Source organism: Mycolicibacillus trivialis (assembly GCF_002102395.1).
Taxonomy (GTDB): domain Bacteria; phylum Actinomycetota; class Actinomycetes; order Mycobacteriales; family Mycobacteriaceae; genus Mycobacterium; species Mycobacterium triviale.
In genome coordinates this window covers 1-46135 of the sequence record NZ_LQPZ01000011.1, presented here as the reverse complement: position 1 = coordinate 46135, position 46135 = coordinate 1, and the positions used below count along the sequence as shown (strand labels likewise).

At 70.5% G+C, this 46135-nt stretch carries 42 protein-coding genes and 1 pseudogene; 26 read left to right on the top strand and 17 right to left on the bottom strand.

The annotated features are described in order from the left end of the window. Positions 1-256: 256 nt before the first annotated feature. From AWC30_RS03325 to AWC30_RS03310, 4 genes and pseudogenes are all read left to right on the top strand, one after another. Complete coding sequence (locus tag AWC30_RS03325; protein WP_372507184.1) at positions 257-2146, top strand: ABC transporter family substrate-binding protein; 1890 nt, start codon at positions 257-259, stop codon at positions 2144-2146. Between the two features lie 141 nt (positions 2147-2287). After that, positions 2288-3352, top strand: coding sequence for a hypothetical protein (locus AWC30_RS03320; protein WP_133053645.1), 1065 nt, complete (start codon positions 2288-2290; stop codon positions 3350-3352). A 63-nt stretch (positions 3353-3415) separates the two neighbouring features. Beyond that, the gene (gene mshB, locus AWC30_RS03315) at positions 3416-4318 is read left to right on the top strand and encodes an N-acetyl-1-D-myo-inositol-2-amino-2-deoxy-alpha-D-glucopyranoside deacetylase (RefSeq protein WP_085108751.1); all 903 of its coding nucleotides are present in this window, start codon (positions 3416-3418) and stop codon (positions 4316-4318) included. Positions 4319-4438: 120 nt separating this feature from the next. After that, positions 4439-4885 (top strand): annotated as a pseudogene (locus AWC30_RS03310) (hypothetical protein); the annotation flags it as partial. 69 nt (positions 4886-4954) lie between these two features. Here AWC30_RS03310 and AWC30_RS03305 read toward each other — a convergent pair. After that, positions 4955-5581, bottom strand: a complete 627-nt coding sequence (locus AWC30_RS03305; protein ID WP_085108749.1) for a hypothetical protein — start codon at positions 5579-5581, stop codon at positions 4955-4957. A 289-nt stretch (positions 5582-5870) separates the two neighbouring features. Here AWC30_RS03305 and AWC30_RS03300 point away from each other — a divergent pair, with 289 nt between their 5' ends. Continuing rightward, a complete protein-coding gene (locus AWC30_RS03300) occupies positions 5871-8456 on the top strand; it encodes a bifunctional FO biosynthesis protein CofGH (RefSeq protein WP_085108747.1) in 2586 nt (861 codons plus the stop codon). Here AWC30_RS03300 and AWC30_RS03295 read toward each other — a convergent pair whose 3' ends face one another. Together AWC30_RS03295 and AWC30_RS03290 are read right to left on the bottom strand one after the other, a co-directional pair. Next, positions 8457-10481 (bottom strand): NADPH-dependent 2,4-dienoyl-CoA reductase, encoded by a 2025-nt coding sequence (locus AWC30_RS03295; protein WP_085108745.1) that lies wholly within the window; start codon positions 10479-10481, stop codon positions 8457-8459. It lies immediately after the preceding gene. Further along, positions 10478-11035, bottom strand: coding sequence for a PadR family transcriptional regulator (locus AWC30_RS03290; RefSeq protein WP_085108744.1), 558 nt, complete (start codon positions 11033-11035; stop codon positions 10478-10480). Before AWC30_RS03290 ends, AWC30_RS03295 begins: the two co-directional genes overlap by 4 nt. A 167-nt stretch (positions 11036-11202) precedes the next feature. Between AWC30_RS03290 and fdxA the strand changes: the two genes are divergently transcribed. The 3 genes from fdxA to AWC30_RS03275 are packed head-to-tail and all read left to right on the top strand — an operon-like array spanning position 11203 to position 14432. After that, complete coding sequence (gene fdxA / locus AWC30_RS03285; protein ID WP_109561907.1) at positions 11203-11529, top strand: ferredoxin; 327 nt, start codon at positions 11203-11205, stop codon at positions 11527-11529. 23 nt (positions 11530-11552) lie between these two features. Beyond that, positions 11553-12668: a succinyldiaminopimelate transaminase gene (gene dapC / locus AWC30_RS03280; RefSeq protein WP_109561903.1), complete on the top strand. Its 1116-nt coding sequence runs from the start codon at positions 11553-11555 to the stop codon at positions 12666-12668. Between the two features lie 42 nt (positions 12669-12710). After that, on the top strand, positions 12711-14432 hold the full coding sequence (locus tag AWC30_RS03275) for a serine/threonine-protein kinase PknH/PknJ (RefSeq protein ID WP_133053644.1): 1722 nt from the start codon (positions 12711-12713) through the stop codon (positions 14430-14432). 13 nt (positions 14433-14445) lie between these two features. Here the strand turns inward: AWC30_RS03275 and AWC30_RS03270 are convergent, their stop codons facing one another. Then, positions 14446-15345: a GmrSD restriction endonuclease domain-containing protein gene (locus AWC30_RS03270; RefSeq protein WP_234807919.1), complete on the bottom strand. Its 900-nt coding sequence runs from the start codon at positions 15343-15345 to the stop codon at positions 14446-14448. Between the two features lie 72 nt (positions 15346-15417). Then, a complete protein-coding gene (locus AWC30_RS03265; RefSeq protein ID WP_234807918.1) occupies positions 15418-15726 on the bottom strand; it encodes a helix-turn-helix transcriptional regulator in 309 nt (102 codons plus the stop codon). A 118-nt stretch (positions 15727-15844) separates the two neighbouring features. Between AWC30_RS03265 and ctaD the strand changes: the two genes are divergently transcribed. Continuing rightward, entirely contained in the window at positions 15845-17575 is a 1731-nt protein-coding gene (ctaD, locus tag AWC30_RS03260; RefSeq protein ID WP_085108736.1) for an aa3-type cytochrome oxidase subunit I, read from the top strand. 1 nt (position 17576) lies between these two features. On the opposite strand, the gene AWC30_RS03255 is transcribed toward ctaD, so the two are convergent. Together AWC30_RS03255 and AWC30_RS03250 are read right to left on the bottom strand one after the other, a co-directional pair. Further along, a complete protein-coding gene (locus AWC30_RS03255) occupies positions 17577-18026 on the bottom strand; it encodes a group III truncated hemoglobin (protein ID WP_085108734.1) in 450 nt (149 codons plus the stop codon). Further along, positions 18019-18726: a helix-turn-helix transcriptional regulator gene (locus AWC30_RS03250; RefSeq protein ID WP_085108759.1), complete on the bottom strand. Its 708-nt coding sequence runs from the start codon at positions 18724-18726 to the stop codon at positions 18019-18021. The genes AWC30_RS03255 and AWC30_RS03250 overlap by 8 nt, the downstream gene beginning before the upstream one ends. Positions 18727-18853: 127 nt before the next feature. On the opposite strand from AWC30_RS03250, the gene AWC30_RS03245 reads away from it, so the two are divergent. Then, positions 18854-20260, top strand: coding sequence for an acyl-CoA synthetase (locus AWC30_RS03245; RefSeq protein ID WP_085108732.1), 1407 nt, complete (start codon positions 18854-18856; stop codon positions 20258-20260). A gap of 125 nt (positions 20261-20385) precedes the next feature. Further along, positions 20386-20670 (top strand): hypothetical protein, encoded by a 285-nt coding sequence (locus AWC30_RS03240; RefSeq protein WP_085108730.1) that lies wholly within the window; start codon positions 20386-20388, stop codon positions 20668-20670. Between the two features lie 52 nt (positions 20671-20722). Here the strand turns inward: AWC30_RS03240 and dapD are convergent, their stop codons facing one another. Continuing rightward, positions 20723-21676 carry a 2,3,4,5-tetrahydropyridine-2,6-dicarboxylate N-succinyltransferase gene (gene dapD, locus AWC30_RS03235; RefSeq protein WP_109561905.1) on the bottom strand — a complete coding sequence of 318 codons (954 nt, stop codon included), beginning with the start codon at positions 21674-21676 and terminating at the stop codon, positions 20723-20725. 81 nt (positions 21677-21757) lie between these two features. Here dapD and AWC30_RS03230 point away from each other — a divergent pair, with 81 nt between their 5' ends. Beyond that, positions 21758-22795: a carbon-nitrogen hydrolase family protein gene (locus tag AWC30_RS03230; RefSeq protein ID WP_085108726.1), complete on the top strand. Its 1038-nt coding sequence runs from the start codon at positions 21758-21760 to the stop codon at positions 22793-22795. A gap of 3 nt (positions 22796-22798) precedes the next feature. Here AWC30_RS03230 and AWC30_RS03225 read toward each other — a convergent pair whose 3' ends face one another. Further along, positions 22799-23617 carry a hypothetical protein gene (locus AWC30_RS03225; RefSeq protein WP_133053643.1) on the bottom strand — a complete coding sequence of 273 codons (819 nt, stop codon included), beginning with the start codon at positions 23615-23617 and terminating at the stop codon, positions 22799-22801. Positions 23618-23701: 84 nt separating this feature from the next. On the opposite strand from AWC30_RS03225, the gene dapE reads away from it, so the two are divergent. Next, entirely contained in the window at positions 23702-24763 is a 1062-nt protein-coding gene (gene dapE / locus AWC30_RS03220; protein WP_085108722.1) for a succinyl-diaminopimelate desuccinylase, read from the top strand. On the opposite strand, the gene AWC30_RS03215 is transcribed toward dapE, so the two are convergent. Continuing rightward, positions 24748-26784 (bottom strand): AAA family ATPase, encoded by a 2037-nt coding sequence (locus AWC30_RS03215; RefSeq protein WP_085108720.1) that lies wholly within the window; start codon positions 26782-26784, stop codon positions 24748-24750. The genes dapE and AWC30_RS03215 overlap by 16 nt on opposite strands. Positions 26785-26832: 48 nt before the next feature. Between AWC30_RS03215 and AWC30_RS03210 the strand changes: the two genes are divergently transcribed. The 7 genes from AWC30_RS03210 (at position 26833) to AWC30_RS03180 (ending at position 32432) form a co-directional block, all read left to right on the top strand. After that, on the top strand, positions 26833-27384 hold the full coding sequence (locus AWC30_RS03210) for a cytokinin riboside 5'-monophosphate phosphoribohydrolase (protein WP_085108718.1): 552 nt from the start codon (positions 26833-26835) through the stop codon (positions 27382-27384). Positions 27385-27453: 69 nt separating this feature from the next. After that, positions 27454-29250, top strand: a complete 1797-nt coding sequence (fadD6, locus tag AWC30_RS03205) for a long-chain-acyl-CoA synthetase FadD6 (protein ID WP_165756419.1) — start codon at positions 27454-27456, stop codon at positions 29248-29250. 116 nt (positions 29251-29366) lie between these two features. Further along, positions 29367-30191, top strand: coding sequence for a dihydropteroate synthase (folP, locus tag AWC30_RS03200; RefSeq protein WP_109561904.1), 825 nt, complete (start codon positions 29367-29369; stop codon positions 30189-30191). Continuing rightward, complete coding sequence (locus AWC30_RS03195; RefSeq protein ID WP_085108712.1) at positions 30188-31147, top strand: glucosyl-3-phosphoglycerate synthase; 960 nt, start codon at positions 30188-30190, stop codon at positions 31145-31147. The genes folP and AWC30_RS03195 overlap by 4 nt, the downstream gene beginning before the upstream one ends. 30 nt (positions 31148-31177) lie before the next feature. After that, on the top strand, positions 31178-31522 hold the full coding sequence (locus AWC30_RS03190) for a DivIVA domain-containing protein (RefSeq protein ID WP_085108710.1): 345 nt from the start codon (positions 31178-31180) through the stop codon (positions 31520-31522). After that, the gene (locus tag AWC30_RS03185; RefSeq protein WP_085108708.1) at positions 31519-32109 is read left to right on the top strand and encodes a DNA-3-methyladenine glycosylase I; all 591 of its coding nucleotides are present in this window, start codon (positions 31519-31521) and stop codon (positions 32107-32109) included. The genes AWC30_RS03190 and AWC30_RS03185 overlap by 4 nt, the downstream gene beginning before the upstream one ends. 155 nt (positions 32110-32264) lie before the next feature. Next, positions 32265-32432 (top strand): DUF3117 domain-containing protein, encoded by a 168-nt coding sequence (locus AWC30_RS03180; protein WP_066857137.1) that lies wholly within the window; start codon positions 32265-32267, stop codon positions 32430-32432. 14 nt (positions 32433-32446) lie between these two features. On the opposite strand, the gene glgA is transcribed toward AWC30_RS03180, so the two are convergent. Continuing rightward, positions 32447-33619: a glycogen synthase gene (gene glgA / locus AWC30_RS03175; RefSeq protein ID WP_085108707.1), complete on the bottom strand. Its 1173-nt coding sequence runs from the start codon at positions 33617-33619 to the stop codon at positions 32447-32449. 122 nt (positions 33620-33741) lie between these two features. On the opposite strand from glgA, the gene glgC reads away from it, so the two are divergent. Then, the gene (gene glgC / locus AWC30_RS03170) at positions 33742-34956 is read left to right on the top strand and encodes a glucose-1-phosphate adenylyltransferase (RefSeq protein WP_085108705.1); all 1215 of its coding nucleotides are present in this window, start codon (positions 33742-33744) and stop codon (positions 34954-34956) included. Between the two features lie 139 nt (positions 34957-35095). Next, positions 35096-36742, top strand: coding sequence for a DUF7159 family protein (locus tag AWC30_RS03165; RefSeq protein ID WP_085108703.1), 1647 nt, complete (start codon positions 35096-35098; stop codon positions 36740-36742). A 4-nt stretch (positions 36743-36746) separates the two neighbouring features. On the opposite strand, the gene AWC30_RS03160 is transcribed toward AWC30_RS03165, so the two are convergent. The 5 genes from AWC30_RS03160 to AWC30_RS03140 all read right to left on the bottom strand — a co-directional run bounded on the left by AWC30_RS03160 (position 36747) and on the right by AWC30_RS03140 (position 41433). After that, positions 36747-37421 carry a methyltransferase family protein gene (locus tag AWC30_RS03160; RefSeq protein ID WP_085108701.1) on the bottom strand — a complete coding sequence of 225 codons (675 nt, stop codon included), beginning with the start codon at positions 37419-37421 and terminating at the stop codon, positions 36747-36749. Positions 37422-37437: 16 nt separating this feature from the next. Next, positions 37438-39066, bottom strand: coding sequence for an ABC transporter permease (locus AWC30_RS03155; protein WP_109561902.1), 1629 nt, complete (start codon positions 39064-39066; stop codon positions 37438-37440). Beyond that, positions 39066-39983: an ABC transporter ATP-binding protein gene (locus tag AWC30_RS03150; protein ID WP_085108699.1), complete on the bottom strand. Its 918-nt coding sequence runs from the start codon at positions 39981-39983 to the stop codon at positions 39066-39068. Before AWC30_RS03150 ends, AWC30_RS03155 begins: the two co-directional genes overlap by 1 nt. Beyond that, positions 39973-40668 (bottom strand): TetR/AcrR family transcriptional regulator, encoded by a 696-nt coding sequence (locus AWC30_RS03145; protein ID WP_085108697.1) that lies wholly within the window; start codon positions 40666-40668, stop codon positions 39973-39975. Before AWC30_RS03145 ends, AWC30_RS03150 begins: the two co-directional genes overlap by 11 nt. 96 nt (positions 40669-40764) lie before the next feature. Further along, the gene (locus AWC30_RS03140; protein WP_085108695.1) at positions 40765-41433 is read right to left on the bottom strand and encodes an O-methyltransferase; all 669 of its coding nucleotides are present in this window, start codon (positions 41431-41433) and stop codon (positions 40765-40767) included. Positions 41434-41768: 335 nt separating this feature from the next. On the opposite strand from AWC30_RS03140, the gene sigE reads away from it, so the two are divergent. The 4 genes from sigE to tatB all read left to right on the top strand — a co-directional run bounded on the left by sigE (position 41769) and on the right by tatB (position 44876). Next, positions 41769-42413: an RNA polymerase sigma factor SigE gene (gene sigE / locus AWC30_RS03135; RefSeq protein WP_207568389.1), complete on the top strand. Its 645-nt coding sequence runs from the start codon at positions 41769-41771 to the stop codon at positions 42411-42413. Positions 42414-42510: 97 nt separating this feature from the next. Further along, positions 42511-42906: an anti-sigma E factor RseA gene (gene rseA, locus AWC30_RS03130; protein ID WP_085108693.1), complete on the top strand. Its 396-nt coding sequence runs from the start codon at positions 42511-42513 to the stop codon at positions 42904-42906. An 83-nt stretch (positions 42907-42989) separates the two neighbouring features. Next, on the top strand, positions 42990-44480 hold the full coding sequence (gene htrA / locus AWC30_RS03125; protein WP_085108691.1) for a serine protease HtrA: 1491 nt from the start codon (positions 42990-42992) through the stop codon (positions 44478-44480). Continuing rightward, on the top strand, positions 44481-44876 hold the full coding sequence (tatB, locus tag AWC30_RS03120) for a Sec-independent protein translocase protein TatB (protein ID WP_085108689.1): 396 nt from the start codon (positions 44481-44483) through the stop codon (positions 44874-44876). A 15-nt stretch (positions 44877-44891) separates the two neighbouring features. Here tatB and AWC30_RS03115 read toward each other — a convergent pair whose 3' ends face one another. Continuing rightward, positions 44892-46043, bottom strand: coding sequence for an Mrp/NBP35 family ATP-binding protein (locus AWC30_RS03115; RefSeq protein ID WP_085108687.1), 1152 nt, complete (start codon positions 46041-46043; stop codon positions 44892-44894). Positions 46044-46135: the final 92 nt, after the last annotated feature.

Genomic DNA, 46135 nt, shown 5'->3' with positions numbered 1-46135 from the left:
AACTACGCTCACCACCAGACCCCGGCAGCCGCCGGAGTCTCAACCTAGAAAGTCTCCGGACACGCCGGGGGGATTCACAACCGACCACCATGCGGGCCTTGACGACCAATGTAAGCCGCGACCTTGGCAAGGCCCATCCAGCCGGATTGGAAGCGCGCGATGGAAGTCTGTGCCAACGAGCAATGTGTCGCCGTTATTCCGCGGAGCGGCTCTGCTCGAGCCGCCCAGGTCCGCGGATAAGCGAAGTCCCGATAGCCTGTGGAGCGTGTCAGAGCCAGGCCACCGGACCGCCCTGCTGCTGGGGGCAGTGTTTTCCGCGCTGTTGCTCACGGTGACCGGCTGCATGGTCAACCCGCCGCCGGCGCCGCAGAGCACCGAGACCACCCAGAACCTGCCGCCGCCGTCGTCGCGGATCACCCAGATCATCATGGCCATCGACTGGATCGGGCCCGGCTTCAACCCGCACCTGCTCTCCGACCTCTCCCCGGTCAGTGCGGCGGTCAGCTCGCTGGTGCTGCCCAGCGCGTTCCGGCCGATCGCGGACTCGAGTACACCGACCGGGTCGCGGTGGGAGATGGACCCGACGCTGCTGGTGTCGGCCGAGGTGACCAACGACAGCCCGTTCACGGTGCGGTACCGGATCCGGCCGGAGGCCTCCTGGACCGACAACGCGCCGATCGCCGCCGATGACTTCTGGTACCTGTGGCGCCAGATGGTCAGCCAGCCCGGCGTGGTCGACCCGGCCGGCTATGACCTGATCACCGGGGTGCAGTCGCTGGAGGGCGGCAAGACCGCCGTGGTGACCTTCACCAAGCCCTATCCGGCCTGGCGGGAGCTGTTCAACAACATCCTGCCCGCGCACATCGTCAAGGACGTGCCCGGCGGGTTCGCCGCCGGGCTGGCCCGCGCGCTGCCGGTCACCGGCGGGCAGTTCCGGGTGGAGAACATCGACCCGCAGCGCGACATCATCCTGCTGGCCCGCAACGACCGCTACTGGGGCCCACCGGCGGTGCCGGACCTGATCCTGTTCCGCCGGGCCGGCGCACCGGCCGCGCTGGCCGACTCGATCCGCAACAGCGACACCCAGGTCGCCCAGGTGCACGGCGGGTCGGCGGCCTTCGCGCAGCTCTCCGCGATCCCGGAGGTGCGCACCGACCGGATCGTCACCCCGCGGGTGCTGGAGCTGGCGCTGCGGGCGAGCACCCCGACACTGCGCGACACCCAGGTGCGTCGCGCGGTGCTGGGCCTGCTCGACGTCAACCTGCTGGCCGCCGTCGGCGCCGGCAGCGACAACACCATCACCCTGGACCGGGCGCAGGTGCGCACACCCAGCGACCCGAGCTACGTGCCGACCGCGCCTCCGGCGCTGTCGCGCGCCGAGGCGCTGGACCTGCTGGCCGGAGCCGGCTATCTCGTCGAGAGTGACCCGACCGCCACCCCGGCTCCCACGACGAGCCCGACGCCGTCGACGTCGCCGGTGATCACCCGCGGGCGGGTCAGCAAGAACGGTGAACAGATGGCGCTGGCCATCGGGGCGGCGGTCAACGACCCGACCGCGGTCGCGGTGGCCAACACCGTCGCCGACCAACTGCGCGACGTCGGCATCGCCGCCACCGTGCAGGCGCTGGACCCGGTGGCGCTCTACGGCGACGCCCTGGTCAACAACCGGGTCGACGCCGTCGTCGGGTGGCGCCGCGCCGGCGGTGACCTGGCGACGCGGCTGGCGTCGCGGTTCGGGTGCAGCGCCCTGCAGGCCACCCCGGTGCCGACCACCGCGGCCGACGGCACCGCCCCGACCAGCACGACGGCCGCGCCGAGCACTACCGTGCAGACCCCGACGACCACGCCGAGCGCTCCCGCCGACACCGACTCGGGCACGCTGATTCAGGCGCCGTCGAACGTCACCGGGATCTGTGACGGCAGCCTGCAGGCCAACATCGATGCCGCGCTGGACGGCAGCAAGCCGATCGCCGAGGTGATCAAGACGGTCGAGCCGCAGCTGTGGAGCATGGCCACGGTGCTGCCGATCCTGCAGGACACCACCATCGTGGCGGCCGGACCCAGCGTGGAGAACGTGGAGCTCTCCGGGGCGGTGCCGGTGGGCATCGTCGGCAACGCGGGGAAGTGGCTCAAGACCGCGCCCTAGCGGCCGGACCCGCGCACCTAGTTTCCTTCCGAATCCACACATTTTGCGGGCTACAGCTGATTGTGTCTCAGCATTTTTTAAGCTAATCTCGATCGGTGTGGGGCGCATGGCGCCGCCGCCGGGGTACGGAGGGAAGCAACCATGGAGATCGCTGTTCGACCCGTTGTTACCGCTGGTGTTGCGTTGGCCGCCGCCGGGATGATTGCCGTCACGCCGGTGGCGTCGGTGGTGCCGGATGTTCAGGTGCCGGAGATTCAGTTGGTGGCGGCGGACGGGTTCGCTGCGGACTTGCATGGTTGGCTGACCGATTACGGCACGGATTCCATCTCGCGGTTACTGTCCGCAAATAAAGGGCTTCTCGACACTGAGATGGGCTTCCAAGAAGCTGTTTTCAAGTTGATGGCTACATTGGGCTACGAAGACCCGCTGGGGTCAGACAGCATATTCGCGGGAAGTTTGAACCGTGGCTTTAATTCCTTCAATATGTTGCTCGACTCCGGTGAGCAGGGCTTGCGGGGTGTGCTTGGTGTAGGTGGTGCCGAAGCGGGGCCGCTGGCCATTACGCAAAGCCTCCTTCATGGCACTGACCCAACTTGGCCGTTGAACACGGGCGAAGTGGGTGGGTTAATAGGCTCCTTCAACCAAGGATTTAAGGTGATAGATAACCTTACCGGTATCCCTGGAGAAGGCCTCTTGGAAAACCTTTTTGAGCTCGAAAAATCTCTGATCAACGAAGGTCTTGTTAATGGAATCAAGGACTTTAACGAATTACTGACCGTCGGCGAACGGGGGCTTGAGGAATTCGTTTCGCCGTTGTTCAAGTTGGTCTCGGGACTACTTGGAGATTCGGAACTGATTTACAAGGCGCCCGACAGCATTCTGAATGGGGTCGTCAACCGTGCGTTCAACACTTTCAATATGTTCCTGGATGCGGGACAGCAGGGGTTCCTCGGAATGCTTGGTGCTGATTTCGATCCGACAAAAATGACCGAGTCACTCTTGATCGGTGTTGGTGCGCTCGATTCTGGCGTCTTCAACTCCGGTGACATCGGGGGCCTCGCCGGCGTACTTGGGCAGGGATACATGACCTTGGCCGACCTGGGCGGCCTCGTGGCCGGATTGAACCCACTGAACTTCCTCGGCGATGTTTTCGGCGACTTCAACCCGTTGGATTACTTGCTGGCCGTCCTCGGATCAATGTTCTAAATCCACGCTGCGGCGGAGTTGGCGTCCTCGACCCGCAGGAAGCCAGTTGTGGATCATCAAGTCATGCCCGCAACGCCCCGCCTGCTGTTCGTCCACGCCCACCCTGACGACGAGACGCTGACCACCGGGGCGACCATCGCCCACTACGTGGCCCGTGGCGCACAGGTGCACGTGGTGACCTGCACGCTCGGCGAGGAGGGCGAGGTCATCGGGGAGCGCTACGCCCGGCTCGCCGTCGACCAGGCCGACCAGCTCGGCGGCTACCGCATCGGCGAGCTGACCGCGGCGCTGGCCGCTCTGGGCGCCGGCGCGCCGACGTTTCTGGGCGGGCCGGGTCGCTGGCGCGACTCCGGCATGCCCGACACCCCGCCGCGACGCTGGGGCCGATTCATCGACGCCGCCGAACGCGACACCGTCGGCGCGCTGGTGGCGATCATCCGCGAGCTACGGCCCCACGTCGTGGTCACCTACGACCCCGCCGGCGGCTACGGCCACCCGGACCACGTCCACACCCACACCGTCACCACCGCAGCCGTCGCCGCGGCGGGGGAGGCCACCGACTACCCGGGCCGGCTGTGGCGGGTGCCGAAGCTCTATTGGACGGTGACCTCGGCGAGTGCCACCACGGCCGGTCTGGAGGCACTGAAAAGCGAGGACCTGGCGCCCGGTTGGCAGCGCGTGCCCGGCAACGACATCGGCTTCGGAGTCTCCGATGACCAGATCACCGCGGTGATCGACGACGCCGCCGTGTTGCCGGCCAAGATCGCCGCGATGCGAGCCCACGCCACCCAGGTCAGCGTCGGCCCGACCGAGCGGGCGTTCGCCCTGTCCAACGAACTGGCGCTACCGATCCTGGCCGCCGAGCACTACATCCTGGCCGCCGGTACGGCGGGCGAGGCTGACGCGCGCGGATGGGAGACGGATCTCCTCGCCGGAGTTGATCTCACCGAGGGCTCGGCGCGTTAGGATAAGCCCAGCAGTGAGCCGCCGAAGGCACCAGTGCACGGCACCAACGGAAGGCATGGGTATGGACCCGGACATGGATGACAACCTGGAGCGCTGGCAGTTGCGCGCCGACCAGTACCAGTGGGTGGTGGGGTCGCTGGTCGGTTTGCTCGACAGCATCCCGACTTGAGCCCATCTGTCACCCCGACAGAATCGAATAGCAACACGGCGGGCCCCGTCGCCCGCTTCGTCGTCCTAACCCTGCTGGCCGTCGACGGCGTCCTCTCCGCCGTGGCGGCCGCCTTTTTGTTGCCGTCCTATCTCGGCCCGGTCCCGTTCCCCGTGAGCGCGCTCATCAGCGGGCTGGTCAACGCGGCTCTGGTCTGGGCCGCGCGCTACTGGACCGACTCACCGCGCATCGTCGCGCTGCCGCTGTGGACCTGGCTGCTGGCGGTGGCCGCAATGACCTTCGGCGGCCCCGCCGACGACACCATCTTCGGTGGCCGGGGCCTGATGGGCTACGGCGTCCTGCTGCTCATCGTCTTCGGCGCCGGCCCGCCGGGCTGGGTGCTGTGGCACCGCAAACGGGTGCTTGAGGAACGCGAGCAGGAGGTCCAGGCCGCGCTGGCCGCGGAGTCCGACAACGCCCCTGAGAAGTCAGGGGATCAGGTTCAGCAGCAGGTCGCCGAGGGTCCCGCCGAGGTTGCCGAGCAGGTCTCCGCCAAGGGCGGGTAGGGCGTCCGCGCTCAGCCCCAGCGACGTCAGCAGTTGAGGCAGTCCGGCCGCGGCGAGATCGAGCCCGAGCGGTCCCGGCAGCGGTGGCAGCCAACTGAAGAGCCAGTCGATCTGGTCCTGGAAGAATGTGCCGATCGCGGCGGCGATGTCGGTGCCGATGTCGGCCAGTCCGGTACCGAAGCCGATGCTGCCGTCCAGCCAGGCGATGGTGGTGAACAGCAGGCTCCGCACTACTGATTCGCCCAGGTCGTAGAAGATCGGAATCTGCCCGGCGGCCAGCCCGATCAGCGGCACCCAACCCACCGCCCACTCTGCCAACTCGACTCCGTAACGGACCCAGCCTTCCAGGGTGTTGTAGAGCCCCTCGATCGCGGCCCCGATCGTCCCGGCTGCCGCCGGTGGCGCGGTCACCGCCAGCTCCACCGGATCGAGGAGCTGCGGTCCCCAGCTCCCCGCCAGGCTCAGCAGGTCGTCGAGCGGGTCGAAGGCCTGCACGCTCGCGCTGAGCCGCATGCCCAGCGGCGAGCCGCTCCAGCTGGTCTCGGGCACCGTACTAGGCGCCAAGACAACCGCCGCGGCGCTGATCAGCGCTGTTCCCGGCAACAAAAGAGGTCTGTCACCAGCGTGCATTCAGTCCCCTCCGCAGCCCGTTCGATGCCCTTGAACCTAGCGGTGCAAGCACAGCCGCGGTGGCTCTTCGTGGCAAAACGTGCGGAGCGACCGCGCTGACCGGCCCCATCGCGAGCGGGGATAGGGTGAACAGGTATGTCGGCGCACGAACTGGCGAGGAATGTGAGGTGCGCGCAGTGACACTTGATCGGATGCGGACACTGCCGCCGTGGCTGTGACCCCCGACCACGGCACCGGCGTGCCCGCGGCCCATCCCACCCCCAGCCGGTCTGCGCTGCGGCGGGTGCTGCGCCGCGCCCGCGACGGAGTGACCCTCAACATCGACGAGGCGGCGATCGCGCTGACCGCCCGCGGCGATGACCTGGCCGACCTGTGTGCCAGCGCGGCCCGGGTGCGCGACGCCGGGCTGGAATCGGCCGGCCGCCGCGGCGCGACCGGTCGGCTGCCCATCAGCTATTCCCGCAAGGTGTTCATCCCGGTCACCCACCTTTGCCGCGACACTTGCCACTACTGCACGTTCGTCACCGTGCCTGGCAAGCTGCGCGCCCAGGGCAAGGGCATGTACATGGAGCCCGACGAGATCCTCGACGTCGCCCGCCGCGGCGCCGAAGTCGGCTGCAAGGAAGCGCTTTTCACCCTCGGCGACCGGCCCGAAGCGCGCTGGCCCGAAGCGCGTCAGTGGCTCGAGGAACGCGGCTACGACTCCACCCTGTCCTACGTGCGCGCGATGGCCATCCGGGTGCTGGAGGAGACCGGCCTGCTGCCGCACCTGAACCCCGGCGTGATGAGCTGGTCGGAGATGTCGCTGCTCAAGCCCGTCGCACCGTCGATGGGCATGATGCTGGAGACCACCTCGCGGCGGCTGTTCGAGACCAAGGGCCTGGCCCACTACGGCAGCCCCGACAAGGACCCGGCGGTGCGGTTGCGCACACTGACCGATGCCGGCCGGCTGTCGATCCCGTTCACCACCGGCCTGCTGGTCGGTATCGGCGAGAACCTGACCGAGCGCGCCGACACCCTGCACGCCATCCGCAAGATCGGCAAGGAGTTCGGCCACATCCAGGAAGTGATCGTGCAGAACTTCCGCGCCAAGGCCCACACCGCGATGGCAGCCGCCCCCGACGCGGTGATCGACGACTTCTTGGCGACGGTCGCGGTGGCCCGGCTGGTGCTGGGCCCCAAGATGCGGATTCAGGCGCCGCCGAACCTGGTGTCGCGCACCGAATGTCTGGGACTGATCGACGCAGGCGTCGACGACTGGGGCGGGGTCTCCCCGCTCACCCCAGACCACGTCAACCCCGAACGGCCCTGGCCCGCACTCGACGAACTGGCCACCGTCACCGCCGAGGCCGGCTACGACCTGGTGGAGCGGCTCACCGCACAACCGGCCTACGTGCAGGCCGGCGACGCCTGGATCGACCCGCGGGTCCGCGCGCACGTTGCCGCGCTGGCCGATCCGCAGACCGGCTGGGCGCGCGAGGTCAACCCCGTCGGGATGCCGTGGCAGGAGCCCGACGAGGCGATCACCACCGGCCGGGCGGACCTGCACGCCGCGATCGACACCGCCGGGCGAAACACCGCTACCCGCAGCGACCTCGATTCGGCCTTCGGGGACTGGGACTCCATCCGCGACCGGGTGGAACAGTTGGCCGCGCGTGCTCCCGAACGCATCGACACCGACGTGCTCGCCGCACTGCGCGCCGCGGAGAAGGACCCGGCCGGCTGCAGCGACGACGACTACCTCGCGCTGGCCACCGCCGACGGCCCCGCACTGGACGCGGTTGCCGCCCTGGCCGATTCACTGCGCCGCGACACCGTCGGCGACGACGTCACCTACGTGATCAACCGCAACATCAACTTCACCAACATCTGCTACGTCGGGTGCCGGTTCTGCGCCTTCGCCCAACGCAAAGGCGACGCCGACGCGTTCTCCCTGTCCACCGACGAGGTCGCCGACCGGGCGTGGCAGGCCCACGTCGCCGGCGCGACCGAGGTCTGCATGCAAGGCGGCATCGACCCCGAGCTTCCGGTCACCGGGTACGCCGACCTGGTCCGCGCCGTCAAAGACCGGGTGCCGTCGATGCACGTGCACGCCTTCTCGCCGATGGAGATCACCAACGGGGTGACCAAGAGCGGGTTGAGCATTCGCGACTGGCTGACCAGCCTGCGCGAAGCGGGACTGGGCAGCATCCCCGGCACCGCAGCCGAAATCCTCGACGACGAGGTGCGCTGGGTCCTGACCAAGGGCAAGCTGCCCGCCTCGATGTGGGCCGAGGTGATCACCACCGCCCACGAAGTGGGGCTGCGGTCGAGTTCGACGATGATGTACGGCCACGTCGACCACCCCCGGCACTGGGTCGGTCACCTCAACGTCTTGCGCGGAATCCAGGACCGCACCGGCGGTTTCACCGAATTCGTGCCGCTGCCGTTCGTCCACCAGAGCTCACCGCTGTATCTGGCCGGTGCGGCGCGGCCCGGCCCGAGCCACCGCGACAACCGGGCGGTGCACGCGCTGGCCCGGATCATGCTGCACGGCCGTATCCCCAACATCCAGACCAGCTGGGTGAAACTCGGGGTCGGCCACACCCAGGTGATGTTGCGCGGCGGCGCCAACGACCTGGGCGGCACGCTGATGGAGGAGACCATCTCCCGGATGGCCGGCTCCGAGCACGGCTCGGCGAAAACCGTGGCCGAACTGGTCTCGATCGCCGAGGGCATCGGCCGGCCGGCGCGTCAGCGCACCACCACCTACCAGCCGGTCACGCTGGCCGGGGAACTGGCCGCCGGCAGCTGATCACAGCCGGGCGGCCAACTCGGTGCCCTGCTTGATGGCGCGTTTGGCGTCGAGTTCGGCGGCGCGGGCCGCACCGCCGATGATGTGCGGTGACGCTCCGGCCGCACGCAGTCCGTCCTCGAGGTCGCGTACCGGCTCCTGCCCGGCGCAGACCACCACGTTGTCGACCGCGAGCAGGCGCGGATCACGTCGATCGGGTCCGAAGCTGATGTGCAGACCGTCGTCGTCGATCCACTCGTAGTTGACCTCCGAGAGCTGCTGGACATCCTTGGCTTTCAGCGACGCCCGGTGCACCCACCCGGTCGTTTTACCCAGCCGGGTGCCCTGGCGGCCCTTGGTGCGCTGCAGCAGGAACACCTCCCGAGCCGGAGCCGCGGGCAGCGGGGTGGCCAGCCCGCCGCGTGCGGTCGGGGAGTCCGAGACGCCCCACTCGGTGCGCCACTCCTTGAGGTTCAGCGTCGGTGACTCATCGGTGACCAGCAGCTCGCTCACATCGAAACCGATTCCCCCGGCGCCGATCACGGCCACGGATCTCCCAACGTCCGCCACCCCGGTGATGGCGTCGGGGTAGGACAGCACCATCGGGTGCTCGATGCCGGTGATCTCCGGGATGCGAGGAACCACACCGGTGGCCAGCACCACCTCATCGAACCCGGCGACGCCCGCGACATCGGCGCGGGTGCCCAGGCGCAGTTCGACGCCGTATTTCTCCAACATGGTGGTGTAGTAGCGGATCGTCTCGGCGAACTCCTCCTTGCCGGGGATTCGCTTGGCCAGGTCGAATTGCCCGCCGATGAACTCGTTGCCGTCGAACAGGGTGACGGCGTGGCCGCGCTCGGCGGCGCTGACCGCGGTGGCCAACCCGGCCGGACCGGCGCCGACGACCGCCACCGTCCGGGCGCGCCGGGTCGGGGAGAGCACCAGCTTGGTCTCGTGACCGGCGCGCGGGTTGACCAGGCAGGAGACCTTCTTGTGCACGAACGCGTGATCGAGGCAGGCCTGGTTGCAGGAGATGCAGGTGTTGATCTCCTCGGCGCGGCCCGCCTGGGCCTTGCGCACCCAGTCGGGGTCGGCCAGCATCGGCCGGGCCATCGAGATGAGTTGCACCGCAGTGTCGCTGAGGATCTGTTCGGCAGCCTGCGGCATGTTGATCCGGTTGGAGGCGACCACCGGGATCTGGACCTGCCCGGCCACGGCGGCGCTGAGATCGACGAACGCGCTGTTGGGCACCGAGGTGACGATGGTCGGCACGCGGGCCTCATGCCAGCCGAATCCGGAGTTGATCATGGTCGCTCCGGCCGCCTCGATCTCACCGGCGAGGTCCAGGATCTCCTCCCAGGTCTGGCCGTCCTCGACGTAGTCGGCCATCGACATCCGGTAGCAGATGATGAAGTCCTCGCCGAGGGCGGCGCGGGTGCGGCGCACGATCTCCACCGGAAACCGTCGCCGCTTCTCCGGGCTGCCGCCCCACGCGTCGGTGCGTTTGTTGGTGCGCGGCGCGAGGAACTGGTTGACCAGATAGCCCTCGCTGCCCATGATCTCGACGCCGTCGTAGCCGGCCTCGCGGGCCAGCCGTGCACAGCGCACGAAGTCCTCGATCGTGGAGCGCACCGTCTTGCCCGACATCCGCCGCGGCCGGAACGGGGTGATCGGCGACTTGATCGCCGAGGCGCTCATCGACAGCGGGTGGTAGGAGTAGCGGCCGGCGTGCAGGACCTGCAGCAGGATCTTGCCGCCCTCGTCGTGCACTGCGCCGGTGATGCGCCGGTGCCTGCGCGCTTCTGCGGAGCTGATCAGTTGCGAGGCGAACGGCAACAGCCAACCGGTTCGGTTGGGCGCGTATCCACCGGTGATGATCAGGCCCACCCCGCCGCGCGCCCGGGTCGCGAAATACGCCGCGAGTCGGTCGGTGTCACCGGCTCGGTCCTCCAGTCCGGTGTGCATCGAGCCCATGACCACGCGGTTGCGCAGGGTGGTGAATCCCAGGTCGAGGGGGGACAGCAGGTGGGGGAAGGAATCGGTCATGGTTTCTCCTGCAGTGCGTCGGTTACCTCGTCGAGCCAGGCGAGGGCGCTCTCCTCGGCGCGAATCCCGCCGCGCAGCACCAGGTACTGGTGCAACGCGCTGCCGTGGAGGGCTGCCGGGTCGGGGAATTGACCGGCGGCGAATCCGCGGTAGGTCTCGAGCAGCTCGGCGCGTTCGGCCCGCAGCGCGGCGATCTGCTCACAGAGCGCGGCGCGGTCGCCGTAAGCGGCGCCGCGCACCTTGACCGCGACGTCGCGGGTGCGGTTGTCGGCCACCGCGCTGCCCCGGCCGACCAGCGGCGCGGCGATCCAGCGGGCCAACTCGGTGCGGCCCGCGTCGGCCACCGAATAGACCTTCTTGTCGGGTCGGCCCTGCTGGGCGACGGTGGTGGCCTCCACCCAGCCGTCGTTCTCCATCGTGCGCAGGGTCCGATAGATCTGCTGGTGGCTGGCCGCCCAGAAATAACCGATCGAGCGGTCGAACCGGCGGGCCAGCTCGTAGCCGGAGCCGGCCTGTTCGCACAGCGACACCAGGATCGCGTGGGGCAACGGCACCGGGGCAGCGTATGTCGCCGCGCACCCCCTATGCAACCCGTTGCACAGCAACCGGATGCATAAGGCGGTTCGGGACCGGTTCGGTTACCGGGCCGGACCTGCGTTGCACCCGCTGTCATCCGCTAGGGTGATCTGCTGCACTGAGTTGCCGGATGGAGGAGAACCTCGTGACCTACACGATCGCCGAGCCGTGTGTCGACGTCAAAGACAAGTCGTGTGTCGAGGAATGTCCGGTCGACTGCATCTACGAGGGCGAGCGGATGCTCTACATCCACCCCGACGAGTGCGTCGACTGCGGCGCGTGCGAACCGGTCTGCCCGGTCGAGGCCATCTACTACGAGGACGACGTCCCGGATGAATGGGAGCACTACACCCAGGTCAACGCCGACTTCTTCACCGAACTCGGTTCACCGGGCGGCGCGGCCAAGGTCGGCGTGACCGCCAACGATCCGCAGCAGATCAAGGATCTGCCGCCGCAGGGCGAAGACGCCTGAGCTTGCCCACCCGACGTCGACCGGTGTCGGCGGCGTTGCCGGTGTTCCCCTGGGACACGCTGGCCGAAGCCGCCGCCCGCGCCCGGGCGCACCCGGATGGCATCGTCGACCTGTCGGTCGGCACACCGGTCGACGAGGTCGCCCCGCTGATCCGGGCCGCGCTGGCCGAAGCCAGCGGCGCCCCCGGGTACCCGACCACGGCGGGCACCGCCGAGCTGCGCACCGCGATGACCACCGCGCTGTATCGCCGCTACGGCATCGCCGGGCTCACCGAGAGCGCAGTGCTGCCGGTCATCGGCACCAAAGAACTCATCGCCTGGCTGCCCACCCTGCTGGGGCTGGGACCCGACCACGTCGTGGTCGTTCCGGAACTGGCCTACCCGACCTATGAGGTGGGCGCGCGCCTCGCCGGCAGCCAGGTGGTGCGCGCCGACGCGCCCACCGCGCCCGCGGCACTGATCTACCTCAACTCCCCGAGCAACCCCACCGGCCGGGTGTGGGACGCCGGTGAACTGCGCGCCGTGGTCGGCTGGGCCCGGGCCAACGACGCGCTGGTGGTCTCCGACGAGTGCTACCTGGGGCTGGGCTGGGACGCCGCCCCGGTCTCGGTGTTGCACCCCTCGGTGTGCGACGGCGAGCATACCGGGCTGCTCGCCGTGCACTCACTGTCGAAAACGTCCTCGCTGGCCGGCTACCGGGCCGGATTCGTCGCCGGTGACAGCGAACTGGTCGCCGAGCTGCTGGCCGTGCGCCGGCACGCCGGGATGATGGTGTCCACCCCGGTGCAGGCCGCGATGGTCGCCGCCCTCAACGACGACACCCACGAGCGTGACCAGCGGGAGCGCTACGCCCGACGCCGGGATGCGCTGCTGCCCGCGCTGCGCCGGGCCGGGTTCACCGTCGACCACTCCGAAGCGGGGCTGTACCTGTGGGCCACCCGCGCCCAGCCGTGCCGCGACACCGTCGATTGGCTCGCCGACCGGGGCATCCTCGTCGCACCGGGGGAGTTCTACGGCCCCGCCGGTGCGCGTCACGTGCGGATCGCGTTGACCGCGACCGATGAGCGGATCGCCGCCGCGGTGGCGCGGCTGTACGGCGAGGAGAAATCCGTGCACGGGGCACCACCTGCGGGCGCGTAGTGTTCGCTGATGAGTTGACACGAGCGGCAGGGGAGTAACGGCGTGGCTGGGGTCGGGTCGGTGATTGCGGGCTACCGCGTGGAACGGGTGCTGGGCACCGGCGGAATGGGCACCGTGTACCTGGTCGCCAACCCCGAGTTGCCGCGCCGCGACGCGCTGAAGGTGCTGTCCGCGGGGCTGTCCCGCGACCCCAAGTTCCGGTCGCGGTTCATCCGGGAGGCCGACGTCGCCTCCCAACTCGATCACCCCAACATCGTGTCGATCTACCGGCGCGGAGCGACCGCCGACGGTTTGCTGTGGATCGCCATGCAGTTCGTCGACGGCGTCAACGCCGACGAGGCGGCGCGCGCCGCCGGGCGGATGGAACCGCGCCGCGCGATCCACATCGTCGGTGAGGTCGGCAAGGCCCTCGACTACGCCCACCGTCGCGGTGTGATCCACCGCGACGTCAAACCGGCCAACGTGCTGCTGTCCGGGCCGGTCGGCCCGGAGGAACGCGTGCTGCTCGGTGATTTCGGGATCGCCCGCGCCCTCGACGACGTCGGTCTGACCGGCACCGGCGGGGTCATGGCCACCGTGTCCTACGCCGCGCCGGAGGTGATCGCAGGAAACCGCGTCGACGGCCGAGCCGATCTGTATTCGTTGGGCTGCACCCTGTTCCGGCTGCTCACCGGACGCTCACCGTTCGAGGCCGCCGGCGCGCAGGCCGCCGTGATGATGGCCCACCTGCACTCCCCGCCGCCACGGGTCAGTGAGGTCGCCCCCTGGCTGCCCCCGTCGCTGGATGCGGTGTTGGCCAAGGCGCTGGCCAAGGACCCCGCCCAGCGGTTCGGCAGCGCAGCCGAACTGGCCGGTGCCGCCGCGGCCGCACTGCAGCAGGCGGCGCCGAACGCACCCACCGCGGTGCAGCCCTGGCAGCAACCGCAGATGCAGCCGTTCACCGGGGCGATGAGCGCGCCGGCGCGACGCAACCGGACCGGGCTGATCGTCGCCGCGCTGGCCGCCGTGGTGCTGGTGGTCGTCGCCGGGATCACCGCGTTCCTGCTGGCCGGGGACAAGGACTCCCCGGCCGCGGCGACGCCGACCTCCCCGGGCGCCACCACGACCGCGTCGCCGACCAGCGCGCCCACCTCCACCAGTGCCTCCGAGTCGCCCACGCCGGGAGGAACCGAAGTGCCGGTGCCGGTCTCGGCGCTGAACAACCTGCTGCTCGACCCCGGCCAGATGAGCAGCACGCTGGGCAGCCCGCCGCTGAGCGTCGTCAACGACGAGACCCGGATGTGGGCGGACACGATCGTGGACAAGGACTGCGACAGCGTCGTCATCGTCAACGGCCAGTCCGACTACGCGGGCAGCGGCTACACCGCCATCCACTGGCAGGGCCTGAAGGACAACCCCGACGACTGGAGCTGGGACGTCGGCCAGACGGTGGTGTCCTTCCCCCGGGCCGATGACGCCGCCGACTACGTCGCGCGCACCACCGACGTGTGGAAGAAGTGCGCCAACCGCACCATCAACGTGCGGGCCAGCCAGGACAGCGGCGCGCCGGACGCGCTGTGGAACATCGGGCCGGTCTCCGACGGCGGCGGCATCCTGTCGACCACCCGCATCCCGCAATCCGGTGGGAACTGGATGTGCCAGGAGGCGCTGTCGGCGCGCAACAACATCGCCATCCGGGTATGGCTCTGCCACGGTGACGCCGACATGCTGCTGGTGCGCAAGCTCGTCGACGCGATCGGCGCGAAGGTGGACGCGCAGTCGTGATCGGGCGCGGCGGTTACTCGCAGGCGACGCCGTCACCGTCGCGATCCAACGCCGGCCGGTAGCCGGGCTGGCCCAACAGCAGCGGCGCCGCCCCGGCGGCGCGCGCAGCCGCACAGTTCGGGAAGAACACCGGCAGACCCGGTTCCGGCGGTGGCGCAACCAGCGGCGCGGGCACCGGTTCGGGGATCTCGGCGGGCGGCTCGGCGGGCGGGCAGTCCCCGCCCAGCACGCGCGCGATCGCGTCGCGCTCGGCGGCGGTCACCCACAGCCCGTAGGCGGCTTTGACCTGCACGATGCGCGACACGTAGGCGCACCGATAGGACGTGTTCGGCGGCAGCCAGGTGGCGGCGTCGCCGTCGCCCTTCTGTTCGTTGATCGGTCCGAACGTGGCCTGCAGGTTGGCCGGATCATTGGCGAAGTTGCGCCGGGTCGTCTCGTCCCACTGCTGCGCGCCCTTCTGCCAGGCGTCCGAGAGCGCCACGACGTGATCGATCTGCACCTCCCGCGATGTGGTGCGGCCCCGCTCGAACGCGATCTGCCTGCCGGTGTACGGGTCCTCGAGCACGCCGCTGAGCACCACGCAGCCGTTGGTGCCGGGCTTGAGCTCGACCGCGGTCAGGTCGCGACGCAGAATGTCGTTGCGGGTGTCGCAGCCGTTGTGCCCACCGGGCACCGTCACGTCGTCGCTCCAGGCCTGACCGAAAAGGCCACGGTCGTACCCGGTTTTAGGGGCGCGGCCCTTGACCGGAAGGGAATCGAGCAGGGTCAGCGTCGGAGCGATCGGATCGGCCTCGGTGGTGATCACCGGATCGGCGGGGGCGCCGACGGCGGGGGAGTCGCTCAGCGAACCGAGGGTCAGGATGCCGGCACACAGTGTTGCGACGGCCGCCAACGTCACGATCCCGCGCTTCACCAGGACACCTTCGCTCACCTCGGTTGACTCGGTGCCGTCACCATAGGGCAGGAGTCCGACACGGGCCGCGGGTCAGCGCGGGGAGACCTCCAGGTCCAGGCCGAGAACGTCGGCGATCGCGGCGACCAGTTCGAGTTTGACCGAGCCCGCACCGTATTCGACGGCCTGCACGCTGGAACGGGAAACCCCGGCCAACTCCGCCAGGGACTGCTGGGTCAACTGCAGGTCGATGCGCCGCGCCGCGATCCGCTCGGCGAGCCCGGCGATCACCGGAATGGAATCGTCACGGCAGGGACTGGTTCGCCGCGGTCCGGTCACCGCACCCCCTAGGTCGTCGAAGGTCTGAAGGCGCCGCAGGGCCTTGCCGGGGAAGTTCGGCACCCGCCCCGGGTCAATTTAAAGTACTACAATCCGCTAATAAGAGCGCCCGACGGTGGTGCCCCGAGATGGGTACGCTAGGGACAACGGCGCACGGCACTCGACGCAACGGGGCGACGATATGACCTCATTCGCAACTCGACCGGGCACCTCGCTGGAACCGGTACGACCGTACCCCGCGCGAACCGGCCCCAAGGGATCGTTCCTCTACAAGGCCGTCACCACGACCGACCCGAAGCTCATCGGGATCATGTACCTGGTCACCACCTTCACCTTCTTTTTGATCGGCGGCCTGATGGCGCTGCTGATGCGGGCCGAGTTGGCCGCGCCGGGGATGCAGTTCCTGTCCAACGAACAGTTCAACCAGCTGTTCACCATGCACGGCACGATCATGCTGCTGCTGTACGCCACCCCGATCGTGTTCGGTTTCGCGAACGTGGTGCTGCCCTTGCAGATCGGGGCGCCCGACGTGGCCTTCCCGCGGCTGAACGCGTTCTCCTACTGGCTGTACCTGTTCGGCGCGTTGATCACCGTCGCCGGCTTCGTCACCCCCGGCGGGGCGGCCGAGTTCGGCTGGACCGGCTACACCCCGCTGAGCGACGCCGTGCACTCGCCGGGCGCGGGCGCCGACCTGTGGATCACCGGACTGGTGGTGGCCGGCCTGGGCACCATCCTGGGCGGGGTCAACATGATCACCACCGTGGTGTGCATGCGCGCCCCGGGCATGACCATGTTCCGGCTGCCGATCTTCACCTGGAACATCCTGATCACGATGATCATGGTGCTGATCGTCTTCCCGCTGCTGACCGCCGCGCTGCTCGGCCTGGCCTACGACCGCCACCTCGCCGGCCACATCTACGACCCGGCCAACGGCGGGGTGATCCTCTGGCAGCACCTGTTCTGGTTCTTCGGTCACCCCGAGGTCTACATCGTGGCGCTGCCGTTCTTCGGCATCGTGACCGAGATCTTCCCGGTCTTCAGCCGCAAGCCGGTTTTCGGTTACACCGCAATGGTGTTCGCGACCATGTCGATCGCGGCGCTGTCCACCGCGGTGTGGGCGCACCACATGTTCGCCACCGGCGCGGTGCTGCTGCCGTTCTTCTCCCTGATGAGCTATTTGATCGCGGTGCCGACCGGGATCAAGTTCTTCAACTGGATCGGCACCATGTGGAAGGGGCAGTTGACCTTCGAGGCGCCCATGCTGTTCGCCCTGGGTTTTGCGATCACGTTCCTCGCGGGCGGTCTGTCCGGGGTGATGCTGGCCAGCCCGCCGCTGGACTTCCACGTCACCGACACCTACTTCCTGGTGGCGCACTTCCACTACGTGCTGTTCGGCACGATCGTGTTCGCCACGTTCGCCGGCATCTATTTCTGGTTCCCCAAGATGACCGGCCGGCTGCTCGACGAGCGGTTGGGCAAGGTGCACTTCTGGCTGACCTTCATCGGTTTCCACACCACGTTCCTGGTGCAGCACTGGCTGGGCAACGAGGGGATGCCGCGTCGCTACGCGGACTACCTGGACACCGACGGCTACCAGCCGCTGAACATCGTGTCCACGATCGGCGCGTTCACGCTGGCGCTCTCGATGCTGCCGTTCGTGTGGAACGTGTTCAAGAGCTGGCGTTACGGCGAGGTGGTCAACGTCGACGACCCGTGGGGATACGGATGTTCGCTGGAGTGGGCGACCAGTTGCCCGCCGCCGCGGCACAACTTCACCGAGCTGCCCCGGATCCGTTCGGAGCGACCGGCGTTCGAGTTGCACTATCCGCACATGGTGGAGCGGATGCGCGCCGAGGCCCACATCGGCCAGCGGCCACCCAGCCACGACGCGGGCGAACCCGACCGCACCTGAGTCAGATTCGGGCGGTGGCGACGACGGCGTCGAGTTCCGGATTGTTCTCGCCGGTGAGCCGCCGGTGCATCGCCCAGGCGAACCGGGCCGCCTCGGTCTTGGCCTTGTGGGAGACCGGGCCGGCGAACATCTCGTCGACGGTGGCCACCCACGTGGTCAGCCAGCGCGCGAAATGCCTGCCGGCCAACGGCGTCCGGTCATGGACGGTCAGGTGGACCGGCAGCGGGCTACCCCGGTACAGCCCGGCGTGGAACAGCACCGTCTCCCAGAAGTCCGTCATCACCGGGAGGTGCCCGTCGAGTCCGCTCACCTCGCGCACCTGGGTGAACGGTACCGAGAGCACGTCGTCGACGAGGACGCGTCCGTAGAAGGTGCGCAGCAGTTCCTCGAGGTCGGCGCGGCCGCCGATGTCGGCGTACTCCTGCGTGGGTGTGGCTGCCGCGTCAGTCATCGGCGAAAACCCGTGCGGTGCACAGTTCCGGGGTGACGAACGGCTCCAACTCGACTTGGGAGTCCGACCCGGCGCCGGTGGTCAGGCCCCGCAGCAGACCCAAATGGATCCCGCAACTCACCTCCGGGAAGGTCAGCGCCAGGTCTTTGACCGGACAACTGCGCAACTGGATCGTGCGCTCCCGCGCTTCGGTCGCCGCGAGGGTGGGGGCGAAGCCCATCTGCTCGAACACGGCGGCGGCGAAACCGGCTTGGGCGTCGAGGGCGTCGTCGTCCACGTCGGGTTCCAGGCCATCGGATTGGTCGGCCATGATCCGCGCCGCCCAGCGTCGGCCGGCCCGTTCGGCTCGTTGCCGCCGCTCCTCGATGGTGTCGCCCAACTCCATGGCCAGCACTTCGACGACGCTGCGGTAGTCCATCCGGCCCTGCACCGCCACGTAGCCGGTACGCGGCCGGCCCACGCCGGACCGGTTGATCCGGGTGCGGGCCACCAGGCCCTCGTTGCACAACGCGTCGAGATGGAACCGCACCGTGGTCACATGCAGTCCGGTCAGGCCGGCCAGCGTGGCGGCGTCCACCACGCCGCGTTGCTCACGCACCAACCCCAGCACCCGTTCGCGTTGTTTGGTGCGCGGCCACCGCGCCGAGCGGTCCGGCCGCGGGTCGGCGGAGTGTCGTCTGCGGTTACCGGAATCGCTCACCACGCGTGTTTACCTCCAGCCGCTATTAAACGGAGAACAGTCATCGATTTTAGCATCGCCCGAGTGGCGTCGACCGCGTGTCGATCCGTCCCCACCTTAGCGAAGATCGCCCGGTAACCTCGGCGCCGTGCTGCTGACCTCGCTGAATCCCGACGCGCCCGGCGCCGACATCGCCGACGCGATCCGCATCGACGGGGCGGTCCTCAGCCGCGGCGACCTGATCGGCGCGGCCACCGCGGTCGCCGAACGGCTCGCCGGTGTACGCCGGGCCGCGGTACTGGCCACGCCGACGGTGTCGACGGTGCTGGCCGTCGCCGGCTGCCTGATCGCCGGGGTCACCGCCGTGCCGGTGCCCGCCGACGTCGGCTCCGCCGAACGCGACCACATCCTGACCGACTCCGGCGCGCAGGCCTGGCTGGGGGAGGCGCCCGCGGAGTCCGGCGGACTGGCGCACATCCCGGTGCGCCGCCATGCGCGCTCCTATCACCGTCATCGCGAACCGGCGCCGGAGACCACCGCGCTGATCATCTACACCTCCGGCACCACCGGTGCGCCCAAAGGGGTGCCGCTGAGCCGGCGCGCCATCGCCGCGGACCTCGACGCGCTGGCCGCCGCCTGGCAGTGGGGCCCCGACGACGTGCTGGTGCACGGCCTGCCGCTGTTCCACGTCCACGGCCTGGTGCTCGGCCTGCTCGGTTCGCTGCGGGTGGGCAACCGGTTCGTGCACACCGGCAGGCCGACCCCGGCCGCCTACGCCGAAGCCGGCGGCACACTGTATTTCGGGGTGCCGACCGTGTGGTCGCGCATCGTCGCCGAACCCGCCGCTGCCGCCGCGCTCTCCTCGGCGCGGCTGCTGGTCAGCGGCAGCGCCCCGCTGCCGGTGCCGGTCTTCGACCGGCTCGCCGAGCTCAGCGGGCACCGCGCGATCGAACGCTACGGCAGCACCGAATCGCTGATCACGCTGTCCACCCGGGTCGACGGGGAGCGACGCCCGGGTTGGGTCGGGCTGCCCCTGGACGGAGTGCAGACCCGGCTGGTCGACGAGGACGACCGGCCGGTCGCCCACGACGGCGAGACGATCGGCCGGCTGCAGGTGCGCGGCCCGATGGTCTTCGACGGCTACCTCAACCGCCCGGAGGCCACCGCGGAGGCGTTCGACACCAACGGTTGGTATCGCACCGGCGACGTCGCGGTCATCGACGGCGACGGGATGCACCGCATCGTGGGCCGCGAATCGGTGGACCTGATCAAAACCGGCGGATTCCGGGTCGGTGCCGGTGAGGTCGAGACCGCCCTGCTCGGCCACCCCGGGGTACGCGAGGTCGCCGTCGTCGGGCTGCCCGACGAGGACCTCGGCCAGCGGATCGTGGCGTTCGTCGTCGGCTCGGCGGAACTGGACCCCGCCCGACTGAGTGACTTCGTGGCCGGCGAACTGTCGGCCCACAAACGTCCCCGCGACGTGCGGATCGTGACCGAGTTGCCCCGCAACGCGATGGGCAAGGTGCTCAAGAAAGAGTTGCTCGCCCGGGAGTGATCCGCGCTATGCCCACCGGCGGATCCGCGCGCCGGTTAGTCTGACAGTCCGGCATGCCCGGACCGGCTGCTGTAAGCAGAACAGCGCCAACCCAGCTACAGCAGAACAAGAAGGGATACCGCAGCATGAATCGACTCAGCGCCGCCGTCCTCGGGGCCTTCGTCTCGGCGATGTTCGTCTTGACCGGATGTTCGGCGGGCATCGTCAACAAGGGTGGCGACACGACCTGCAAGGAATACCAGGACCTCGACAACGACAAGCAGCGGTCGGCCGTGGAGAAGATGGTCAACGACCGCAAGGGTGAAGAGGGCGCCAACCTGGAGGTCTCCGTCGTCCAGGCCGCCGTCGAGGCCTACTGCAAGACCGTCGGTACCAGCAGCAGCAAGATCAGCGAAGCCGACCTGTCCTGATCGTCGCTGACGTGGGTGGCGTCGCCGGGTGAGCCCGCGGCGTCACCCACGTTCAGTTGGCGTGCAGGTCCTCGTTGAGCGCGATTCCGTGCCCGTCGCGCGAGACCGCCTCGACCGCACCGGAAACCGAGTTGCGCCGGAACAGCAGGTTGTTCGATCCGGACAGCTCGCGCGCCTTGACCGTCGCGCCGTCGGGCAGCACCACCTTGGTGCCCGCGGTGACGTACAGGCCCGCCTCCACGACGCAGTCGTCGCCGAGCGAGATACCCAGCCCGGCGTTGGCGCCGAGCAGACAGCGCTGACCGACCGAGATCACCTGGGTGCCGCCGCCGGAGAGCGTGCCCATGATCGACGCGCCGCCACCGACGTCGGAGCCGTCGCCGACCACCACGCCCGCGGAGATGCGGCCCTCCACCATTGATGCGCCCAGCGTGCCGGCGTTGAAGTTGACGAACCCCTCATGCATGACCGTGGTGCCCGCGGCCAGGTGAGCGCCGAGGCGGACCCGATCGGCGTCGGCCACCCGCACACCGGCCGGAACCACGTAGTCGACCATCCGCGGGAACTTGTCCACCCCGTACACGGTGACCGGTCCGCGGCCGCGCAACCGGGCCCGCACGGTCTCGAAACCCTCGACGGCGCACGGGCCGTGGTTGGTCCACACCACGTTGGTCAGCACACCGAACAGCCCGTCGGCGTTGAGCCCGTGCGGGGCCACCAACCGGTGCGACAGCAGATGCAGACGCAGGTAGGCGTCGTGGGCGTCGGTCGCCTTGTCGGTCAGCGCGCCGATCACCGTGCGCACCGCGATCGTCTCGGTGCCGCGGTCCGCGTCACGACCGGTCAACCCGGTCAGCTCCGCCGGGATGTCGGCTCCGGCCAGCCGGGTGGTGCCCGCCGGGTCCGACCCGCCGAGTTGCGGCGCGGGAAACCAGGTGTCGAGGACCGACCCGTCGTCGGCCACCGTCGCCAAACCGATACCCCAAGCTCCAGTCACGCCGGTCAGGCTACTGTCTGCCGCCTCACGCGACGAACCAGACCCTCGCCCGGGCTGCTCGGCGGCGCCGAACCGGGACACAATGGGGGCATGGTTGTGCTTCCGTCGGTGCGGGTGGCGGCGGTCCAGGCGGCCCCGGTGTTCCTGGACGTCCCCGCCACCCTCGACAAGATCGACGGGCTGGTGGGTGAGGCCACCGCCGGCGGGGCGGAACTGGTGGTGTTCGGGGAGAGCTTCCTGGCCGGGTTCCCGATCTGGAACGGGGTGTTGGCGCCGATCGACCAGTACGACTTCCACGAGCGCCTGGTCGGTAGCGCGATCACGGTGCCCGGACCCGAGTGCGAGCGACTCGGCGCCATCGCCCGGGCCCACTCGGTGGTGCTGTCGGTCGGCGTCAACGAACGCAATCCGGCGAGCCTGGGCCAGGTGTGGAACGCCAACCTGGTCTTCGACCGCACCGGCCGGCTGGTCAACCACCGCCGCAAACTGGTCGCCACCTGGTACGAACGCCTCACCTGGTCTCCCGGTGACGCCCACGACCTGCGGCCGGTCGAGCTCGGTGGCTGGCAGCTCGGCGCGCTCATCTGCGGTGAGAACACCAACACCCTGGCCCGTTTCGCGCTTTTGGCCCAGGGCGAGCGGCTGCACCTGGCCACCTACCCACCGGCGTGGCCGTTCGACGGCCGCACCGAAACCTACGAGTACGACCTGCCGGCGAACATCCGGCTGCGCGCCGCAGCCCACGCCTTCGAGGGCAAGGTCTTCGTCGTTGTCGCCGCGACAACCCTCGACGACACCGCACTGCGGCAGGTGGCCCGCGACGATCCCCGGATCGAACAGGCGCTGCGGGCCACGGCGCCGGCGTCGATGATCCTGGGCCCGGACGGGCGCCTGGTGGCGGGTCCGCTCACCGAGGACGGCATCCTGCACGCCGAACTCGACCTGCAACGCGAGGTCGTGGCCAAACAGGCCCACGACATCGTCGGCACCTACAACCGGTCGGACATCTTCCGGCTCTCGGTGGACATGCGCCGCCGGTCCATCCTCGACCCGCACGACCGGGTGGACGACGACCCGGGCGACGGCGCGGTGTTCACCGCGCGCGCCGACCCCGATCGCCGGGCCTGAAGATCAGCCGGCCGCGGCGCGCAGCCGGTCACGCCACCGGACGAACCCCTCCGCCAGCCGGGGCGCGCCCAGCGACTCCAGGCGTCCGATGTGGTCGCTCAGATAGTCGTCGTAGAGGGTGACGAAGCCGCGGCGCAGCAACTCCGTGGCGGCCGCGTCGTCGGGCGGGTCGGTCCGCCACCGAAACGCCGCGGCCACCAATTCGGCGGCCGGACCGCGGTGTTGGGCCGAATAGCGTTCGACGGCCGCGTGGTTGGTGCCCTCCAGGCCGGTGTCGGCGGTGAACAGGAACCGTACCGGGAACAGCACCACCTTGGTCATCGCCCGCACCCCGCCGGCGACCAGCAGCGCCGGGTCGGCGGCGCCGGCCACGACCTGATCGGTCAGCAGGTCCAGCGCGAACCGCGCACCGGCCACCGTCAGGTCGGCCCGGCTCGGCGGAGTAAGCCCGTCCCGGACCTCGTCGCCGTAGAGCAGCCGGCCGTGCTCGAACAGGCAGAGCCGGTCGAGTGGGGGGAACCGCCCGGCGCCGCTGCCCGCCCGCAGCGAGTCCGGTGATCCCCAGAACACCGAGACCCGGGCGTGCAGGTCGGAGCCGAGCGCGCGGACCCGCTCGGCGAGTTGCTCCACCGACGCCGCGTCCGAGGAGGTGAGCGGATCGGTGAGGATCAGCGCGGTGTCGACGTCGCTGACCAGCGGGCTGAACCCGCCGTGCGCCAGGCTGCCCATGGCGTACACCGCCAGGAGTCGCTCGTCGCCGAACGTCTCGCGCGCGCCGGCCACCACGTCGGCCAGCACGGCCTCGCCGTCGTCCGCCGCCATCGGCATGTCCTTCCGTCCCGGTCCGGGCCGGCCACCCGCCGCTCACCCGCGCCGGTGCCGGCCCCACCCACTAGGCTGCCAGTCGTGCTGGACTTAGGCGGTGATCCGGTCTCATTGACCGCTGCGCTCGTCGACATTCCCAGCGAATCGCGCCATGAGGCCCGCATCGCCGAGGAGGTCGAAACCGCGCTGCGCACCCAGACCCGCGGCTTCGAGATCATCCGCAACGGCAACGCGGTGCTCGCGCGCACCGACTTGGGACGCCCCAGCCGGGTGATGCTCGCCGGGCATCTCGACACGGTCCCGGCGGCGGACAACCTGCCCAGCCGGCGGGTCGGCGACCAGCTGTACGGCTGCGGCACCGCGGACATGAAATCCGGGGTGGCGGTCTTCCTGCATCTGGCGGCCACGTTGAGTGCACCGGCCCACGACCTGACGCTCGTGTTCTATGACTGCGAGGAGATCGAGGCCTCGGCCAACGGGTTGGGCCGCATCGAACGTGAACTGCCGGAATGGCTCGACGCCGACCTGGCCGTGCTCGGCGAACCGACCGCCGGCTACATCGAGGCGGGCTGCCAAGGAACCTTGCGGGTGGTGATCAGTGCGGCCGGCACCCGAGCGCATTCCGCTCGATCGTGGCTGGGGGACAACGCGATCCACCGGCTCAGTGCGGTGTTGGACCGGCTGGCCGACTACCGCGCCCGCAGTGTCGACATCGACGGCTGCCGCTACCGGGAGGGGCTGTCCGCGGTGCGCATCGACGGCGGGGTGGCAGGCAACGTGATCCCCGACGCGGCCTCGGTGACCGTGAATTACCGGTTCGCGCCGGACCGTTCGCCGGCCGAAGCGCTCAACCACGTCCACGGCGTCTTCGCCGGGCTCGACGTCACCATCGAGCAGACCGACGCGGCGCCCGGAGCCTTGCCGGGACTGCACCGGCCGGCGGCGCGCGCATTGGTGGAGGCCGCCGGACAGGTGCGCGCGAAGTACGGCTGGACCGACGTGTCGCGGTTCGCCGCCCGCGGTGTCCCGGCGGTCAACTACGGGCCCGGGGACCCGAACCTGGCCCACACCCGCGACGAACACGTACCCGTCGCGCAGATCACCGCCGCGGCCGAACTACTGAGCCGCTATTTGAGCGGCTGAGCCGCCAGCGCCCGGGCCTCACCCAGCGCCTGCTCGCCCAGCACGCAGGGCACCCGCTGCCCCAGGAGCGCCAACGGTTCGGCCGCGAGCCGATCGCCCAGCCGCACCGCCTCCCGCCACACCCGCAGGGCCACCGCCTGCTGCCCGGCCCGCTCGGCCATCCGGGCGGCGTCGCGGACCGCCAGCACCGCGCTATGGCGGTCGTTCATCGCCGCCCGCTGCCAGCCTCGCGCGACACCCAGCTCCGGGGCGAACAGCGCCGACTTGGTGCCGTGACGGGATTCGGCGCGGCTCAACGCTTTCGACGCGGCGGCCACCTCGCCGCCGCGGGCCAGCGCGGTGGCCAGCAACATCAGCGACAGCGGCCCCCAGGAGTATCCGGTGCGTTCCAGCGCGGCAGCAGCCGGAGCGAGCAGCGCCGCGGCGCGGTCGGCGTGATCGCCGGCCAGCAACACCTCGGCGATGAGAACCTCGCCGATCGCGCGGCCCGGCTGTTGCAGTTCGGCGAAATCGGTGAACTGCTGAGCCAGGCCGAGCGCGTCGTCCAGCCGGTCGGCCAGCACCAGCGTGGTGATCTCGGCGAGCCCGACGGTGAACCGCAGCAGCCCGGGGTGCTCGGCGCCCAGCGCCCGCTGTGCCAGCGGGCCGACCTGCTCGACACGGCCCTGCCGCGCGGCGCACAGCGCGGCCGCACTGCCTGCCCAGGCCACCGCGGTGTCGCCGGCCGCCGGGGTGTTGAGCACCCGTTCGGAGATCTCCACCGCACGCTGCAGGTTGCCTGCGTTCATCGCGAAGGTGGCGGCCAGCGCGTCCAGGGTGGTCTGTGCCGACGGCCCGACCACCCGGGCCCGGGTGCTCTGCAGGAACGCGGTGGCCCGCTCCGGCTCACCGAGACCGAAGAACTGGTTGGCGGCCCGCGGCAGCGCCCACGCCAACAACTCGTCCTCGGTGAGGCCGGCCGGGTCGACAGCGGCGAGCACCGCGTCGGCCTGCCGGCCACGGCCCCGGTAGCCCAGCGCGGTGGCCAGCACCAACCGTGCCGGCAACCCCGCGCCCCGTTCCAGCGCCGACTCGGCGAGCCGCTCGGCCAGCCGCAACGCACCCAACCGCAGGGCCTCCTCGGCGGCCGCGACGACCTCGTCCACCGGCTGCGGTGCGGTACTGCCGGCAGCCAGCACCGCGCGGCGCAACCGGTCGCTGACCTCCTCGGCGGGGCGGGTCTGCCACTGCCGGACCACGTCGGTGCGGCGGGCCCGGGCGCCGTCGACACCCAGCGCGGCCAACGCCCGTTCGGTGAACAACGGATGGGCGCTGTAGACCACCGGGTCGACGTCCCGGCCCCCGCGCACCCGGGTTTCGGCGGCCCCGAACCGTTCGGCGAGCGGCACCGCGTCGGCGCCGGCCAGCCCGTCCAGGTCCGGGCGGGACAGCGGTTCGGCCACCGCCAGGTAGTCGACCACCGCGCGGGCCTGCGGCGGCAGCCCGGCGAGGAATTCGTCGACCTCGGTGGCGGTGGTGCCCACCGGCGGCGTGAGGTCGATGCGCTCCAGCAGCGCGTCGGTCCACAACGCGGTGATCACCGCGGGTGCCGCGTCGGCGCGGGCGCTGACCACCATCCGCGCCGCCCCGGCCAGGGCGAGTTGGTAGACCAGTGTCGCCGAGAGAACGTCCAGTTCGTGGGCGTCGTCGACCACCAGCAGCAGGTCGGACTCCGCGCCGGCCCCGATCAGTGAGGCGCGGGCGGCGCGCAGCAGCGCGGCCGGTTTGCCGATCTCGGCGATCTCGATGAGGTGACCGAACGCCCCGAACGGGACGTCCCGCTCGGTGGGGGTGCCGGTCACCCAGCGCACCACGGTCCCCGGGGCGGCGTCGGCACGGCGTTCGGCGGCGAGCCGGGCGAGGGTGGACTTGCCGACCCCGTCGGGCCCGAGGACCACAGCCCCGCGGGCGGCGCCGGACAGCGCGGCATCGAGTCGCTCCTGGGCGGCCGCGTGGCGGGGAACGTTCCACCGGATCGGCATCGGGGCGGAGTTTACGGTGCCCGACACCACCCGGCTAGCCTTTCCGGTGTGCGATGGCCGACGGAGTGGGTGGTGTGCGTGTACTGCGCGTCCGGGCCGACCCATCCGGAGCTGCTGTCGCTGGCCGGGCGGGTCGGGATGGCGATAGCCGAACGGGGCTGGACGCTGGTGTGGGGCGGCGGCAACGTCTCGGCGATGGGCGCGCTGGCCACCGGGGCCCGGGTACGCGGCGGCCGCACGGTCGGGGTGATCCCCGCCGCCCTGGTCGGCCGGGAGCTGGCCGACGTCGACGCCGACGAGCTGATCGTCACCGAGACGATGCGGCAGCGCAAACAGATCATGGAAGACCACGCCGACGTGTTCCTCACGCTGCCCGGCGGTATCGGCACCCTCGAGGAGATGTTCGAGGCGTGGACGGCCGGGCACCTGGGCATGCACGACAAGCCGGTGGTGGTGCTCGACCCCGACGGCCACTACGACGGGTTGTGGCGGTGGCTGGACGGGCTGGTCGACACCGGCTACGTGCCGGCGGGGGCGATGGAGCGGCTGCAGGTCGTCGGCGATCTCGAGGCGGCGCTGATAGCGTGCGCGCCGGGCTGACCTCGGGATTAGGCTGGCGGCAGACGGCCGGCCGGCCCGCGCGGACCGGAGACCAGACGAGTGCGACAGATGGTGAGGGATAACGTGTCCGACCACGGCTCAGCGGCGCTCACCTCGGTGGGCCTACGTGACATCGCCGCCCGCATGCCCGGGCTGCTGCCCGACCTGCCGGTGATTCTGCGCGGCGCGGTGACCGGGCTGCGCGCCCGGCCCGACACCAGAACCTCGATCGGCCGGGTGTTCCAGGACCGCGCGGCCCGCTACTGCGACCGGGTGTTCCTGCGCTTCGCCGGCACCGAGATCACCTACGCGCAGGCCAACGCCACCGTCAACCGCTACGCGGCCGTGCTCGCGGCGCGCGGCGCCGGTCGCGGCGACGTCGTCGGCATCATGCTGCGCAACTCGCCCAACGCGGTGCTGATGATGCTCGCCGCGGTCAAGTGCGGCGCGACGGCCGGCATGGTCAACTACAACCAGCAGGGTGAGGTCCTCGCCCACAGCCTCAAGCTCATCGACGCCAAGGTGCTGGTCACCGAAGCCGACCTGGTCGCCGCCGTCGAGGACAGTGGGGCGCCGACCTCCGGGCTGGTGTCGGTGGAGGAACTGGAGCGCCTGGCCGCCGACCAGCCCACCCTCAACCCGGCCAGCGTGGACGAGGTGCGCGCCAAGGATGCCGCCTTCTACATCTTCACCTCCGGCACCACCGGCTTCCCGAAGGCCAGCATCATGACCCACCGTCGCTGGCTGCGGGCGCTGACCGCCTTCGGCGGGCTGGGGCTGCGGCTGCACACCGACGACACCCTCTACTGCGCATTGCCGCTGTACCACAACAACGCGCTGACGGTCGCGCTGTCGTCGGTGCTCAACTCGGGGTCGACGCTGGCGTTGGACTCCTCGTTCTCCGCGTCGCGGTTCTGGGAGCGGGTGATCGACGCCGACGCGACCGCCTTCGTCTACATCGGCGAGATCTGCCGCTACCTGCTCAACCAGCCGCCCAAACCCACCGACCGAGCCCACCGGGTGCGGGTGATCTGCGGCAACGGCCTGCGCCCGGAGATCTGGGACGAGTTCGCCGAGCGGTTCGGCATCGAGCGGATCTGCGAGTTCTACGGCGCCAGCGAAGGCAACGCCGCGTTCATCAACATGTTCAACATGCCGCGCACCGCGGGGATGGCGCCGATGCCGCTGGCCTACGTCGAGTACGACCCGGAGACCGGCGATCCGGCCCGCGGCCCCGACGGCCGGGTGCGCCGGGTCCCCACCGGCGAGCCGGGCCTGCTGATCAGCCCGGTCAACAAGCTCTCCCCGTTCGACGGCTACACCGATCCGTCGGCCACCGAGAAGAAACTGATCCGCGACGCCTTCAAGGAGGGTGACTGCTGGTTCAACACCGGTGACCTGATGGTCTCCCAGGGGCTGGGCCACGGCGCGTTCGTCGACCGGCTCGGCGACACCTTCCGCTGGAAGGGGGAGAACGTCGCCACCACCGAGGTGGAGGCGGCGGTCAGCGCCTGCGACGCGGTCGAGGAATGCGCGGTCTTCGGTGTCGAGGTGCCCCGCACCGGCGGGCGGGCCGGGATGGCCGCGCTGACCCTGCGCGAGGGGGCCGAGTTCGACGGCCGCGAACTGGCCGAGGTCGTCGGCTCGCGGCTGCCGGGCTACGCGGTGCCGCTGTTCGTGCGGGTGGTGGATTCGATGGTGCACACCAGCACCTACAAGAGCCGCAAAGTCGAACTGCGCGACCAGGCCTACGGCGCCGAGGTGACCGATCCGCTGTACGTGCTGGCCGGGCCGCAGGAGGGTTACGTGCCGTTCTACCCGGAATACCCCGACGAAGTCGCGGCGGGGAAACGGCCCCAGGCGTGACCGGTTCATGACCGGTTCGCCCCGCCGACACCGACCGGGCGGCGTCGACCAGGCACTATAGAAACGTGCACGCAACCCTGTGCGGCCGTCCGGTCGCCGGCGATCGCCCGCTGATCATGGCGATCGTCAACCGCACCCCCGACTCGTTCTACGACCGGGGCGCCACCTTCGACGACCGCGCCGCCCAGGACGCGGTGCACCGCGTCATCGCCGAGGGCGCCGACGCCGTCGACGTCGGCGGGGTCAAGGCCGGCCCGGGCGAGCACGTCGACGCCGCCACCGAGATCGCGCGGGTGGTGCCGTTCATCGAATGGGTCCGGGGCCGCTACCCCGACCAGCTGATCAGCGTCGACACCTGGCGTTCGGAGGTGGCCAAGCAGGCCTGCGCGGCCGGAGCCGACCTGATCAACGACACCTGGGCGGGAGCGGACCCGCACCTGGCGGCGGTGGCCGCCGAGTTCGGTGCCGGGCTGGTCTGCTCGCACACCGGCGGCGCGGCACCGCGGACCAGGCCGTTCCGGGTGCACTACGGCACCACCACCCGCGGCGTGGTCGACGCGGTGATCGGTGAGGTCACCGCCGCCGCCGAACGTGCCGTGGCCGCCGGGGTGGCCCGCGACCGGGTACTGGTCGACCCGACCCACGACTTCGGCAAGAACACCTTCCACGGACTGGCTTTGTTGCGTCATCTGGAAGACCTTGTTAGAACCGGGTGGCCCGTACTGATGGCGCTGAGCAACAAAGACTTCATCGGTGAGACGCTGGGTGTGGGCTTGACGGAGCGGCTGGAGGGAACGTTGGCGGCGACGGCGCTGGCGGCCTCCGCCGGGGCCCGGATGTTCCGGGTGCACGAGGTCGGGCCCACCCGCCGGGTGTTGGAGATGGTGGCATCCATCCGCGGTGAGCGTGCCCCGGCGCGCACGGTGAGGGGACTGGCATGACGACATCGGATCTGGCCGCCACGGACGGCGCGATCGCGACCCGGCCCGGCGACACCTGGCTGGGTGGCCGCACCTGGAGCAGGCCGGCGTGGACGGTGGCGGAGCTGGTGGCGGCCAAAGCGGGCCGTACCGTCTCGGTGGTGCTTCCCGCCCTCAACGAGCAGGACACCATCGAGTCCGTCATCGACAGCATCGCCCCGGTGGTCGGTGGCCTGGTCGACGAACTGATCGTGCTCGATTCCGGCTCCACCGACGACACCGAGATCCGCGCGATCGCCGCCGGCGCCCGGGTGGTCACCCGCGAGCAGGCGCTGCCGGAGGTGGCGCCGCTGCCGGGCAAGGGCGAGGCGCTGTGGCGCTCGCTGGCCGCCACCAGCGGCGACATCGTCGTGTTCGTCGACTCCGACCTGATCGACCCCGACCCGATGTTCGTGCCGCGACTGGTCGCGCCGCTGCTCACCGAGGACGGCGTGCACCTGGTGAAGAGCTTCTACCGGCGGCCGCTGAAGGTCGGCGGCAGCGAGGACGCCAACGGTGGCGGCCGGGTGACCGAGCTGGTGGCGCGACCGCTGCTGGCGGCGCTGCGCCCCGAGCTGAGCTGCGTGCTGCAACCACTGGGCGGCGAGTACGCCGGCAGCCGCGAGTTGCTGACCTCGGTGCCGTTCGCACCGGGCTACGGCGTGGAGATCGGGCTGCTGGTCGACACCTACGACCGGCTCGGGCTGGATGCGATCGCCCAGGTCAACCTCGGGGTCCGGGCGCACCGCAACCGGTCGCTGGCCGAACTGGGCGCGATGAGCAGGCAGGTCATCGCGACCCTGCTGTCGCGCTGCGGCATCGGCGACTCCGGGGTGGAGCTGACCCAGTTCCTCGCCGACCGGGACGGCTACCTGGCCCGCCCGGTGCCGGTCTCGCTGGAGGACCGGCCGCCGATGAACACCCTGCGACCGCGCTGACCGCCGACGAGAGAGGGGAGGATCGGTTCCGTGACGCTGGTGCTGCTGTATCTGCTGGTTCTGGTGCTGATCGCGGCCGTCCTGTTCGGGCTGGCCAGCATGCTGTTCGGCCGCAGTGAGACGCTGCCGCCGCTGCCCAGAGGGACCACCGCCACGGTGCTGCCGGCCTCCGGGATCACCGGCGGTGACGTGGACGCGGTCGCGTTCACCCAGGTGCTGCGCGGCTACAAGACCAGCGAGGTGGACTGGGTGCTCGACCGGCTGGGACGCGAACTCGATGAGCTCCGCGCCCAGCTGGCGGCCACCGAGCCCGACTCGCAGGAGCGGCCCCGGCACCGCCGCCCCGAGCCGGCCGGCGAGCCGGGCGACGCGTGACCGAACCGGCCGGCGACGGCCGGGTGCGCTGCGGCTGGGCCGACAGCGGCCGCGGCAGCGACGCCGCCCTCTACCGCGACTACCACGACCGGGAGTGGGGCCGGCCGGTGCGCGACGGCACCGCGCTGTTCGAACGGCTCAGCCTGGAGGCGTTCCAGAGCGGACTGTCCTGGCTGACGATTCTGCGCAAGCGGGAGAACTTCCGCCGGGCGTTCAGCGGGTTCGAGGCCGCCACCGTCGCCGCCTTCACCGATGCCGACGTGGCGCGGCTGCTGGCCGATCCGGGCATCGTGCGCAACCGCGCCAAGATCGAGGCGACGATCGCCAACGCCCGCGCCGCGGTCGCGCTCGGGTCGCCGCAGGAGCTGGCCGAGTTGCTGTGGTCGTTCGCGCCGCCGCCGCGCCCGCGACCGGTCGACCTGGCCGCCGTCCCGGCGACCACCACCGAGTCGACGGCGATGGCCGCGGAGCTCAAACGGCGCGGGTTCCGGTTCGTTGGGCCGACCACCGCGTATGCGCTGATGCAGGCGACCGGGATGGTCGACGACCACATCGCCGACTGCTGGGTCGGTCCGGGACAGCCCTGACAGCGGTTAAAAGTGGGTCTTGCGCATGCCGCTGACGGCGATAGGGAACAATGGAGGGCGAATTGTCGGTGATGCGCCCGGTGCGCGGCCGCGGGAGGATTCCCGAAGCCCGCGCCGGTGACGTGAGACCGGATTGGATCTGGAGGGAGCACTCGATGGCGGCCATGAAGCCCCGGACCGGAGACGGCCCGTTGGAAGCGACCAAGGAGGGGCGCGGCATCGTGATGCGGGTACCGCTGGAGGGCGGTGGCCGGCTCGTGGTCGAGTTGACCCCCGACGAGGCGGCTGCCCTCGGTGAGGAACTGAAGAACGTCACCAGCTGACGCGATCCGGTGCGCTACCCACAGAGCGCGCGATACACCTCGAATGTCTCGGCGGCGCTGCGCGCCCAGGAGAACCGCTCGATGCAGCGCTGACGGCCCGCCTCCCCGTACCGACGGGATCGCTCGGGATCGGCGAGCAGCGCGCTGACCGCTTCGGCCAACCGCGTCGCATAGTCCTCGGCGCCGTCGGCGTCATCGGGGTCGTAGGCGACCAGGGTTCCGGTGACCCCGTCGTCGACCACCTCGGGGATGCCACCGACGTCGGAGGCCACCACCGCGGTTTCGCAGGCCATCGCCTCCAGGTTCACGATCCCCAGCGGCTCATAGACCGACGGGCAGACGAACACGGTTGCGGCCGACAGGATCTCCCGGATGCTTTGGGTGGGCAGCATGTCGGGGACCCAGAACACCGCTCCGCGTTCGGCGGAGAGTTCGTCGACGGCCATCGACACCTCGGCCGCGATCTGCGGGGTGTCGGGTGCGCCGGCGACCAGCACCAGTTGCGTGTCGGCGGGAAACCGGTGCGCCGCGGCCAACAGGTGAACGACGCCTTTCTGGCGGGTGATCCGCCCGACGAACGCGACGATCGGCCGGTTCGGGTCGACGCCGAGTTCGGCCAGCACCGAGGGCCCCGACGGGTCGGTGTCGCGGAACCAGGTTTGGGTGTCGATCCCGTTGTGCACCACGTGGACCCGGTCGGGATCGAGGTCGGGGTAGACCCGCAGTACGTCGTCGCGCATGCTCGCGCTGACCGCGATGACGGCGTCGGCGCCGTGCACCGCGGTGTGCTCCACCCACGACGACACCCGGTATCCGCCGCCGAGTTGCTCGGCTTTCCAGGGCCGCAACGGTTCCAGCGAATGCGCGGTCAGCACATGGGGGATGTCGTAGAGCCGGGCCGCCAGGTGCCCGGCCAGACCGGTGTACCAGGTGTGGGAGTGGGCCAGCGACGCCGGCGCCGCGGCGTGGGCCATCGTCAGATCGGTGGACAGCGTCGCCAGGGCCGGATTCGCGTCGGCCAGCGCCGGGTCGGGTTGGTGGGCGACGGCGCCCGGTCGGGCGGCTCCCATGCAATGCACATCGACGTCGCAGAGATGACGCAGCTGGGCCACCAGTTCGGTGACGTGGACGCCGGCGCCGCCGTAGACCTCGGGCGGGTACTCACGGGTCATCATCGCCACACGCATACCCGAACGGTAGTGGTCGCGAGGCGGCGGTGGGTCCGCGCGGTCACCGAACCGGCGGTCGTGGCGGCTCGCCGACCGCCGGGCCTCTGGCAGGGCCGCCGGAGGGCCGATAGGTTGAGAACATGAGGGAAGCGCCACACGTGCTGGGCATCGTTCTGGCCGGCGGGGAGGGGAAGCGGCTCTATCCGCTCACGGCGGACCGGGCCAAGCCGGCGGTCCCGTTCGGTGGCGCCTACCGCCTGATCGACTTCGTGCTGTCGAATCTGGTCAACGCGCGCATGCTGCGGATCTGCGTGCTGACCCAGTACAAGTCGCATTCCCTGGACCGGCACATCTCGCAGAACTGGCGGCTCAGCGGCCTGGCGGGGGAGTACATCACCCCGGTGCCCGCCCAGCAGCGGCTGGGGCCGCGGTGGTACACCGGTTCGGCGGACGCGATCTATCAGTCGCTCAACCTCATCTTCGACGAGGACCCCGACTACATCGTGGTCTTCGGCGCCGACCACGTCTACCGGATGGATCCGCAGCAGATGGTGCAGTTCCACATCGACACCGGGGCGGGCGCGACGGTGGCCGGGATCCGGGTGCCGCGCGCGGAGGCGTCGGCGTTCGGCTGCATCGACGCCGACGAGTCCGGACGCATCCGCAGCTTCATCGAGAAGCCCTCGGACCCGCCGGGGGCGCCCGACGACCCCGAGGTCAGCTTCGTCTCGATGGGCAACTACGTGTTCACCACCAAGGTGCTCGTCGACGCGATCAGCGCCGACGCCGAGGACGACCATTCCGACCACGACATGGGCGGCGACATCGTCCCGCGCCTGGTGTCCGACGGGGTGGCCTCGGTCTACGACTTCTCGGATAACGAGGTGCCGGGCGCCACCGACCGCGACCGCGGCTACTGGCGCGACGTGGGAACCCTCGACGCGTTCTACGACGCGCACATGGACCTGGTTTCCGAGCAGCCGATCTTCAACCTCTACAACACCCGCTGGCCGATCCGCGGGGCGACCGAGAACCTCGCTCCGGCCAAGTTCGTCAACGGCGGTTCGGCGCAGGAGTCGGTGGTCGGAGCCGGCAGCATCATCACCGCGGCGTCGGTGCGCAACTCGGTGCTGTCGTCCAACGTCGTCATCGGTGACGGCGCGATCGTCGAGGGCGCGGTGATCATGCCCGGGGCGCGGGTCGGCCGCGGCGCGGTGGTGCGGCACACGATCCTGGACAAGAACGTCGTGGTCGGTCCGGGCGAGATGGTCGGGGTGGATCTGGAGAAGGACCGGGAGCGGTTCGCGATCAGCGCGGGTGGCGTCGTCGCGGTCGGCAAGGGCGTCTGGATCTGACGACTCGGCGCCAGCCGCTCTCATTCATTCATACGTGCGCATGTATGGTGGAGGGGGTCCGGCGCGCGTAGCATCGACGGTGCCGCCAGCGATGACGACGAGTCCGGTATGGGTTTTCCGAACCGGTGTGGGAGGGGTCGTGGAGGTCGCCCTGGGAGTGTCGGTGACACCGACGGCGATCCATCTCGCTCTGATCGAAGGCAACCACGCCGACGGCGTGACCGTCGATGAGGACATGATCGCGGTCGGTAGCGGCGGCACCGCCGCCGAGCACGCCATCGCCGCCATCGAACAGGCGCGCGGCGCGGCCGAAGCCGGCGGTTACCGGGTCGCCTCGATCGGGGTGACCTGCGCGGAACAGGCCGACGCGATCGTCGTCGGCGACGCGCTCAGCGAACACCGGATCGGCAACGTGATGTTGGTGTCGGGGTTCCTGGCGGCGGCCGCGCTGACCCAGACCGTCGGCCGCGCGCTCGGCTACCCGTGCACCGCGCTGACCTACTTCGAGCCGGGCAGCATGACCCTCGCGGTCGTCGACTCGGGCACCGGGGCGATCGGTGCGGTCCACCGCCGGGAACTGCCCGACGATTCGTCCGGGGTGCTGGCCGAGGCGATGACCGAACTGGCCCTGCTGGAGACCCGCCCCGGTGGGGTGCACCTGGTCGGTGCCGGCGCCGACATCCGGGCGATCAAGACCCGGCTCGAGGCGTTGACACCGCTTCCGGTGACGGTGCCCGAGGAGCCGGCGATGGCGCTGGCCCAGGGCGCCGCGGTGGCCGCGGCGCACGCCCCGCTGTTCACCATGTCCACCCAGGCACTGGCCTATTCCCGCGACCCGGGGACCGGCGCGGTCGACCCGGACGGACTGGCGCTGCGGCTGGCCGACAGCGCCGAGACCGGCGACACCGCCCTGGCCTACAGCGCAACCCCGGCCGACGAACCGGCCGAGCGCGCGGGGAGACACCGGGCCCGCACCCCGATGCTGGTCGGCAGCGCCCTGGCCGCGGTCGGCGTCATCGCCTCGGTGGCGCTGGTGGTCACGTTGGTGCTGCAGATCCAGCCGGTCGCCCGGCTGTTGCCCAACGTCGGCAGCTCAGAGGAGGCGCCGCAACGCCCGGCCGCGCCGCAGACCATCCAGCAGCCCGCCCCGGTGTTCCAACCGGTGCCGCCGGAAGCAGCGCCGCCACCGGAGGCCGCGCCACCGCCGGTCGTGCCGCGGGCCCCGGCGCCGGTTCCGGCCCCGCAGGCGCCGGCCCCGGCTCCACAGGCACCCCCGGAGCCGCCGGCCCCGCGTGCGGTGACGCCGCCGCTGGCTCCCGCGCCGTCCGCCGAAGCCGCGGTGCCGGCACCGCAGGCGCCCCCGGTACCCGACGTTCCCGATGCGCCCGCCCCTATCCCGCTGCCGGTCCCGATCCCGGTCGTGGTCCCGCAGTTCCCGGCTCCGAAGCCGGAACTGCCGAAGAAGACCCGGCCCGAGCAGGAGTTGCCGCCGGTCTGGCAGCCGAAGCAACCGGACCGGCCGAAAACACCGAAACAGCCGGAGAAGCCCAAGACGCCGCAGCTGCCGGAGTGGCAACCGTCACTGCCGAATTGGCAGCCTGAGGCGCCCAAAGCTCCCAAGGCGCCCAAAGCCCCCAAGCAGCCCGAGTGGCAGCCACCCACACTGCCCGACTGGCAACCCAAGTCCCCGGATCGGGGCCCGAAGTTCCCGCACTGGCAGCCGAAGGCGCCCACATCACCCAAGGGCCCGAGCCTGCGACTGCCGGATCTGAAACTTCCGTTCTAAGGCCTCACCACAGGTACGGCACCAACCGGTAGCGGACCTGACGGGTGTAGTCGCGGTAGCCGGGCAACTCCGCGGTGAGCATGGCTTCCTCGTCGAGGACCCGCGCGGCCAGCACCGCAGCGCCCGGGACGAGGAAGACCAAACCCCACAGCGAACCCAACGCCGGCGGGATCCCGGCCATCAGCACCAGGTTTGCGGCATACATCGGGTGGCGCACCACTCGGTACAGTCCGGTGCTGACCAGTTGCTGATCGGGCTCGACCCGGATCGTGGCGCCGGCGAAATGATTCTGGGCGACCACCAGCATGGCCATCCCGAGCCCGGTCGCCACCGCGACGTCGCCGAGCACCGAGACCGCCGCCGGCACCGGTGACCAACCGAAGCGGTGATCGACGACGCTGAACACCAGCATCGCCAGCAACACCAGGAAAGACAGGGTGATGATCACCTGCTGTGCCCGGCGGGGCTCGGCCCGCGGCCCGACGCGCAGGCGCCGCTCCAGGACCTCGGGGTGTTTACGGGCGAAGTAGCGGGCCGGCCCCAGGCTGGCCGCCGCGAACACCGCCAGGAACGCCCAACCCCGCCAGTAGTCCAGGGTGCCCGCCGGCAAGAACAGCGCCGCGGCCAGCAGCGCGGTTCCGATCAGCGACGAGGTGAGTACCCGCACTCCGATGGTCATCGCGGCTCCTTCCGGTTCAGTGCCGTAGGTCGCGTCGGGCGAAGCCGATCGCGCCCACCGCGATCAGCGCCGCGTCGATCCCCAGCAACCACAGCAGCGGCACCGCGGTGAAATCCCCGCCGGTCACTCGCGGCACATGCCCGAACGGTTCGGCGTCGTTCACCCAATGGGGCGCCCCCGACAACGCACCCAGGAGATAGATCGCGACGAACGCGACGAGCGCCCCCCAGATCGCCGGGGTGAAGCGGGGCGCCACCCCGAACAACGCCACCCCCAGCGCCGCGGGCAGCCACACGGCAGGCAGTTGCACGGCGGCGGCGCCGATCGTGGCCACCGCGTCGGCCGGGTCGCCGGTGGCGGCCGCATACGCGGTGCCCGCGGCAGCGCCGGCCACCAGCAGGGCCAGCGCCGAGGCGCCCAGCGCCATCACCAGATGGCTGCCCAGCCAGCGGCCGCGCGGGACCGCGGCGGCCAGCACTTCTTCGGCATGGCCGGCCTCCTCCTCCTGATGCAGCCGCAGCACCAGCGAGACCGCGAAGGCGGCCGCGGCCAGCCCCACCATCGTGAACGCCACCGCGATGAACGCGTCCGCCAGCGCCGTGGTGCCGCCCAGTCGGGTGACGACGTCGCGGGCGTCGCCGCCCAACTGGCCGCCGATCCCGCGCACCGCGCTGCCGATCATCAGCCCGTATGCCGCCAACCCGACGGTCCAGACCGCCAGCGAGCCGCGGCCCAGCCGCCACGCCAACCCGAAGACCCCGCGTAGCCGCGACGACGCCTGCGCGGGACCGGGTCGCTCGGCGAACAGGCCCGCTCCGACATCGCGGCGAGCGCGCAGCCGGTAGGCCACCACGGTGAGCGCCGCGGCCGCCGCCAGCGGCAGCAGCAGCACCCACCACCGGTCCCCGGCGTAGGGGCGGACCTGCAAGGCCCAGCCCAGCGGGGAGAGCCACGACAAGCCGCCATCGCCCGCGTCGCCGACGGCGCGCAGGGTGAATGCCACCGCCAGCACCCCGAACGCCGCTGTACGGGCGACGCGGGCGCTGGGGGAGAGTTGCGCGGTGCCCGCGGCGACGGCGGTGAACACCAGGCCCGAACACGCCAGTGCCGCACCGAATGCCAGCGACCCGCCGGGGTCGACATCGGTGGTCAGCAACCCGGCGGCACCGATGACGCCGGTGGCGATCGAGCCGCCGGCGGCCAGCAGTAGCGCGGCGGTCAGCCCGGCGTAGCGGCCGACCGCGGTCGAGTCGACCAACTCCGTGCGGCCGCTCTCCTCGTCGGCGCGGGTGTGCCGGATCACGGTGAGGATCACCGCGATCGCGATCAGCGCATGGAACATCCCCGCCTTCCAGATGCCGACCGCACCGAGGCTGTCGTTGTAGACCTGGCCGTAGAGGGCGCGTTGCGCGGGGCTGGCCATGATGGTGGCCGCGAGCCCGGCCCGGTCGGCGGCGGTCGGATAGATCGCGGCCACGCTGCCGATGTAGACACCGGCCAGCGGAACCGACAGCAACAGCACCCACAGCGGCAACACGATTCGGTCGCGGCGCAGGTACAGCCGCAGCAGTTGGGTGGTCCCGGCGAAGGCGGTCCCGGCCCGCCGCCCCGGAAGCGACGGGCGGGCGGGGGCGGTCGTCCTCATCACCGGGCTCCGGCCGGCGCGGCGGCGTCGTAGTGGCGCAGGAAGAGTTCCTCAAGCGTGGGTGGCTGGCTGACCAGACTGCGTACCCCGGCCTCGCCGAGCACCCGGACCACCTCGCCCAGGCCGGCGTTGTCCACCTGGGCGCGGACCGTGCTGCCGGATCTGGTGAGGTCGTGAACGCCGGGCAGGCGGGCCAGGTCGCCGGGATCGCCGGTCACCTCGGCGGTGATCGACGTGCGGCTCAGGTGCCGCATCGATGCCAGCGAGCCGCTCTCCACCGTGCGCCCCGCCCGGATGATCGTCACCCGCTCGCACAGCGCCTCACACTCGGCCAGGATGTGGCTGGACAACAGGACGGTGGCACCCCGGTCGCGGGCTTCGGTGACGGATTGCTGGAAAACCCGTTCCATCAACGGGTCCAGGCCGCTGGTCGGCTCGTCGAGCAGCAGCAACCGGGCCGGCGAGGCCAGCGCCGACACCAGCGACACCTTCTGCCGGTTGCCTTTGGAGTAAGTCCGGGCCTTCTTGCGCGGATCGAGGTCGAAGCGTTCGATGAGTTCGTCGCGGCGGCGCACATCCAGACCGCCGCGCATGCGACCCAGAAGGTCGATGATCTCCCCGCCGGTGAGTGACGGCCACAGCGTGACATCGCCGGGCACATAGGCGATCTCGCGATGTAACGCCACCGCGTCGGTCCACGGATCGCGTCCGAGCATGCGTACCGTACCGCCGTCGGCGCGGATCAGACCGAGCAGGACCCGCAGCGTCGTCGACTTCCCGGCTCCGTTGGGACCGAGGAAACCGTGGATCTCGCCGGGGTGGACCACCATGTCGAGACCGTCGAGCGCCAACACCCGCCCGAAACTCTTGCGCAGCGAACCGATCTCGATCATCGGGCCACGTTCGTCACCGGTCATCGGGGCCTCCTCCGTCGTCGGCTGTGGTCGGGTTGCCCGCGTCGGGGTGATCGGCGGCGGGACGGGTACCCGTGCGGTCGGTGACCATCGCCTCGTAGAGACTCGCGTCGGTCAGCAGACCCTGGGTGTAGAGCTCCAGCGCCGGTGGGACCATGTCGCGCACGTAGTCGCGCAGCACAGCCTCGAAATCGTCGGGCGTGTCGTGCAATTGCAGATAGAGCAACAGGCCGCCACCGCCGATCATCGCCAGGTAGCGGGCGCGGGCCCGCGGGTCGGCGCTGGGCTTGATCGTGCCCGCGCGCACGCCTTCGGCGAGGTAGTCCTCGGCATTGTCGATCATCCGGCGCCACAGTGACTTGGCCAGGTCGGTGCCGGTATGCAGGCTGCGCATCAGGTAAGCGGTCAGCGGTGCATAGGACTCGGTCGCGTTCAGTTGGGCCAGCCAACTGGCCGGGTCCGGGGCCCGCAGCGCCGCCACCTTGTCCTGGCGGATCTGCTCGGCCACGTAGTCGTCACAGGCCTGCCGCAGGCCGTCCTTGGAGCCGAAGTGGTGGAGCACCAGTCCGGCGCTCACCCCGGCTGCCGCCGCGATCGGGCGCACCCCGACGTCGAAGCCGCGCTCGGCGAACAGGGTGATCGCCGCATCCCGGATGCGGGCGGGCGTCGACTGATCGGCTGAACGCATGTTCAATAGTTTAAACGCGCGTTCAATCGAGAGGCAAGGGTTTTCTTCACAGCGACGTTCAACGCCGCGGTGACAGGGGGAGCGGAGCGGTGCGGGTCAGTCGCGCACGGCGGCCAACAGACCCTCGCCCAGCGGGATCAACGCCGGGCTCAGCCGCTCGTCCTCGGCGATGAGCCGGGCGGCCTCGCGGGCGGCGGAGACCTCCGCGTCATTGGCCGCCGGGTCGCCGGCGCGGCCGCCGAGGGCGGCCCGGTTGAGCACGATCGCCCCGCCGGGGCGCAGCAACCGCACCCCTTCGGCGACATAGGTGGGCAGATCGATCGGGTCGGCGTCGATGAACACCAGGTCATAGGAGTCGTCGGCGAGCCGGGTGAGCACCTCCTGGGCGCGACCGGCGATCAGCCGGGTGCGCGACGGCCCGGACCCGGCCTCGGCGAACGTCTGCTTGGCGACCCGCTGATACTCCGGCTCCAGGTCGATGGTGGTCAGCACGCCGTCCTCGGCCATCCCGGAGAGCAGCCACAGCCCGCTGACCCCGGCGCCGGTGCCGACCTCCACCACGGCCTTGCCGCCGCTGAGCCGCGCCAGCAGGCTCAACAACGCGCCGACCGCCGGGCTCACCGCGCCGGCGCCGATCTCGGCGGCCCGGTCACGGGCGGCGACCAGCACCTCGTCCTCGGAGATGGACTCCTCGGCGTGGGTGTACAGCGATTCCGCGCGGCTGCGGCCGGCCGTCTCGCCGGGGGGCTGGTCGGTGCTGGACATGACCGCAGCGTAGGACCAACCGGCGGGTGACCGCAGCAGGCGCGCCCTGACACCCCGGGCGGACACGCCCGACGCGCGCCGCGGGAATCGTGACCGCATCCACACCGGCCCCGGCAACCGTGCAGGTCAACGCGGCCGACAGCGGGTGAGAGGACCGGCGGTCACCAAGTCTTACCCAACGTTCAGAGGGTTCACATAACCGGCACAATCTGGTGGGTAACCGTAAGGACAGCAAGCGCGTGGTTGCGCAGCTGGGGGAATATCCGGGCACCGTCGCCGCGTTATCGAACGTGATGTCTGTCGACACCGTGGAGGGGATCACCATCACCACACCGATGAACCCGACGAGCATGTCGCACCCGGCTCCGGAGCCGGCGAGCGGCTGGGCCGAGCCGTCCGACGAGTTGCAGGGCACCGCGGTGTTCGATGCGACCGGGGACAACGCCGCCATGCCGTCGTGGGACGAGCTGGTGCGCCAGCACGCCGACCGGGTCTACCGGTTGGCCTACCGGCTGTCGGGCAACCAGCACGACGCCGAGGACCTCACCCAGGAGACGTTCATCCGGGTGTTCCGGTCCCTGCAGAACTACCGCCCCGGAACGTTCGAGGGCTGGCTGCACCGCATCACCACCAACCTGTTCCTGGACATGGTGCGCCGCCGCGCCCGCATCCGGATGGAGGCACTGCCGGAGGACTACGACCGGGTTCCGTCGACCGTGTCCACCCCGGAGCAGATCTACCACGACGCGCGGCTGGGACCCGACCTGCAGGCGGCGCTGGCGTCGCTGCCGCCGGAGTTCCGCGCCGCGGTGGTGCTGTGTGACATCGAAGGCCTGTCCTACGAGGAGATCGGCGCCACGCTCGGGGTCAAACTGGGCACCGTGCGCAGCCGGATCCACCGCGGCAGGCAGGCGCTGCGCGACTACCTGGCCGCCCACCCCGACCACGACGAATCGTTCGTCGTCCCGTCCGGGCGCTGATCCGCGCCCACACCGTCCGAGCGGTGTGCACCCGTCCTTCGAGCTCGGCGCGCTACATTCGTGGTATCGCGGTAGCGGCCGAGGAGAGGAGCCGGTGATGGCCGACCCGGGACACGTGTTCCGTCGGGCGTTCTCCTGGTTGCCCGCGCAGTTCGCCTCCCAGAACGACGCGCCGGTCGGCGCACCCCGCCAGTTCAGCTCCACCGAACACCTGTCCACCGAGGCCATCGCGGCCTTCGTCGACGGGGAGCTGCGGATGAACGCCCACCTCCGCGCGGCCCACCACCTGTCGCTGTGCCCACAGTGCGCCGCCGAGGTCGAAGGGCAGAGCCGGGCGCGCGCGGCCCTGCGCGAGTCCGGACCGGTGCAGATCCCGCGGACCCTGCTGGGGCTGCTCGCCCAGATCCCCGAGACACCGGCCGAGGAGCCGCAGGCGCCCCAGCCGGACCCGTTCCCGCAACAAGAGTCACGGCGCCGCCGCAAGCGCCGGTAGGCTCGGTCCCGGTAATGACGTCTGGGCAGCGTGTGCTCGTCTCGGCGGCGCATGTTCTTCCGGGTGAAGCAGAAGAGGTTTAGGTGAGCTCCAACCAGGACAATCCGGACGGCCATCGGCTGGCTCCGCGCCCGGTCTCGCGCCCACCGGTGGACCCGGCGGCACGCCGGACGTTCGGCCGCCCCACCGGGGTCCGCGGCTCCTTCGTGGCGGAGAAACTGCGTCCCAGCCGCTTCCGCGACCAGCAGGACTACACCCCGCGGGAGCGCTCCTCGGACCCGGTGCTGCGGGAGGCGTTCGGACGTCCGTTCACCGGGGCGGCGTCGCTGCAGCGGCACCCGATCGACGCCGGCGCACTCGACGGCGAGGACGGACCCGTCGAGGCGCCCGACCCGTGGCGCGACCCCGCCGCGGGCGCGGCACTGGGCGACCCGGCGGTGACCCCGCCCCCGCCGCGCACCGGGGTGACCGGCGAAGGCCGGCTCGGCGTGCGCGACGTGCTCTTCGGAGGGCGGGTCTCCTACCTGGCGCTGGCCATCCTCGCTGCGCTCGCCCTGGTGATCGGGCTGATCGGCGGGGTGATCGGCCGCAAGACCGCCGAGGTGGTCGAGGCGTTCACCACCTCCCGGGTGACCCTGTCCACCTCCGACAACGCCGAGGAACCGGCCGGCCGGTTCGCCAAGGTCGCGGCCGCCGTGGCCGACTCGGTGGTGACCATCGAGGCGATGAGCAAGGACGAGGGGTCGCAGGGCTCGGGTGTGGTGATCAACGGCGACGGCTACATCGTCACCAACAACCACGTCATCTCCGACGCGGCGCGGAACCCGAACCGCTACGAGATCTCGGTCATCTTCAACGACGGCAAGTCGGTGCCGGCCAACCTCGTCGGCCGCGACCCCAAGACCGACCTGGCCGTGCTCAAGGTCGACAACGTGCAGAACCTCACCGTCGCCCGCCTCGGTGACGCCGACGAGGTGCGCGTCGGCGACGAGGTGATCGCCGCCGGCGCCCCGCTCGGGCTGCGCAGCACCGTCACCCACGGCATCGTCAGCGCGTTGCACCGCCCGGTCCCGCTGTCGGGCGACGGCACCGACACATCGGCGGTCATCGACGCCATCCAGACCGACGCCTCGATCAACCACGGCAACTCGGGCGGCCCGCTGATCGACATGGACTCGCAGGTCATCGGCATCAACACCGCAGGCAAGTCACTGTCGGACAGCTCCAGCGGCCTGGGCTTCGCCATCCCGGTCAACGAGATGAAGAAGGTCGCCGAAACCCTGATCCGGGACGGCAAGATCTCCCACCCGACGCTGGGACTGACCGCCAAATCGGTGAGCAACTCGGTGGCGACCGGCGCCCAGGTGGCCAACGTGATGAAGGGCGGGCCGGCCGACCAGGCCGGGATCATCGAGAACGACGTGGTGGTCAAGGTCGGGGACCGGCCGGTGGCCGACGCCGACGAGTTCGTGGTGGCGGTCCGCCAGCTCACGATCGGTCAGGACGCGCCGATCGAGGTACTGCGCGAGGGCCGGCCGGTGACCTTGACCGTGAAGCCGGCCCCGGACAGCTAGATGTTCGCCAACGTCGGCTGGGGCGAGATCCTGGTCCTGATCGTGGTCGGGCTGGTCGTGTTGGGTCCCGAGCGACTGCCCGGGGCGATCCGGTGGACCGCCGACGCAGCCCGGCAGGCCCGCGACTACCTCACCAACGCCAGTAGCCAGCTGCGCGAGGAGATGGGGCCGGACTTCGACGATCTGCGCCAGCCGCTGAGCGAACTGCAGAAACTGCGCGGGATGACGCCGCGGGCGGCGCTGACCAAACATCTATTCGACGGCGACGACTCGTTGTTCACCGGCATGTTCGACCAGCCGCCGCTGCAGCGCCCGGCCGAGGGGCCGGCCGAACCGCTGCCACCCGGCGGGGCATCGACGGCCCACCAGACGCCCTACGACGACGACGCCACCTGAGCAGCGCCGGCGTCGTCAGCGCCCGGCGGGATCCAGACCCAGCGACATCCCGGCCAGGCCGCGACGCCGGGTCGACAGGGTGTCGGCGATGGTGCGCAACTGCTTGCCGGCGGCCGAATCCGGCGCGCTGAGCACGATCGGCCTCCCGGAGTCGCCGGCCGCCACCATCGACGGGTCCAGCGGCACCTGACCCAGCAACGGCACGTCGGCGCCGGTGGAGCGGGACAGGCGTTCGGCGACCTGCTGACCACCGCCCTCGCCGAACAGTTTCATCTCGGTGCCGTCGGGCAGTTGCAACGACGACATGTTCTCCACCACACCGGCGATGCGCTGGCGGGTCTGCAGCGCGATGCTGCCGGCGCGCTCGGCGACCTCGGCCGCGGCGGCCTGCGGGGTGGTGACCACCAGGATCTCCGCCCCCGGAATCAACTGGGCCACCGAGATGGCGATGTCCCCGGTGCCCGGCGGCAGGTCGAGCAGCAGCACGTCCAGATCGCCCCAGTACACGTCGGCGAGGAACTGCTGCAGAGCGCGGTGCAGCATCGGCCCGCGCCAGACCACGGCCTCGTTGCCCTTGGTGAACATGGCGATCGAGATCAGCCGCACCTCGTGCGCGATCGGCGGCAGGATCATCTTCTCGACCTGGGTCGGCCGGTCGGTGCAGCCCATCATGCGCGGTACCGAGTGGCCGTGGATGTCGGCGTCGAGCACCCCGACCGACAGGCCGCGCGCGGCCATCGCCGCGGCCAGGTTGACCGTGATGCTGGACTTGCCGACCCCGCCCTTGCCGGAGGCGACCGCGTAGACCCGGGTCAACGAATCGGGCTGGGCGAACGGGATGACCGGCTCACGGCTGTCGCCGCGCAGCATCTTGCGCATCTCGGCGCGTTGTTCGTCGCTCATCACGTCGAGGGTCACCGTCACCGGGCCGGTTCCCGGGGTGTCGGCCACCGCTTGGGTGACCATGTCGGTGATGTCGCCCTTCATCGGACAGCCCGCGATCGTCAGGTAGATCTCCACGTGCACACTGCGGTCGGGCGCGACATCGATGTTCTTGACCATGCCGAGTTCAGTGATCGGTCGACGAATCTCAGGGTCGAGCACCTTGGACAGCGACGCGCGGATCGCGGCGATCAGTTCGGCGGTGTCATCATGGTTTTCGGACACACCGCCAAGTGTAGGCGCTACCTGTCAGGCGGCCGGGCCGGGGACCGGGCCCGGCGGGGCACCCGGAGGGGGTGGCGCGGCGGGCGCGGTCC

Bases quoted from the DNA above. Each gene is read 5' to 3' on its own strand.
- AWC30_RS03320 (WP_133053645.1), top strand. From the start codon at position 2,288: ATGGAGATCGCTGTTCGACCCGTTGTTACCGCTGGTGTTGCGTTGGCC.
- mshB (WP_085108751.1), top strand. From the start codon at position 3,416: ATGCCCGCAACGCCCCGCCTGCTGTTCGTCCACGCCCACCCTGACGAC.
- AWC30_RS03295 (WP_085108745.1), bottom strand. From the start codon at position 10,481: ATGACCGATTCCTTCCCCCACCTGCTGTCCCCCCTCGACCTGGGATTC.
- ctaD (WP_085108736.1), top strand. From the start codon at position 15,845: ATGACCTCATTCGCAACTCGACCGGGCACCTCGCTGGAACCGGTACGA.
- AWC30_RS03255 (WP_085108734.1), bottom strand. From the start codon at position 18,026: ATGACTGACGCGGCAGCCACACCCACGCAGGAGTACGCCGACATCGGC.
- AWC30_RS03240 (WP_085108730.1), top strand. From the start codon at position 20,386: ATGAATCGACTCAGCGCCGCCGTCCTCGGGGCCTTCGTCTCGGCGATG.
- AWC30_RS03230 (WP_085108726.1), top strand. From the start codon at position 21,758: ATGGTTGTGCTTCCGTCGGTGCGGGTGGCGGCGGTCCAGGCGGCCCCG.
- AWC30_RS03225 (WP_133053643.1), bottom strand. From the start codon at position 23,617: ATGGCGGCGGACGACGGCGAGGCCGTGCTGGCCGACGTGGTGGCCGGC.
- AWC30_RS03215 (WP_085108720.1), bottom strand. From the start codon at position 26,784: ATGCCGATCCGGTGGAACGTTCCCCGCCACGCGGCCGCCCAGGAGCGA.
- fadD6 (WP_165756419.1), top strand. From the start codon at position 27,454: ATGGTGAGGGATAACGTGTCCGACCACGGCTCAGCGGCGCTCACCTCG.
- folP (WP_109561904.1), top strand. From the start codon at position 29,367: ATGGCGATCGTCAACCGCACCCCCGACTCGTTCTACGACCGGGGCGCC.
- AWC30_RS03195 (WP_085108712.1), top strand. From the start codon at position 30,188: ATGACGACATCGGATCTGGCCGCCACGGACGGCGCGATCGCGACCCGG.
- AWC30_RS03180 (WP_066857137.1), top strand. From the start codon at position 32,265: ATGGCGGCCATGAAGCCCCGGACCGGAGACGGCCCGTTGGAAGCGACC.
- glgA (WP_085108707.1), bottom strand. From the start codon at position 33,619: ATGCGTGTGGCGATGATGACCCGTGAGTACCCGCCCGAGGTCTACGGC.
- glgC (WP_085108705.1), top strand. From the start codon at position 33,742: ATGAGGGAAGCGCCACACGTGCTGGGCATCGTTCTGGCCGGCGGGGAG.
- AWC30_RS03160 (WP_085108701.1), bottom strand. From the start codon at position 37,421: ATGACCATCGGAGTGCGGGTACTCACCTCGTCGCTGATCGGAACCGCG.
- AWC30_RS03155 (WP_109561902.1), bottom strand. From the start codon at position 39,066: ATGAGGACGACCGCCCCCGCCCGCCCGTCGCTTCCGGGGCGGCGGGCC.
- AWC30_RS03150 (WP_085108699.1), bottom strand. From the start codon at position 39,983: ATGACCGGTGACGAACGTGGCCCGATGATCGAGATCGGTTCGCTGCGC.
- AWC30_RS03145 (WP_085108697.1), bottom strand. From the start codon at position 40,668: ATGCGTTCAGCCGATCAGTCGACGCCCGCCCGCATCCGGGATGCGGCG.
- AWC30_RS03140 (WP_085108695.1), bottom strand. From the start codon at position 41,433: ATGTCCAGCACCGACCAGCCCCCCGGCGAGACGGCCGGCCGCAGCCGC.
- sigE (WP_207568389.1), top strand. From the start codon at position 41,769: ATGAACCCGACGAGCATGTCGCACCCGGCTCCGGAGCCGGCGAGCGGC.
- rseA (WP_085108693.1), top strand. From the start codon at position 42,511: ATGGCCGACCCGGGACACGTGTTCCGTCGGGCGTTCTCCTGGTTGCCC.
- tatB (WP_085108689.1), top strand. From the start codon at position 44,481: ATGTTCGCCAACGTCGGCTGGGGCGAGATCCTGGTCCTGATCGTGGTC.